The organism is Nitratireductor alexandrii (assembly GCF_004000215.1).
Lineage (GTDB): Bacteria > Pseudomonadota > Alphaproteobacteria > Rhizobiales > Rhizobiaceae > Mangrovimarina > Mangrovimarina alexandrii.
Window position 1 is genome coordinate 114,898 of record NZ_RBVY01000006.1, and the last position, 57,157, is coordinate 172,054.

Genomic DNA, 57,157 nt, shown 5'->3' on the forward strand with positions numbered 1-57,157 from the left:
GTGTTTTTTTAAACCGTAACAGCGACTTGCCTGTCCCCGCAAGCAAACTCGCCAACTCTTTCCTCAGGGCTCGATAAACACCTTGCCGTTCGGTTTGGCGAGCTCGCCCGGCACACGGTCGATCGCCTCGTCAAGCGGCACGATCGCCGTCACATCGGTCGACCAACGTCCGTCTGCGAAGCGTTTTTGCGCCTCCATCACCACCGCGACCCTGCGTTCCGGCGCGGCGTTGCGCAACCAGTCCGTCAGCCAGAAGCCTTCGATGCGCTTGCGCATGAAGATCAATTGACCGGGCTCAGGGATCGGCGTCGTCTGCGTGTCGAGCCGACCATAAACGATCCAGCGCGCCCGTTTCGGCATTGCGTTGAAGATCTGGCCGGCGAGCGGCCCCGTCACCGCGTCGAGCAGGATCCGCGGTTGCTCCTGCTTCATCACCGTCTTCAAAGTCGTCTCGAAATCGGGTGCGGAGGCGTTGAGCACATGTGCGGCGCCGGCCTTCTCGAGCAGCGGGGTCTGGTCGTCGCGGCGCACGATGGCGATCGGCCGATAACCGTCCTCGGCCGCCACGCCCATGATCAGCTTGCACAACTGGCTCGCCGCTGCCGTCAGCACGAAGGCCTTTTCGCCTTCCTCCTTGACGATCCCGAACATGGCGAGCGCGGTCAGCGGATTGACGATCATCGCCGCGCCGTCGACGTCGTTGACGCCGTCGATCAGCGGAATGCAGGCTGCCGCCTCGGCGACCGCGTATTCGGCCCACGCGCCCCAGTTCGACAGCCCAGTGGGAAAGGCGACGCGCGCGCCCACAAGCTTCTGGGCGGCGGCGTCCTCACCGGCCGCCACCACCTCGCCGACCCCTTCGAACCCGGCCGGCTGGCCCTTGTGGCGTGGCTGGCCATAGAGCCCCTTGACGAACATGACATCCGACGGGTTGATCGCCGCCGTTCGGACCTTCACCAGCACCTGGCTGGCGCCGGGCATGGGCACGCCGATCTCGCCCAGTTCGACGAAAGAGCCCATATCGGCGAGCGAAGCGTCCGACGACTCGGCCGAATAGCCATCATGCTTCAAAAGAAGCGCCTTCATGGTGGGCGGTATCGTCATGCAATATCCTTCTCGGGTTTGAGAATCAGCTTGCCGGCTGCGCCGCGGTTCATCACCCGCGCCAGCACCGCCGGTGCGTCGGCAAGCCGGTACTCGCCCTCGATCACCGGCTTGAGCTTGCCGTCCAGATACCAGCCGACCAGTTCGCGCATGTTGGCGGCATAAGTGGCGGGCTCCTTGCGCGTGAACGCGCCCCAGAAGACGCCGACCACGCTGAACCCCTTGACCAGGGCCAGATTGACGGGAAATTTCGGGATCGTGCCGGAGGCGAAGCCGATCACCAACAGCCGGCCGCCCCAACCCATGGCGCGGGCCAGCGCGTCGAAGGCCTCGCCGCCGACCGGGTCATAGCCGACATCGACCCCCTTGCCGCCTGTCGCCTCCTTCAACGCCTCTTTCAGATTGTCGTAGCCGAGCACGACATCGGCACCGGCCTCGCCCGCGATCCGGCGTTTTTCGGCGCTGGAGGCGACGGCGATCACCCGCGCGCCCATCGCCTTGCCGATCTGGACGGCCGCTAGCCCGGTCGCACCGGCCGCGCCGAGCACGCACAGGGTCTCGCCCGCAGCCAGCTTGCCGCGCTGCTTGAGCGCGTGGTGCGACGTCCCGAAGCCGCACAGCAGCGCGCAGGCATCGGCGTTGCCCATCTCATCGGGCAGGGCCATCACCGTGTCCTCGTGGGCGGCGACCCTTTCGGCATAGGCGCCGAGCGACGAGACGGACGCGACCCGATCGCCGACCTTGACGCGGCTCACCGCATCGCCGACCGCCACCACCGTGCCGGCCACTTCCATGCCCGGCACGAACGGCACTGGCGGCTTCATCTGATAAAGCCCCTGCACGAGCAGCCCGTCGGGATAGTTGACGCCGATCGCCTCGGCCTCGATCACCACCATGTGGCCGGTCGCCTCCGGTTCCGGCCAGTCGGCATATTCCAGCCGGTCGAGCGGGGCGAAATCGCGGGCAACGATCGCTTTCATGACGCCGTCACACCTTTTCCTGCGTGTATTTTTTCAACTCGACCCGCGCCACCTGCCGGCGGTGCACCGCGTCGGGTCCGTCGGCCAGACGCAGCGTACGCAGATGCGTCCACGAGCGCGCGAGCGGCGTATCCTGGCTGATGCCCTGGCCGCCGAACATCTGGATCGCCTCGTCGGTCACCTTCAGCGCCACCCTCGGCGCGACCACCTTGATCTGGCTGATCCAGGGCGCGGCGGCACGCGGGTCGCCCTGATCCATCATCCAGGCGGCCTTGAGGCACAAGAGCCGCGCCATCTCGATCTCCATCCGGCATTCGGCGATGATGTCGTAGTTGGCGCCGAGTTGGGCCAGCGGCTTGCCGAAGGCCTCGCGCCGCATGGAGCGCCGGCACATCTGCTCCAACGCCATCTCGGCCTGGCCGATGGCGCGCATGCAATGGTGGATGCGGCCGGGTCCGAGCCGGCCCTGGGCGATCTCGAAGCCGCGCCCCTCGCCGAGAATGAGATTGTCGGCCGGAACCCGCACATTCTCGAATTTGAGATGGAGATGGCCGTGCGGCGCGTCGTCCTCGCCATAGACATGCATCGCCCTGAGCTTGGTGATGCCGGGCGTGTCGGCCGGCACCAGGATCATGGAATGGCGCTGATGTTTCGGCGCGTCCTCGGCGGTCTTGACCATCACCACATAGATCGCGCAACGCGGATCGCCAGCACCCGACGACCACCATTTCTCGCCGTTGAGCACGTAGTCGGCGCCGTCCCGCTCGCAGCGCATGGCGATGTTGGTCGCGTCCGAGGACGCGACGTCGGGCTCGGTCATCAAATAGGCGGAGCGGATGCGGCCCTCCAGGAGCGGCGCGAGCCATGCGCGCTTGTGCGCCTCGGAGCCGTAGCGCTCCAAAACCTCCATATTGCCGGTATCGGGCGCCGAGCAGTTGAACGTCTCCGCACCCAGATGGGCCTTGCCCATCTCCTCGGCCAGATAGGCGTATTCCACCGTCGTCAGCCCGTAGCCGCGGCTGGAATCGGTCAGCCAGAAATTCCACAGGCCGCGCTCGCGCGCCCTGGATTTGAGACCTTCCAGGATTTCGGTCTGGCGCGCCGTGTAGGCCCAGCGATCGCCGTCCTTGCCGATTTCGGCCAGAAATTCCTCGTCGAGCGGCATGATCTCCTCGCGGACCATGCGCGCGACCTTGTCGTGGATCGGCTTCAGCCGCTCGGTCATGCCGAGATCCATGGTGCTCATGTCGGGTTTTCCTGTGTTCCTCGCAGCCCGCCCTGGGCAAAATCCACGACCTGGCGGGCGATGGCCTCGATATCGGAGCGGGTTTCGCCGACACGCGGCGAGTACCAGAAGATAGGCGAATTGAGCGTCATGAACATCAGCTGATTGGCGATGCTCATGTCGTCGAACCGGAATACCCCCTCCTCGCGCCCCTGCAGCAGGGTCTCGCGAAACAGCTTGCCATAGGTGCTGCGATATTCCAGCAACTCGTTGAAAACCTCGCGCTGGGCTGGCGTTGTGGCGCCGCGCAGATGCATTTCGACCCCGATCCACACCGCACGCTGGAACGGCTTGGTGTCGATCATCTGGACCACGTGCACCATCGCCATCTTGCGCCAGCGCGGCAATGCCGGGCCCGGCAAGTGCCGGTAGGGCTCGACGGCCTGATAGTTCATGTCCATGCCGGCGCGGAAAACCTCGGCGAACAGATCCGCCTTGGACGGGAAATGGTGATAGATCCGACCCTTCGTGGCGCCGAGGCTGCGTGCCACGTCGTCGATCGAGGTGCTGGCGTAGCCGCGTTCCATGAAGCAGGTCGCCGCGGCGCGCAAAATGTCGGCACGCGAGCTGTCGACAACTTGTTCGCGAACGCCAAGCGACATCGCCGCCACGACCTCCCTGTCCGCCCTGTTATCGGTTCGGCTCATGGCCGATGGGCTCTTTACTGGCAGGGCAATGATGAACATACTACCGAGTATGTTGTCAATGCGGACTCGCGTGGACGGGCCGCGAGGGGAGGAAGATGGCTTATCTCGACGAACTGTTTTCGGTTGCCGGCAAGCGCGCCCTGATCACCGGCGCGGCGAGCGGCATCGGCCGCATGGCGGCGACCGCGCTGGTGCGCGCGGGCGCCGAAGTCTATATCGCGTCGCGCCGGCCGGAGGAATGCGAGAAGGTGGCCGGCGAACTGAACGCGATCGGCGCGGCGGGCAAGGCACAAGGCTTCGCCGGCGACGTCGGCAGCGAAGACGGGGTGGACGCGCTTGCCGAGGCGGTGCGGGCGCGCACCGACCAGTTGCACATCCTGATCAACAATGCCGGGCTGAGCTGGGGGGAGCCGCTGGACACCTTTCCCTATCATGCCTGGGCGCGGGTCTTAAACGTGAACGTGACCGGTCTGTTTCACCTGACCCGCACCCTTTTGCCGCTGCTCGAAAACGCGGCACGTGACGACGATCCGGCCCGCATCATCAATCTGGGGTCGGTGATGGGCACCCAGCCGATCGCCGACGGCGCCTATTCCTACACCGCCTCCAAGGCCGCCGTGCATCATCTGACGCGGACGCTGGCCTGCGAACTCGCCGGGCGGCGTATTACCGTCAACGCCTTCGCCCCCGGTCCTTTCCAGAGCCGCATGACGGCCTTCGCCACCGACACCGACGAAAAGGCCGCCAGGGTCGGAAGCCGCGTGCCGATGGGAAGAATCGGCAACCCGGATGACATTGCCGGCGCAACGCTTTATCTGTGTGCAAAGGCTGGGAGTTATGTCACCGGCGCGATCCTGCCGATTGACGGTGGGCAGTCCGTTCAGCATGGCATGTCTCTGTTCAAGGAACCGGATTGATACGCTACTGATGAGCAAGGAACCGCTGGAACCCGTCGACACCGATCATCTGACCGCCGCGATCGGGACCGAGATCGGCATTTCGCCCTGGCGAACGGTCTCGCAACGCATGATCGACCAGTTCGCCGACGCGACCGACGATCACCAGTTCATCCACGTCGATCCCGAGCGGGCGGCGAGCGAGACGCCCTATGGCGGCACCATCGCGCACGGCTTTCTGTCGTTGTCGCTGCTGTCCGCGCTCGCCTACGAGACGCTTCCCCCGCTCAAGAACACCGTGATCGGCATCAATTACGGCTTCGATCAGGTCCGCTTCAAGGCGCCGGTCAAGGCCGGCGCGCGCGTGCGGGCGCGGTTTTTCCTCGCCAATGCCAATATCCGCCCCTCCGGTTGGGTCGAGATCGCCTATGACGTGACGATCGAGATCGAAAACGCGAGGAAACCGGCCCTGACGGCGCGCTGGCTCACCCTTTCCCAGCTTCAACGACTGGACAAAGCATCGTGACCGACCCGAACCTTCTCGATCCCGCCACGCTCACGCCCTATCTCGAAACGCACGTTCCCGGTTTCAGGGGGCTCGGGGAGATCGAGAAGTTCCAGACCGGACAGTCGAATCCGACCTATTTGATCAATGCCAGCTCCGGCCGCTACGTGCTGCGAGCCAAGCCGCCTGGCAAGCTGCTGAAATCGGCGCACCAGGTCGACCGCGAATTCCGGGTCATGGCCGCGCTGGGCAAGGCCGGATTCCCGGTTCCGAAAGTGCTTCACTTGGCGCCGGAAGATTCCCCGATCGGGCGCATGTTCTACGTGATGGGGTTCATCGAGGGCCGGATTTTCTGGGATCCGGCCTTGCCGGAAGCCGCGGATAACGGGGAGCGCACGGCGATCTACGATGCGATGAACGCCACGCTCGCAGCACTCCACGACATCGATATCGAAAAGGCCGGGCTTGCAGATTTCGGCCGTCCCGGCAGCTATTTCGAGCGCCAGTTCGGGCGCTGGAGCAGCCAGTATCGGGCATCGGCGACCGAAACCGTGGAACCGATGGAGCGGCTGATCGCCTGGCTCGGCGAGGCCCAGCCCGAGGATGACGGCCAGGTCTCGCTCGTGCATGGCGACTTCCGGCTCGACAATATGATGTTCGCGCCGGAGCGCCCGGTCGTGCTTGCCGTGCTGGACTGGGAGCTTTCCACCCTCGGCCATCCGCTGGCCGACCTCGCCTATCAATGCATGCAGTGGCGCCTGCCGCACCGTTCCGGCTTTCGCGGCCTGGGCGGCATCGACCGTGCCGCTCTCGGAATCCCGAGCGAGGAGGACTATGTCGCGTGCTATTGCGAGCACCGCGGCATCGGCGCGATCGACAATTGGACCTATTACCTGGCCTTTTCCTTCTTCCGGCTGGCCGCGATCTGTCAGGGCGTCTACAAACGCTCGCTCGACGGCAATGCCTCGAACCCGGAAAAGGCACGCATGTATGGCGAAGCCGTGCGGCTGTTGGCCGATCTCGCGATGAAGCGGATCGACGGAGGAAAATGATGGCGCGGTTTTCCGATCAGGTCGTGCTCGTCACCGGCGCCACAGGCGGGTTCGGCCGCCGCACCGCCGAACGCCTGGCCGAAGACGGCGCCACGCTGGTGCTGTCGGATGTCGACGAAGCCAACCTCATCGACTTCGCCGGCTCGCTCTCCTGCCAGACAGCCGTTCTGGCGGGCGACATTGCCGAGGAAAGCCTGTCGGAACGATTGGTGGCGCTCGCCGTCGAGCGCTTCGGCCGGCTCGACATCGCCATCAACAATGCCGGCATCGCCCAAAGCTATGTCAAGCTTGCGAGCGTGCCGAGCGAGGAAGCGCGGCGCATCATCGACATTGACCTGATGGGCGTGTTTTTCGCCATGAAGCACCAATTGCCGCAGATGGAACGACAGCGACGCGCCACGGGCCGGGCTGGTGCGATCGTCAACATCGCCTCGGTCGCCGGCGTCGCCGGCGCCCCGCGCCTTTCCGTCTATGCCGCTGCCAAGCACGGCGTTGTCGGTCTCACCCGCTCGGGCGCTGCCGAATATGCCGCCAAGGGCATCCGCGTCAACGCGGTCTGCCCCTCCTATGCCCGCACCAACATGGTGCAGGATTTCGTCAGGATGACCGGGCTCGGCGAGGACGAGGCGATCGAGCAACTGACCCGGGGCGTGCCGATGAAGCGCGTCGCGGAGATCGACGAGGTGGTGGAGGTGATCCTGTTTGCCGCCGATCCGAAAAACAGCTTCATGACCGGCCACACGCTGTCCGTCGACGGCGGCATCGCCGCGTTGTGATCTTGTTGTCGGCGACGCCGTAAAGAGCCGCCCGAGCGCACCCGTAGCAACGGCCATTGTTCGCCCTAACGGGCGGCGATAGGAGGATAAGATGCAGTTTGCCCTGCTTTGCTACCACTCTCAGGCCCAAACCAGTAGCCTGAGCGCCGACGAGGAGGCCGCGATGATGGCGCGGGTGCGCGCGGCCGAGGACAAGATCCGCACCAAGGCCAACATCGGCCCGAGCCTGCGCCTCAAGCCGACAACGGCGGCACGTTTCGTCAAGGCGGGCGACGACCCGATGGTGATCGACGGTCCCTATGCCGAGACCAAGGAACAACTGCTCGGCTTCTGGATCATCGAATGCGACACGCTCGACGAGGCGATCGAGGCCGGCAAGCATCTGGCGCGCGAGCGCGAAGTCGGCGGGATCGAGGTACGCCCGCTGCTCGCCTTCAATCCCTGATTTTTTGGCCGGCTCAGCCGCGCAAGTGGGCGAGATAGCGGGCGTGAAAGCGGCGATAGCCGTTTTCCGTCACCTGGAGGTTGCCACGGGCCAGGGCGTGGAATTCCGGCAACTTGTGGAACGGCACCATGGGATAGGCGTGGTGCTCGGCATGATAGGGCATGTTCCAGGCGATCCAGCGCACCAGGCGGTTGGTGTAGGTGGTGCGGGTGTTTTCCAGCATGTTGGCCACGAACGGGCAGCGCCCGTGCTCGGCGAGCAGGTAAAGCCGCAGAAAGGGCTGGCCGACCACAGCCGGAATCACCCAGATAAACAGGAGGACGTCCGACCCGGCGGCAATCGACAGCCCGGCCAGCAAGCCATAGAGCGCGAGCGTAACGCGCGCCTCGCGCACCACCCGGCCCCTGGCATTGCCGGGCACGAAATCGCCGTCGACGCGGCTGGCCGCGTTGCGCGCCAGGGTGATCGCCAGCGACCACCACAGCGGCAGACCCGACACATGCAGCCCATACCCGCCTAGGCTTTCGGGTTTCGGCGCGGCAAGCTCGGGGTCGCGTCTCGGGTCCTGCGTGTGGCGATGATGGGCGAAATGGAAATAGCGAAACCAGGTGGCCGGGATCGCGATCAGGAAGCCGCAAATCTGCGCGACCCGCTGGTTGAGCCAGCCGGTGCGAAAGGCGGTGCCGTGGATGGTTTCGTGCTCGAGCGTGAACAGGAACACGATCAGGATGCCCTGGATCGGCACCAGCAGCGGCCACAACGGCGCCCGCACCGCAATCAGCAGGCCGAGACCTGCGATCGACCCGAAATGCACACAAAGCCGCACGATCCCCGGCCGGTCGGATTTTTCGGTGAGCGCGCGACGTTGCTCGCGCGACAGCGCGGCGAGCAAGTGTCGATGGTCGAGGCGGGCGTCGTGCATGAGACCGGTCCGTTCGACGGCCAAGCCTACACGTCGCGCGCCGCCTCGGCCAGAAACGCGTAGGCGTACTCGGCGAAGGAACGCCACACCTCGACGTGGAAGGTCTGTTCGCCGGTGCGCCACAGCACGATCTCGACCTTACCCAGAACCGTGCGCGAGCAAGCCCCGACCGGAAAGGCGGCAAGCGACAAATCCTGCGGGCAGCCGGCGGCAAGACAGGCTTCCGCGCCTTCGCCGGCGACCAGGATCGCGACATTGCGATGCGACACGTCGACGGCCGAATGGAGCGCCTTCGCCCGGCCGGCGGCGGCCGGCAGATCGGCGCCGTCATCGTCGATCACCAACCATTCGTCCGGCCCCAGCCACAATGCGACCCGGCCGCCCGATTTCGCCCGTGCCGATGTCTTGGGCTTGCGCGGAACACTGACGCCGAGCGCCCGCGAGACCGAGTTGAGAGCGTCCTCGCCCGCGCGCAGCGCAAGCCGCGCCGCCGGCGGTCCAGGCGTGACACTGACGTGCTCGCGGGTCGTCGACAGCCCGGCCAGCCTTTCGCGGCGCACCGCCGGTTCCTTGCTCGCCGCGTCAGCCATGCACGCGCTCCCCTTGTTCGTCGAAGAAGACAGTCGATCCGATCTCCGCCTCGATCGCCCCGTCGGGCATCGGCACATAAACGGTTTCGCCGATCCGCTCGCGGCCGCCCGCGATTAGGGCGAGCGCGATCGAACGGCCGCAATTCTGCGACCAGTAGGACGAGGTGACGTGGCCGATCATCGTCATCGGCACCGTCTGGTTTGGGTCGGCGACGATCTGCGCGCCCTCCTCCAATACGATGTTCGGGTCCCGGGTTCTCAGGCCGACGAGTTGCTTGCGCCCGGCGGCCATCAGGTCGGGCCGCTTCAGACCGCGTATGCCGACGAAATCGGTCTTCTTCTTGCCGATCGCCCAGGCAAGGCCGGCATCGTCGGGCGTCACCGTGCCGTCGGTATCCTGACCGACGATGATGAAACCCTTTTCGGCACGCAACACATGCATGGTTTCGGTGCCGTAGGCGCAGGCGCCGTGCTTTTCGGCTTCCGCCCACAGCGCCTCCCACACCGCCTCGCCGTAATCGGCCGGGACATTGACCTCGAAACCCCGCTCGCCGGAAAACGACATGCGAAAGAGTCTGGCCGGCACGCCGCAGACCCGCCCCTCGCGCACCGACATATGCGGCATAGCGGCGGCGTCGAGGTCGACGCCCTCAACGAACGGCGCGATGATGTCGCGCGATCTCGGACCCTGGACGGCGATCACCGCCCATTGTTCCGACACAGAGGTCAGCCACACCTTTAGCTGCGGGAACTCGGTCTGGAGATAGTCTTCCATGTGATTGAGAACCCGCGCCGCGCCGCCGGTCGTGGTGGTGACGTGGAACCGGTCGGGCGCCAGCCGGCCGACGACGCCGTCGTCGTAGACAAAACCGTCCTCGCGCAGCATCACGCCGTAGCGGCAGCGGCCCGGCTCCAGCTTCTGCCAGGGATTGGTGTAAAGCAGCTCCATGAAGGCCGCCGCGTCCGGCCCCACCACCTCGATCTTGCCGAGCGTGGAGGCGTCGAACAGGCCGGCGGTCCGGCGCACGGTGGCACATTCGCGGTTCACCGCCTCGTGCATGTCCTCGCCCGGGCGTGGATAGTACCAGGGTCGTTTCCACTGACCGACATCCTCGAACACCGCCCGCTGCTTTTCGTGCCAGCGATGCATGGCGGTCTTGCGCGTCGGGTCGAACAGCGCCCCGCGCGCCTGATTGACGATCGCGCCGAAAGTGACCGGCGTATAGGGCGGGCGAAACGTGGTCAGCCCGACCTCGGGCATCTCTTTGCCCAGCGCCTCGGCCGCGATCGCCAGCCCGTGCAAATTGGACGTCTTGCCCTGGTCGGTGGCCATGCCGTTGGTGGTGAAGCGCTTGACGTGCTCGATCGAACGCATGCCTTCGCGCACCGCCTGGCGGATATCCTTGGCCGTGACGTCGTTCTGGAAATCGACGAACGCCTTGACCGCCGCCTCCGCACCCGCGCCTGGCGCAGCGCCGGGCATGCCGCCCGCCCAGCCCTCCGAGGTCTCCACGGCCGGCGCCTTGGCCGTCTTGCCCTTAGCGCCCACCGCCCGACCGACCCGTTCGCCCGCCGCGGCCGCCTCCTTGAGCGCGGCGGCGAGATCGTCGGTGCCGTTGCAGGCCCCGACCGACACGCAATGTTGCGGATAGGTATCCGGCAGGAAACGCTGCGAAGCAGGATCGAAGGCGACCTTGCCGCGCGACTGCGAATAAAGGTGAACCGACGGCGTCCAGCCGGAGGAGGTCAAGAGCGCGTCGATCGCGATCCGGCGCGACGGCCCGCCGGTGCGCGGCGCAACCGTCATGGAACTGACCCGCGTCCGTCCGCCGACGCCGGTAACGGCCCGGCCCGGCAGCACGTCAATGCCGAGCCCGCGCGCCTCCTCGTAGAGCGCGCCCTTGGGTTTTTCGCGCAGATCGACGATCGCCGCGATCGCAACCCCGGCCCGTTTCAGGTCGATCGCCGCCGCATAAGCGGAATCGTTGCCCGCGTAGACGCCGACATTGCGGCCCACGCAGACCCCGTAATGATTGAGATAGGTACGCGCGGCCGAGGCCAGCATGATGCCGGGCCGGTCATTGTCGGCGAACACCATGTGCCGCTCGATCGCGCCGGTCGCCAGCACCACCCGCTTGGCCCGCACCTGCCACAGGCGCTCGCGCGGCCGGTCAGCCGGGTCGGCCAGATGATCGCTGACGCGTTCGGCGAGCGCGACGAAATTCTGCGCATAATAACCGAAGGCGGTCGTACGCGTCAGCACGCGCACATTGTCCATGCCGGCGAGCCGCGCCGCGGCCTTTTGCGCCCAGTTCCAGCCCTCCTCGCCGTCGATGCGCGCGCCGCTTTCAAACCGCATCGCCCCGCCGGACGCGGCCTGCTCGTCGCAGAGTATGACCCGCACGCCGGTCTCTGCCGCGGCAAGCGCGGCCGCAAGCCCGGCCGCGCCGCCACCCACGACCAGCACTTCGCAATGGGCGTAGCGCGCGGCATAACGGTCGGGATCGGGTTGGTCGGGCGCCACGCCCAGCCCCGCCGCGGCACGGATCCCGGGTTCGTAGAGCGCCGCCCACGCCGCCTTCGGCCACATGAAGGTCTTGTAGTAGAAGCCGGCCGAGAAGAAGGGCGAGAACAGGTCGTTGACCGCGCCGACGTCGAAGGCGAGCGACGGCCAGCGGTTTTGCGACACCGCCGCCAACCCGTCATAAACCTCCTGGACGGTGGCGCGTACGTTCGGTGTACGGCGCGCGGCGTCGCGGTGAACGCCCACCAGCGCGTTCGGCTCCTCCGCGCCCGCCGACAGGATGCCGCGCGGGCGATGATATTTGAACGACCGCCCGACCAGATGGACATCGTTGGCAAGCAGCGCGGAGGCAAGCGTATCGCCCTCCAGCCCCTGATAGGGACGCCCGTCGAAGGAGAAGGCAAGCCGCCCGGCTGCCGAAAGCCGCCCGGAGCCGGCGATGCGATTGGCTCCGACCATCAGCCTTTGTCCTTTCCGTCCGTCGCCGCGCCGGCGAATTTGGCTGCGTCCGGCTTCTTGCCGCCCGCCTTGTAGGTGGTGAAGAACCGGTCGCTCACCGTGTCGCGCACGGCGTTGAAGAAACGCCCGCAGCCATGGATGTGGCGCCAGCGCTCATAGGCGATCCCGCGCGGATTGGTGCGGATGAAGAAATAGCCCTCGAACGCCTCGTCGCTTTCGGCGCTGATCTCGGCCGGCCGCGCGACATGCGCCTCACCGGCATGGCGGAACTCCAGTTCCGCGCGCTCTTCCTCACAATAGGGGCAGTGAATGAGAAGCATCGCTTGCCGATCCTCACAATTCTCCCGGACCGAGCACGGTCCCGGGCGGCTGGTCGCAGAGACGTTCGCCGATCACCACATAGGGAGCGACGCGTTCGATCAGGGTCTCGATGCTGCCGGCCGGCGCAAACAGCGTCCGGTTGGCGATGTTGAGCACGGTCAGTTCGATCGGGTCGACCGAGAGGATCACATGTCGAGCGGCCTCCTCCTCGGTATCGGCCCCGTCGATGTCCTCGACAAAAATCGCCAGCGGCCGGCCGGCCGACCAGATGCAGGCGATATGTCCGGATGTCACCGAGAACGGCCAACCACGTTCCCCGTCGGTACGCGCGATCGGCTGGACGCGCACCTCGTGCTCGTTCGGAAGGTGGAAGAAGTCCTGCTCCGAGGCGAAAAGGAGCGGCATGGCCACCACGACATCGGCCAGGCGCAGCATGGTCAGTGCGCCACGGCGGCCGCGGCCGCCTCGTCGATCAGCCGTCCGGTGCGGAAGCGCTCGAGCGTGAACGGCGCGTTGATTGCGTGCGGCTCGTCGCGGGCGATGGTATGGGCGAAAACATGTCCCGAGCCCGGCGTCGCCTTGAACCCACCCGTGCCCCAGCCGCAATTGACGTAAAGCCCCTTGACCGGCGTCTTGGCCAGGATCGGCGAGCGGTCGGGGGTCACGTCGACGATGCCGCCCCACGAGCGCAGCATCTTCATGCGCGTGAACATCGGGAACATCTCGCAGATCGCGTCGAGCGTGTGCTGGATGATGTGCAGCCCCCCGGTCTGCGAATAAGAGGTGTACTGATCGGTGCCCGCACCGATCACCAGTTCGCCCTTGTCGGACTGCGAGATATAAGCGTGCACCGTGTTCGACATCACCACGCAGGGAAAGCACGGCTTGACCGGCTCAGAGACCAGCGCCTGCAGCGGATAGCTTTCGAGCGGCATCCTGACGCCGGCCATGTCCATCAGCACGGTGGAGTGGCCGGCCGCGACCACGCCAACCTTGTTGGCGCCGATAAACCCGCGCGCGGTCTCCACCCCGACGACCGCGCCGTCCGCGCCGCGGCGAATGCCGGTGACCGCGCAGTTTTGGATGATGTCGACGCCCCGCGCCGCCGCGCCGCGCGCATACCCCCAGGCGACGGCATCGTGGCGTGCGGTGCCGCCGCGCCGCTGCAGCGCCGCGCCCATTATCGGATATCGCGCATTGCCGGCGATGTTGAGCGGCGGACAGAACGCCTTGGCGGCTTCGGGTGACAGCCATTCATTGTCCACGCCGTTCAGCCGGTTGGCGTGGATATGGCGCTTGAAAACCTGCACGTCGTGGACGTTGTGCGCCAGCATCATCACGCCGCGCGGCGAATACATGACATTGTAGTTGAGCTCCTGCGAGAGCCCGTCCCACAGCTTGATGGCGTGGTTATAGATGCCGGCGGATTCGTCGTAGAGATAGTTGGACCGGATGATCGTCGTGTTGCGGCCGGTATTGCCGCCGCCGAGCCAGCCCTTGTCCAGCACGGCGATATTGGTGATGCCGTGCTCGCTGGCCAGATAATAGGCCGTCGCCAACCCGTGCCCGCCGGCGCCGACGATGACGACGTCGTAGGATTTTTTCGGCTCGGGCGACGACCACTGTGCCGGCCAGCCCTTGTGGCCGCGAAGCGCCTCGCGTGCGATGGCGAAAACGGAATAATTGCGCATCGGCTGTCCGCCTCGAAACCTGTCCGACCACCGTCCGCGACGATCGTCGCAAGCGTATCCCTATCGACTTCGACGCCAAGTTTTTGCGCCAAATGCGACGGCATTTGCCGTTTTGCGTCAAGCCCGCCGACGCAAGCCGCCACGGCAGCCACCAATCCCTGCGCCGACGCCCCTCCCCCGGTCTGTCATGCCGTCGGCCAGGCGGGACAGACAGCGCTCGGTCAAGACACCAAAGCAACGTTGCTCCCGCGACGCGCCGATGGCCTTGCTGGCAACAGCTTAACCCTGCAACCGAATGCCTTTGACGCTGGACAAGACTTGGCGATTCTGCTATCAGCCGCTCCGTTTTGCAGCGATGTCGCTGCGGAGGCGTTTTTTGCTGATCACGCCTCAAGGATCGCAACCGACAAACAGGAACGCCCGTGCAGGTACTTGTCCGCGACAACAATGTCGACCAGGCTCTTCGTGCATTGAAGAAGAAGATGCAACGCGAGGGTATTTTCCGCGAGATGAAAATGCGCGGACACTACGAGAAGCCTTCACAGAAGCGTGCACGCGAGAAGGCCGAGGCGGTTCGCCGCGCGCGCAAGCTTGCCCGCAAGCGCGCTCAGCGCGAAGGATTGTTGTCTGGTCCGCGCGGTGCCGTGGCGCGTTGATCGCGCCGCTATTTCGTCGATTTCGGGCGTTAGCAAGGGTGGGGCGATGAGAATCGCCGCCGCCTTTTTGCGTTTGGCGGCAGGCATTTTTCGAGAAACAGCACAACGGTCCTTGGGGCCGGACGGGGAACGGGGAAGCATGCAGGCATATTCGGGCAAAACACGCGAAGGGCGGAGGTCGGCTACACCCTTCGCGGCTTTATTGTGCCTGGTGCTTGCGGGTTGCCAGTCGTCGGGGCCGGGCGCCGAAATCGCCGCGATCGATACCGCCCAGGGGTCCGCGGAAAACATCGCCTCGCTGACGGCGGTCATCGAGCGCAGTCCGCGCGATGCCCAGGCCTATAATGTGCGCGGCTCCGCCTTCGGGCGGGCGGGCCGCTATCGCGAGGCGCTGGAGGATTTCGACACCGCTATCCGGCTGAACCCGTCCTACTACCAAGCCTATGCCAACCGCGCCCTCATCCACCGTTTCAAGGGCGACGACGGCAAGGCCGTGGCAGACTACAACAAGGCGCTGCAGCTCAACCCGAGCTATGATGCGGCCTATATCGGGCGCGGCAATCTCTATCGCCTGGCCGGCAGGACGCGCGAGGCTTTCGACGATTTCCAGCGCGCCATCCAGCTCGACACCACCGATCCGCGCGCCTATCACAATCGTGGCCTGCTCTATCAGGCGCAGGGCCAGCACAATCTGGCGCTCGAGGACTTTTCCACCGCCGTCTCGCTCGCGCCCAGTTCGGCCGAGCCCTATAATGGCCGCGGCGTGTCCTATCTCGCCCTCGGCGACGAGGAAAACGCCTTCGCCGACTTCAACACCGCCATCAAGCTCGACGGCGAGATCGCGGAAGGATGGGCCAACCAGGCCCTGGTTTATGAACGGCGCGGCGAAAAGCAAAAGGCGATGCGTTCCTACCGCCAGGCCTTGAAGCTCGATCCCGAATACGGTCCCGCCAAGGCCGGCCTCGCACGCGTTCAAGGCTGAGCCTACGTCCGGCGGCCTGCTCCTTGCGCCCGTCAAACCGTCACGCCGCACGGAACGCTATCGCGCCTCATCCGTTTAAGTCCCGAACAAGGAGACCAATGGATGAAGACTTTTGTGATCGCCGCCATGGCCGGCCTGTTTGTCGCAGCACCCGCCTCCGCCCAGGAAGGCGTCAAACTCGGCCTACTCGATTGCGTCGTTGAAGGCGGCGCTGGTTTTATCGTCGGCTCGACCAAGGATGTGAGCTGCACTTACAAACCGGCTGACGACACCAAACCGACGGAAGCCTATTTCGGCGTCATCCGCAAATTCGGCCTCGATGTCGGCGTAACCGGCCAGTCGGTGATGCAATGGGTGGTGCTTGCACCGGCCGCCAACGTTTACGAGCCGGGCGCCCTGGCTGGCGACTATGTCGGCGCCAGCGCCGAGGCCAGCGCTGGTGTCGGCGCTGGGGCCAACGTTCTGATTGGCGGATCCGGCGAGAGCTTTTCGCTGCAACCTGTGAGCGTCCAGACGCAGACCGGCGTCAATGTCGCGCTCGGCGTCAGCCGCTTCGAACTGCGTTCGGCGGCCGACTGAAGTCGCTCGGCGCCGGCCGGCGCCGAACAGTCATGCAAACGACGACGGGCCGGTGCGCGCGCACCGGCCCGTGTCATGTGATGGAGAAAATTGCGATACGGCCGAAACGGCGAGGATCGCTCAGTGATCCATCGCCTTGACGATGTCCTCGGTCATCTTCTTGGCATCGCCCAGAAGCATCATCGTGCCGTCCTTGTAGAACAGGGTGTTGTCGATGCCGGCATAGCCCGAGCCGAGCGAACGCTTGACGAACAGGCAGGTGCGCGCCTTGTCGACGTCGAGGATCGGCATGCCGTAGATCGGCGAGGATTTGTCGTCGCGCGCCGCCGGGTTGGTGACGTCGTTCGCCCCGATCACGTAGGCAACGTCGGCCTGGGCGAACTCGGAGTTGATGTCCTCCAGTTCGAACACCTCGTCATAGGGCACGTTGGCCTCGGCCAGGAGCACGTTCATGTGGCCCGGCATGCGGCCGGCGACCGGATGAATGGCGTACTTGACCTCCACGCCGGCTTCCTTGAGCTTGTCGGCCATCTCGCGCAGCGCGTGCTGCGCCTGGGCGACCGCCATGCCGTAGCCCGGCACGATGATGACCTTTTGCGCATTCGCCATCAGATAGGCCGCGTCGTCGGCCGAGCCCTGCTTGACCGTGCGCTCGATGCCATCGTCCGCCGCCGCAGCGGTCTCGCCGCCGAAACCGCCGAGAATGACGGAGATGAAGGAGCGGTTCATGCCCTTGCACATGATGTAGGACAGGATCGCGCCCGACGAGCCGACCAGCGCACCGGTGATGATCAGCGCCAGATTGCCGAGCGTAAAGCCAATGCCGGCCGCCGCCCAGCCCGAATAGGAGTTGAGCATCGATACGACCACCGGCATGTCGGCGCCGCCGATCGGGATGATGATCAGCACGCCGAGCGCCAGCGACAGCACCACGATCAGCCAGAAGACGGTCGTCGACTGCGTCGTCACCAGCATGATGATCAGCACCACCAGGCCGATGGCCAGCGCCGCGTTCACCACGTGCCGCATCGGCAGCATGATCGGCTTGCCCGACATGCGCCCGTCGAGCTTGAGGAAGGCGATGATCGAGCCGGTAAAGGTGATCGCGCCGATGGCGACTCCCAGGCTCATCTCCACCAGAGCCTGGGCATGGATGGCCCCGACCTCGCCGATCCCGAAACTCTCGGGCGCGTAAAGCGCCGCCGCAGCGACCATCACCGCCGCCAGGCCAACGAGCGAGTGGAAGGCGGCGACAAGCTGCGGCATCGCCGTCATCGCGATGCGCTTGGCGATCACCGCGCCGAGACCGCCGCCGATCGCGATGCCGGCGACGATAAGCACGAACCCGCCAAAGGAGGGCGTGGCCAGAGCCAGCGTCGTTATGATGGCGATCGCCATGCCGATCATGCCGTAGAGATTGCCCTGCCGGCTGGTGGTCGGGTGCGACAGGCCACGGAGCGCCATGATGAACAGCACGCCGGAAACGAGATAGAGGAAGGAAGCGAGGTTCACGCTCATCGACTTGGCCTCACTTCTCTTTTTTCTTGTACATGGCCAGCATGCGCTGGGTGACCAGGAAACCGCCGAAAATATTCACCGAGGCGAGCACCAGGGCGATGAAGCCGAACCCGGTTGCCAGTCCCGAGGCCGAGATGCCGACCGCCAGCAGCGCGCCGACCACGATCACCGAGGAGATCGCGTTGGTGACCGACATCAGCGGCGTATGCAGCGCCGGCGTCACCGACCACACCACGTAGTAGCCGACGAAGATCGCGAGCACGAAAATGGCGAAACGGAACACGAACGGGTCGATCGCTCCGCCGGTCGCCGCATGGGCGATCCCGCCAGCCGCATCGGCCGCCGTATCGGCCTCCTGAAGCGCCAGCCGCGCCGCGGCCGAGGCCTGGTCAAGCTGGTCGAGCGCCTGTTCCAAAGCGGATTTTTCCATCAGGCATCTCCCTTCGGCTTTGCGTCGCTGACCGGCTGCGCTGCAGCGGGTTTCTTCGCCGGCGCCTTTTTCGGCGGCGTTTTGCCGGCAGCCGGCTTCTTGGCCGCCGGTGCCTTGGTGGCTTGCTTGGTCGAGGCAGGCTTCTTGGCGGCGGGCTTTTTCGTCGCCGGCGCGGTTTGGGCACCGGCGAAATTCGCATGCACGACCGCGCCGTCATGGGTCAAAAGCGTCGCCTTGACCAATTCGTCCTCGCGATTGAGCGACAGCGCCTGCTTGTCCTTATCGATCATCGTTTCCAGGAAGGCGAACAGGTTTTTCGCATAAAGCAGCGACGCCGAAGCAGCCACCCGGCCGGGCACGTTGAGGTGGCCCACGATCTTGACGCCGTTCGCGGTGGTGACGACCTCGCCCGCCTTGGCGCCCTCGACATTGCCGCCGCGCTCGACTGCCAGATCGACGATCACCGAACCCGGACGCATCGACTTCACCATCTCGCCCGACACCAGTCTCGGCGCCGGGCGGCCCGGAATCAGCGCGGTGGTGATGACGATGTCCTGCTTGGCGATATGCTCTGCGACCAGCTCGGCCTGCGCCTTCTTCTCCGCGTCCGTCAGTTCGCGCGCATAGCCGCCCTCGCCGGATGCGTCCTTGAGGGCGTCGGTCATGATGAACTTGGCGCCGAGCGAGGCGACCTGTTCGCCGGCCGCCGCGCGCACGTCGGTCGCCGTCACCACCGCACCCAACCGGCGCGCGGTGGCGATCGCCTGCAGGCCGGCAACGCCGGCGCCCATCACGAACACCTTGGCCGCGGGCACGGTCCCGGCCGCCGTCATCATCATCGGCAGCGCGCGGTCATATTCGCCGGCCGCGTCGATCACAGCCTGATAGCCGGCAAGGTTGGCCTGCGAGGACAAAACGTCCATCGACTGCGCGCGCGTGATGCGCGGCATGAATTCCATCGCCAGCGCCGACACGCCCGCCTTGGCCATCGCCTCGACAGCGGCCTCGTTGCCGTAAGGGTCCATGGTGGCAAGCACCACAGCTCCCTTCTTGTAGGTTTTGAGCTCGGCCGCGCCCGGCCGACGGACCTTCAGGACGATGTCAGCCTTGCCGGCATCGCCGGCCTTGCCGATCGAGGCACCGGCCTTGATGAAATCTTCATCGGGAATGCGCGACCCTGTGCCGGCGCCCTTTTCCACCACCACCGTGAAGCCAAGCCCGCAAAGCCGCTTGGCCGTATCGGGGGAAGCGGCGATACGGTCCTCGCCGGCCTCAAGTTCGCGTGGCACGAAAACTGTCTGTCCCACCGCCTACTCCCTTCCGGTTGGAATGCGCCTGCCATCCGCTGCGGCGGGGCCCTCCCCGGGGTCCGCCGTGCCGTCGTGTCAGCGCAGGATATATGCCGCCAGGGCAACCACGATCAGGAAAAGGATCGTGGACGCGATGAACCCGCCGCCGGCGAAAAAGCCGAAAGCCATCGCAATCAGGATCGCAGCACAAACGATGGAGCCGTATTTCGTCAGCGACACGAACATCCCATAGGTCTTTTCGTGCTCACTGTAATCCATATCCGCGCCTGTTTCGACCGGACCGGTCGGCATATTCTCGGCCATGTGCAAACCCCGTTAGAGACCTTCCGCTGCGCACATAGCGAAAAGCCGTGCCAAGAGCAATGGCGCGCGCCCCTTGCGGATCGTCGCAGGCAGGATCGCGCGCCCGCCCGCTCCTATTCAACGACCAGCTCGGTCTCGTAGAGCACCACGCGGCTGTGGCCGCTATGGTAGCGCAGCTGATAAGTGCCCGGCTCGGCCGGCGCCTTGATGCGGACGGTCTTGCCGTCATAGTCGCCGCCGATCAGCCGCGCGGAAGCGAGTACCTTGCCCTTGCCGGCCTTGGCCGCCGGATCGAATAGCTGCACGGCGTCGCGCGCGGCACCCGGCCCCACCCAGGCGACCTCGAAGAACTGCGCCGCCGGCACGGAAGCCGGCGCGTCAAGCGCGACCTCCATCGCCTCAACGACGATCGGGCGCTCGGCAAGCACCTTGCGACCGTCGCCGCTGAAATAGCGCAATACGTAGTCGCCGGCGATCGCCGGCACCACGAGACGCACGGACTGCGCATCCATGTCGCCGCCTACGATGCGCTGGCTGGTCTCGACCGCACCCTGACCGGCTTTGGCGTTCGGGTCGAAGATCTGGACGGCGTCACGGCGAGCGCCCGGCCCCTGCCATTTGATCTCGACGGTGTGCCCGATCAGCGCCGTGTCGGGCGCCTCCAGCGCGACCGCGATCTCCTCGACGGCGATCGGGCGCGTGGCGAGGACGGTGGAATTGTCGCCGTTATAATAACGCAGCAGATAGTCGCCCGCCGTCGCCGGCGCGTTGAGGGCGACGGTGCGCTTGTCCATATCGCCGCTGACGATGCGCATCGAGGTCAGCACCTTTCCTTCGCCGGCGCGCGCCTGCGGGTCGAAGATCTGGACGGCATCGCGCCGGGCCCCCGGTCCGGTCCATTCAACGGAGAAACGACGTCCCATCGGCACGGCGTCGGGCGCCGCGAGCGCGACCTCCGCCGCCGCCACAACGAGGGCGCGCGTTGCCAGCACGGTGCGGTTGTCGCCGTTGTAATAGCGCAGTTCGTAGCTGCCCGGTTTTGCCGGGGCATGAAGATCGACGCTGCGGGCGTCCATGTCGCCATTCACGATACGGCGCGACTCGACCACCTTGCCCGCGCCGTTGCCAGCTTGCGGATCGAATATCTGGATCGCGTCGCGGCGCGCGCCCGGCCCGGTCCAGGTGACGGTGAGACGCGTCGCGATCGCCACCTCGTCCGGGGCCTCCAGCGCAACCTCGGCGTCGAGCACCTCGATCTCGCGCGTGGCGAGAACGGCGCTGCCGTCGCCGCTGTAATAATGCAGTTGATAAAAGCCCGGATCGGCCGGCGCCACCAGCGCCACCGTGCGATTGTCGAACTCACCGTTGACCAGTCGACGCGAACGCAGAACCGCATTGCTGCCATCGGGCTTGCGCGGATCCACGATCCGGATCGCATCGCGACGCGCGCCGGGACCGACCCAGGCGACGGTGAAGGTTTTCGACAGACCGACCGTGGCCGGCGCGTCGAGCGAGACGGGCGCCTCGGCCACTTCCAACGGCCGTGTGGCAAGCACGGCGCGTCCGTCGCCCCGCCAATAGCGCACCTGATAGGCGCCCGGACGCACCGGCGCCAGCAGCGTGACCGCCTGCGCCGCGACGTCGCCGTTGACGACCCGGCGCGAGGCCACCACCCGGCCCTCGCCGTTGCGCGCCGCCGGATCAAAAATCTGGATCGCGTCACGACGCTCTCCCGGCCCGTCCCAAACAACCGTCAACGGCCTGCCGATCTCGACACCGTCCGGCGCCTCGAGCGCGGCAGCGGGCAGGTCGGCGGGCGCCGGCGTGGGGTCGGCCTCGGAGGCCGGATCGGCTCCAGCGGTCTCGGCTTCGGCGATCTCGGTCAGCGGCTGGTCGAGCGCCTCGCCAAGTTGGCCGGCGTCCTGGGCGGGCAAATAGAGCCCGCCGGTTTCCTCGGCCAGGCAGGCGACCTGTCGCCCCTCTTCGGCCGACAGGCCGAACCCCACGACATGGGCGGTGAAGTCGACGCCGGTCGCCTCCAGTTCGCGTCCCAGCGCGCACGGATCGGCGTTGCAGGTCTCGATACCGTCGGTGATCAGCACGACGGTTGCCTTGTCTTCGGTGAATTTCAGCGTCTCGGCCGCCAGCCTCACGGATGCCGACAGCGGCGTCTTGCCGAGCGGATTGAGACCGTCGGCGACCGCGCCGATCTCGGCCGCGCTGTCGGTGCCGGGCGCAACGAGCAGTTCGATATCGTCGCACTGACCCTTGCGCCGGTGGCCGTAGGCGATCAGCCCAAGCTCGACCTCGGACGGCAGATCGGCCAGCACGTCCTTCAACACCGCGCGCGCGATGCCGATCTTGGGCTCCTGGTCGATCCGGCCCCACATCGAACCGGACGCGTCGAGCACGATCATCGCGCGCTCGGCCGCCAGGGACGGCGCCGCGCCAAAGGCAAGACCCGCCATAGCCAGGGCAAACAGGCGCGACGCGCTCTGTGTCAACGTGCGAAGGGTCATGGTGCGATCTCCGGATGCGCGATGTCGATTCGCGTCATACAAGCCATCGCCTTCCGCAGGGTCAAGCCGTACCGGCGTTCAAACCGGAGGTCGATTCATCCGGCGCATGCTCCATGCGAGACATCGGCTTCTGCCATGGCCCCGCCACGACACGCGTCAGGCAAGCCAACGCTTGCGGCGCTTGTAGTGTTTGACGTTCTTGAACGAGCGGCGTCCCTCACCGCCTATCCCGAGATAGAATTCCTTGACGTCCTCGTTCTCGCGCAGCGATTTCGCCTCGCCGTCCATGACCACCCGGCCAGACTCCAGAATATAGCCGTATTTGGCGTAGCGCAGCGCAATATTGGTGTTTTGCTCGGCCAGAAGCAGCGAAACGCCCTGTTCCTCGTTGAGTTTTTTTACGATCTCGAAGATTTCCTCCACAAGTTGCGGGGCGAGCCCCATCGAGGGCTCGTCGAGCAGCACCATTTTCGGGCGCGACATCAGCGCGCGGCCGATCGCTGTCATCTGCTGCTCGCCGCCCGACGTGTAGCCGGCCATCGAGCCGCGCCGTTCCTTCAGACGCGGAAAATAATCGTAGACCATCTCCAGGTCCCGGCGCACATTGGCCGCACCGTCGCGCCGGGTGAAGGCGCCGGTCATCAGGTTTTCCTCGATCGTGAGATGGCCGAAGCAGTGGCGGCCTTCCATCACTTGGATGCAGCCGCGCCGCACCAGATCGCTGGGCGAGGACGACTCGATCCGCTCGCCGTCGAATTCGATACTGCCCTTGGTCACCTCGCCGCGTTCGGCGCGCAAAAGATTGGAGATTGCCTTCAATGTCGTCGTCTTGCCGGCGCCGTTGGCGCCCAAGAGCGCTACGATACCGCCGCGCGGCACCGACAGCGACACACCCTTCAAGACGAGAATGACGTGATTGTAGATCACCTCGATATTGCTGACCGAAAGGATCGTTTCGGCCTCGTTTTTGGCCAGTGCCGCGTCCGTCATGCGCAAATCCCGTCAAGCTGGCGGAAAGGACCCCGGCGGCGAACCGCCGGGGCAACACAGGATCAAGATCAGCTGCCGCAGTCGCGCGGCGTGATGTTGTTCTCCTTGGCGTAGGCCTCCGAATCCTCCTTGATCAGAGCGTCGACGACCTCGCGGTCGGCCCCCATGAAGTCGGTGACCAGCGACCAGCTCTTGGCCTCGGCGTCCCATTGCTGGATGGCACCCAGGCCGGGTCCGCCATGATTGGCGCAGGTGACGGCGATTTCGGGAGCGAACCCCGGCAGGCCCAGTTCCGTCATGCGCGCCTCGTCGACCTTGAGCGCTTCCATGCCGTCACGCACCATATCCGCCGTGAGGTCCTTGGTGTCATGCATCTTCATGGCCGTGCGCGCCGCTTCGGTGGCGAGCATCGCCGCGTAGAGACCGCGATTATAGAGCACCTCGCCGACATGGCTGCCGTCGCCGGCCGCCTTGCCCGCGTCGGTGACGTGTTTCTTGAGGTCCTCGAACACTGGGAAGTCCGTCCCCACGCCGTGGAAGGTGACCGCCTTGTAGCCGTTGGCGCCGGCGCCCGCCGGCAGCACGTCGTTTTCGGAACCGGACCACCACACGCCGATGAAATGATCCATCGGGAAGCGGATATTCGCCGCTTCCTGGATCGCGACCTGGTTCATCACGCCCCAGCCCCACATGGTGACATAGTCCGGACGGTCGCGGCGAATCTGCAGCCAGGTGGCCTTCTGTTCCTGCCCGGGATGGTCGACCGGATAGAGCGACAGCTCGAAACCGTGTTTCTTCGACAGTTCCTCGAGTGTGCGGATCGGCTCCTTGCCGTAGGCGGAATTATGATAGACGAGCGAGATCTTCTTGCCCGAGATGTCCCCGCCTTCCTCGTTCATGATGTGCTTGACGATGATGGAAGCGGCGTCCCAATAGGTGCCGGGATAGTTGAAGATATAGGGGAACACGGCACCGTTGGCCGCCGATGTCCGCCCGTATCCCATCGAATGGACGGGGATCTTGTCGGCCGTGGCCTTGGGGATCAGCTGGTAGGTGATGCCCGTCGACAGCGGCTGATAGATCAGCGACCCCTCGCCCTTGGTCGATTCATAACATTCCACACCCTTTTCGGTGTTGTAGCCGGTCTCGCATTCGATCATGCGGATCGTCTCGCCCTCGATACCGCCGTCGCGTTCGTTCAGCAGCGTCAGATAGTCGGCATAGCCGTCGGCAAACGGAATGCCGTTCGGCGCATAGGGGCCGGTGCGATAGCTCAGCGAAGGAAAGACCAGATCGGCCATCGCCGGTCCTGCTCCCACCGCCATCACGAGTGCAGCAGTTGTAAGAAACGTTTTCAGTCTCATTTGAAATCCTCCCATGGTGAGACTTTCTTTTTTGGCCCCGGCCTGGTTCGACCGGTTGGTTTCATTGTATCGCGCTAGTAGGGGAATGGCCAAAGCCTCAACTTTTCTTTTGTCAGGCGCCAGATCTGGGCCAGCCCGTGCGGCTCGACGATCAGGAAAAAGATGATCAGCGCACCGACGGTCATGATCTCGACATGAGCCGCCAGATCCGTCGACCATCCAAGTCCGCCGACCATTACGTTTTTCAGGAACACCGGGAACACAACGATGAAGGCCGCGCCCAGGAAGGACCCCAGGATCGAGCCGAGTCCGCCGATGATGATCATGAACAGCGCGTCGAAGGATTTGTCGATGCCGAACGCCTCGGTCACTTCGGCCGCCCCCAGATAGATGGCAAAGAACATCGCCCCGCCCATGCCGACATAGAAGGAGGAGATGGCGAAGGCCGACAGCTTGGCGTTGAAGGGCGAGATGCCCATGATCTGCGCGGCGATGTCCATGTCGCGCATCGCCATCCAGCTGCGTCCGAGCCGGCCGCGCGTGAGATTGCGCGCCACCCAGGCGAACACGAAGACGAAGGTCAGCGAGACCAGATAGGTCGCCCATGGCGGCGCGTCGGGACCGGTCACCGCCACACCGAACAGCGTACGCGTCGGCATGCTGATCTGGCCCGAGGCGGAGTAGTTGTAGAACCAGCCGAACTTGTTGAAGCACCAGACCAGGAAAAACTGCGCCGCGAGCGTGGCGACGGCCAGGTAAAAACCCTTGATGCGCAGCGAAGGCAGCCCGAACAACATGCCCACCCCGGCCGTGACCGCACCGGACAGGATGATGACCAGCACGATGTTGAGTTCGGGAAACGCGGTCGTCAGCTTGTAGCAGGCGAAGGCGCCGACAGCCATGAAGCCGCCCGTACCCAGCGAGACCTGCCCGCAATAGCCGGTCAGGATGTTGAGCCCGAGCGCGATCATCGACCACACCAGGAACGGCACGAGGATAGACTTTTCCCAATAACCGGTGATGAAGAACGGTACGACAGCGAAACAGAACGCCACGAACAGCCAGAACAGGATGCGTTCGCCGCGAATGGGAAAGGTCTGCATGTCGGCGACATAGGTGGTCTTGAAATCGCCGGCTTCGCGATAGAGCATCAGGCGTCCCCCCAGATCTTGGTGCCCTCGGCGAAATCCTCGCCCTGCGGCCCGACCAGGCAAAAACGATGTCCGCTCGGGGCTTGCATGATGATCCAACGTTCGCGCGTTTCGATCCGGCGCGCGCCGGCGGCCTCCAGCCTGTCGGCCTCGGCCTCGCGGTCGTCTGTTTCGATATCCATGTGAATGCGGGGCGTGTGTTCGACGGCCTGCAAAAGCAGGCGCGGCGAGCGGTCATAATCCCCCACACGGGCATATTTTCCGTCATCGTCGACGATCACCCGTTCGCCGAGCGCCGTGCTCCAGAACGCCGCGGCCTCCGACAGATCGCCCGTCTGACAATCGATCACGAACACGCCGGGCCTGCTCCTGTGTGTCATTAAACCCTCTCGATGATCTTTTCGCCGAACAGGCCCTGCGGTCTGAACAGAAGGAAGACGAGGGCGACGACATAGGCGAACCAGTTTTCGATCGCGCCGCCGACGAACGGGCCGACATAGAGCTCGGCCAGTTTTTCGCCGACCCCGATGATCAGGCCGCCGACGATCGCGCCGGGAATGGAGGTGAAGCCACCGAGAATGAGCACCGGCAGCGCCTTGAGCGCAATCAGCGACAGCGAGAACTGGACCCCGGATTTCGCGCCCCACATGATGCCGGCGACCAGCGCGACGAAGCCGGCGATCGACCACACGATCACCCAGATATTGCGCAGCGAGATACCGACCGACATGGCGGCCTGGTGATCGTCGGCGACGGCGCGCAGCGCCCGGCCGGTGGCCGTGTATTGCGAAAACAGCGTCAGCACCAGCACCAGCGCCACCGCCACCAGCGCCGCCACCACGTCGAGCTTGTCGATATACATGCCGAAATAGTCGGATCCTTCAGTCGCCCATTCCCGGGTCACGTCCTCGAGCCAGAACGAGCCGCCGGAGGGAATGCCGATGTCGAGCGCCTTGATGTCGGCGCCCCACATCAGATCGCCGAACCCTTCAAGGAAATAGGCCAGGCCGATCGTGGCCATGAACAGGATGATCGGTTCCTGGTTGACGAGATGCTTGAGCACCAGTTTTTCAAACAGATAGGCGAAGGCGACCATGACCACGAGTGTGCCGACGACCGCCACGAAAGCCGGAAGCGTCCAGCCGAAATGGTGGAATTCGGTCCCGAAGATCGCATTGATCAGATGCGAAAACGGCACCTGTCCGGTCTGCAGCCCGACCAGCGTCAGCGCCGCAAACAGCGCCATCACGCCCTGCGCGAAATTGAAGATGCCCGACGCCTTGAAGATCAGCACGAAGCCGAGCGCGACCAGCGAGTACATAACACCGGTCATCAGCCCGTTCAGGACCGTTTCGAGGAAATACAGAAAGCCCGGGCTCATGTGACAGCGTTCTCCTGGAGCCGTTATTCGTGCGGAACGCCGAGATAGGCGTCGATGACATCCTGGTTCTTCGACACCTCCTCGGGCGATCCGTCGCCGATCTTGCGACCGTAATCGAGAACGACCACGCGGTCGGAAATGTCCATGACGACGCCCATATCGTGCTCGATCAGCGCGATCGTGGTCCCGAACTGGCTGTTGACGTCGAGGATGAAGCGGCTCATGTCCTCCTTCTCCTCCAGATTCATGCCGGCCATCGGCTCGTCGAGCAGAAGCAGCGCCGGCTCGGCCGCCAGCGCCCGGCCCAGTTCGACCCGCTTTTGCAGGCCGTAGGGCAGACGCCCGACCGGCACCTTGCGGATGTGCTGGATTTCAAGGAAATCGATGATCTCCTCCACGCGATGGCGGTGCTCCAGCTCCTCGCGCAGCGCCGGGCCGCGCCAGACGGCCTGGGCGAAGAGATTGCTCTTTTGCAGCGTGATGCGGCCCGTCATGATGTTGTCGAGCGTCGTCATGCCCTTGAACAGAGCGATGTTCTGGAAGGTGCGCGCGATCCCCTGCCGGGCCGCGTCCGTGGTGCGCATAGCGCGACGCTCCACGCCGCGAAAGGTGATCGTGCCTTCCTGCGGCGTGTAGAACCCGTTGATGACGTTCAGCATCGAGGTCTTGCCGGCGCCGTTCGGACCGATAATGGCGCGGATCTCGCCCTTGCGGACATCGAAGGAGATCTTGGTGATCGCCTTGACCCCGCCGAAGCGCAGCGACACGTCCTTGACCTCGAGCAGCACGTCGCCCTTGGCAACACCGTCGTCGCGGTGAACCTTCAACTCGCGTGGATCGACAGCCCGGTTCATTCGGCCGCCTCCCTCATCGGCTTGGGATCGAGGCCGTAGACGGGCGCATCAGCGATCCGCACCAGAGCCTTGAGACTGCCCTTGCGGCCGTCCTCGAACGTCACCTCGGTCTCGACATGTTTTTCGCTCGTGCCGTCGTAGAGCGCCTCGATCAGCTCGCCGTAGCGCTCGGCGATGAACGAACGGCGCACTTTCTGGGTGCGGGTCAGTTCGCCGTCATCGGCGTCGAGTTCCTTGTGCAGGACCAGAAAGCGGCGGATCTGCGAGGCGGCCATCAGTTCCTCTTCGGCCAGCGAACGGTTCACCGCGTCGACATGGGCGGCCATGTTCTTGTAGACGTCGGGATGGCCGGCCAGCTCCTGATAGGAGCCGTAGGAGACGTTGTTGCGTTCGGCCCAGCTTCCGACCGCTTCCAGGTCGATATTGATGAACACCGCGCAGAAATCGCGCCCGTCGCCGAAGGCGACTACCTCTTTGACGTCCGGATAAAATTTCAGCTTGTTCTCGATGTATTTCGGCGCAAACAGCGCCCCCGAGCGCAGCTTGCCGACATCCTTGGCCCGGTCGATGATCTTGAGATGGCCCTCGGCATCGAACAGCCCGGCATCGCCGGTGTGCACCCAGCCGTCCTCGGTCTTGGTCGCGCGGGTCGCCTCCTCATTTTTGTAGTAACCGACGAAGACGCCATCCGAGCGATAGAGCACCTCGCCGTTTTCGGCGATCTTGACCTCCACGCCGGGCGACGGCAGGCCGACCGTATCGGCCCTGATCTTGCCGTCGGGCTGCGCGGTGATGTAGACGCAGGCCTCCGTCTGACCGTAAAGCTGCTTCAGGTTCAGTCCGAGGGCGCGGTAGAAACGGAACAGTTCCGGCCCGATCGCCTCGCCCGCCGTGTAGCCGACCCGCATGCGCGACAGGCCCATCCGGTTCTTGAGCGGCCCGTAGACCATCAGATCGCCGAGCCGGTATTTCACCCGGTCCCACACCCCGACGCTTTCGCCGTTGAGGATCGGCTCGCCGACCTTGCGCGCATGGGCGATGAAATAATCGAACATGCGCTTCTTCAGCGGTCCCGCATCCTCCATGCGCACCATGATCGCCGTCAGCAGGCCCTCGAACACCCGCGGCGGCGCGAAGAAATAGGTCGGAGCGATCTCCCGACGATCCTCCGTCACCGTTTCAGGACTTTCCGGACAGCTCACGCAATAGCCGGCCGTGTAGGACTGCGAATAGGAGAACACGTGATCGCCGACCCAGGCCAGCGGCAGATAGGCGATCGTCGTCTCATCGACGCCGAGATTGTCGAAGGCGTTGCCGTGCAGGGCGGACTTCACCAGATTGTCGTTGGACAGCATCACCCCCTTCGGGCGGCCGGTGGTGCCGGACGTATAGAGGATGATGCCGAGATCGTCGCCCGTACCGGCCTTCAGCGACGTCTCCCAGCGTGGCAAGGCGTCGGACGAGGCCGAGACCGCGGCAAGCCCGGCGTCACGCAGATCGGCATAGGAATGCAGGTGGGTATGATCGTAGTCGCGCAGGCCGCGCGGCTCGTCGTAGACGATGTGCTTCAAACTCGGCACGCTGTCGGAAACCGAAAGCAGCTTGTCGACCTGTTCCTGGTCCTGCGCGACGGCGAACTTCACCTCCGCATGGTCGAGCACGTAAGCCATCTCGTCAGCGACCGAATCGGCATAGACCGGCACCGGCACCCCGCCAAGCGACTGGATGGAAGCGAACGACCAGTAGAGCCGCGGCCGGTTCGCCCCGACCACGGCGACCTTGTCGCCGCGCGCGATCCCCAATGTTTCCAGACCGAGGGCGAAGGCTCGCACCTCGGCGAGCTGCTGCGCCCAGGTCCAGCTTTGCCAGATGCCGTAATCCTTGTGCCGCATGGCCGGGCGATTGCCGTACCGGTCGGCGTTCAGCAGCAGATACTTCGGAAACGTATCAAGAGTTCTGTCGGCGTCGGCCGCAGCAACCATCTCCCATCATCCTCCCGAACCCCGCCTTGTCTCTGCGGTTGGTCCACATTTATCGCGCGGCTTGGCCCAGCGCGCAAGTTCACCCATCTTGTCCGTTCGGCTAACCCGGCCGGCTTTTTGCGCATCCGGTCCGTCGTCAGCGCCTTAAAGGTAAAATCACACGAAGGATGGCAGAGATTCAATTTCACGATTGACAGACAAGGGAGGCGATGGTCTGCTATCGGTGCCGAGCTTTTGATTTCCGAGATACATAATCCGGTCCGCCCTTGCTCCCGCTGTGCCCCAGGGTGGTGACGCGCGGCGGTCAGGGTTCGTAGCGTTTCAGCTTTTCCAGCTTGACCACCCGGATGCGGCCGTGCTCGCACCGCAGCAACCCCTCTTCCTCCAGATCCTGCAGGGCGCGGTTGGCGACGGCCCGCGACACGCCTGCAAGCAGGCCGAGCTCCTCCTGGGAAATCTCGATCTCGTCCTTGACCGTCGGGTAAAGCACCGGGTTGAAGAACCAGGACAGGTTGCGGGCGACACGGGCGCGCGGGCTGAGAATACGATCATATTCGATCGTGGCGATGAACTGGCCCATGCGTTCGTTGAGCTGGCGAACAAGAAAACGGCTGAAGCCGCGGCTGTTTTCGTAGAGCCACATGAAGGTCGCGCGGTGCATCATCGCCAGACGGGTGTCGCGCAGCACGACCAGATCGTATTGGCGCGGCTCGCCTTTCAGCACCGAACCCTCGCCGAACCAGCTTCCCGAGGTCGCCCCGGCAAACGTCATCGCCTTGCCGTCGCTCGACACGGCCGAAATCTTGGCCAGGCCGTCGACGACACCGGTCCAATAGTCGAGCCTGTCGCCCCGATGACAGATATAGCTGCCCTTGGCGTAGTTTTTCTCGATGGTGCCGCGGCGCGCGCGCTCAAGTTCCTCGGCGGTAAGTTCTTCGGCCCAGATCGCGGTGCCGACGATGTCTTCCTTCGTGCCCATGTCTTTCCGGACTACCGTGCGACGGTGCCGTTATGAACGCGTGCGCGTCCTAAGACAAGCAGGGTGGGACGGCTCAGGCGGCCCGCTCCGACCGGCGCGCGGTCGGCAGCACCGTCAGCGGTGCGCGCGCGCCGGTGACCGGCCGGTCGAATAGCAGTCTCTGCTCCATGCGGGTCGACTTGAAGAACGGAAACCGGGCGAAGGACCGCTCCTCTATGGCATGCACGTTGGCCTGGAACAGCACCACCGGGTAATTGAGGCCCGGATAGTCGCGCAGCCCGCCGATCTGTTCCGACATATAGATGCGCCGGTAGAAGCCGGTATGGTCTTCCTGAATGGTCGACAAGCAGTAGGGCGCGTTGAAATGGAAACACGCCATGCCGGCGATGCGCAGCGTCAGATACGGGATCTGCGGATAGATCTGCGACCAGTCCGGATCGGCGGCAAAGCGGCTCGGATCGATGAAGGTGTCGCCGGCCCGAATGCGCGGATTAAGAATATCGCCGTAAACCGTCACCGACGGAGAGACCGGGTGCTTCTTGTTCACATGATGAATGCGGATCGTAGAAACCAGATTGCCGTCGATATAGATGCCGAAACGGTAGCAATTGTCGAGATCGTCGAGGGAATCGTGCACCGCCTGATCGGGCAGTTCCGGCACCATGTCGGCGGCGCGGTAGGATTTGTAGCGCAGCCGGTAGATGTCCTCCAGATCCTCGCCACCCTCCACGCGCCGATATTCGGTGCGCTCGAGCACGGCCAGCACGTTCCTGGCGAATGCGGAGATTTCCGAATGACTTTTCTGAGCCACCGCACGCAACTCAGCGCCCGGTAGTGCCGGATTCGCGTTCATGTCACTCAATTCCCCGTACCTCGTACATTCGACGGTAGACCAAGCGCCGGTCAAGTAAAGCTGAAACTTCTCATGGCGGCGTTTACTTAGCGTTAACGTTAACGCGATGATGGCCTATGGCGCGATCGCACCATGACGCGGCGTCACCCACGCAAGTGCCGGGAACGAAGGGCTGGAAAAGCCGTCATGGACGTGTTGCAGAAGGTTTCGGCATGCGGCCCGGGCCACCTTGCCGGGCGGTCCGGAACCTATCGCGCCGCGACCTGGGCGCTGCGCAGATCCTCGGCGAACGGCCACACCGTGTTGGACATGGTTTCGATGCCGGAGGCCGACAGCGCCGCGCCGAACAGGAACCCCTGCAGGAGATCGGGCTTGACCTCTTGCGACAGCAGCCGAAGTTGGTCGAAGGTCTCCACACCCTCCATCGTGACCCTGAGCCCGACCTGTCGCGACAGATGGACGACGCCCTTCAACAGTTCGCGCGAACGCCCGTCTTCGGTGACGTCCTTGAGGAAACTGCGGTCGATCTTGACCTTGTCGAGCGGCAGGGTGTGGAGATAGCTCAGGCTGGAATAGCCGGTGCCGAAATCGTCGAGCGCGATCCGCACCCCGAGATCGCGGATCTCCTGCAGATATTTGCGCGTCGACAGTTTGTCGTCGAGGATCGCCGTTTCGGTGACTTCGATCTCCAGCCGCTCCGGCGCCAGGCCGCTCTCGGCGAGCGCATCGGCGACGGTGGCGATGATATCGGAATCGCGAAAATCGCGCGCCGACAGATTGACCGAGACGCCGATCGGTTCGGGCCATTTGGCACATTCTCGGCAGGCGGCCTTCAAAACCTGGACGCTGATATCGGAGATAATGCCCATTTCTTCGGCCAGTGGAATGAAAACCCCCGGCGAAACCGCGCCGAGTTCGGGATGCTGCCAGCGGCACAACGCCTCGCAGCTTTCGATGCGCATGGAATCCATGCCCACGATCGGCTGGTAGACTACGCGCAGCGCATTCGCCTCGACCGCATTGCGCAAATCCGATTTCAGCATCTGCTTTTCGCGGAAGGCGGCATCCATCGACGTCTCGAAGAGCTGCCAGCCGTTCTTGCCGGTTTCCTTGGCCCGATAGAGCGCGAGATCGGCCTTCACCACCATGCCGTCGACGTCGCCGAACGCGACCGGCAGCAGCACCGCGCCCGCGCTCATCTGCACACGCAGCAGGTGACCGGCCACGTCGACCTCGTCGGCAAGCCCCTCGAAAATTCCGTCGAGAATCTGGCCGAGATGAAGTTCGTCGTGAACGCGGTCGAAATAGACGACGAATTCGTCGCCCCCGAACCGACTGACCTTGACGTCCTCGTCGGCGAAGCAGCCGAGCTTCTCGGCGATCGCGTAGATCAGCCCATCGCCGACGGGATGGCCGAGCGTGTCGTTGACCGTCTTGAAATCGTCCATGTCGAACACGGCGAGCGCGCAGTTGCGTTCGCGGTCGCCACCGGCCATCTGCTCGGCAACGATCTCCTGGAAATAGGCGCGGTTGGGCAGTCCGGTCAGCGTGTCGTAACGCGCCATGTGACGGATCTTCTCGTCCGCCTGAACCCGCTGGGTCACGTCCTCGAACGTGATCACCCCGAGTTCGTCGTGCCCCTCGCGCGCCGAGAATTCCAGATAGCGTCCGTCGGACAGGCTGACCAGCAGCTTTCGGGTGCGGCCTTCGCGCAGGGCGCGGGTGAGCTGGCCTTCGACGAAACCGCAATCCTTGTAGGAGATCAGTCCCCCCGCCGCGCCCCGCATCAACAGCGCCTTGAGCGAGCGTCCGACCAGATGGTCGGGCGTGGCAACCGACATCAGTTGTGCGGCCTCGGCATTGGCCACGACGACGCGGCTGTCGGGGCCCAGCATCACCAGCCCATGCGACATGGTGTTGAGCGCCCGGTTGAAGCGCTGCGCGAGCCGGTTTGCCTTCTTCTCTTCCGAAAGCGCCGAAAACAGCACTTCGCGCACCGTGTCGGCGAAGCGCCGGATGGCGAAGAAGAAGGGAAAGGCCATGCAGCCCAGAATGATGTGATAGATGTCGCCGCGCAGAATGAAACCGATCGAGATCGGCCACGTCATGGTCATGATGAAGATCATCACCATGCGCGGCGACCCGTAATTGCGTCCGGCGATCGACGTCGCGGAGGCCAGCGTCACCGCCACGGAGGCGATTTCGGCAAAACTGTCATGGGCCAGATAGATGCCCACAAAGCAGAAAAAGCCCAGCATGAAACCATGCATGGACCCGAACACGATATAGTCTCTCTCGCGTGCCTTGGCCTCGGCGGCGCTCGCCGGCGGAGGGCGGTTGCTGTATTTGCGGATATTGCGCAACCGCAGAATACCGACCATGACCATGGCGACGGCGACCAGAAGATAGAGCGGATCCCCGGTTTTCCAATAGCATAGGACGACGAGCAGGGTCTGGGCGACGAGACCGATCGACAGCGTCAGCCCGTCGCGGAAAAGCGTTTCCACGAACGGGATGTAAATATCGACCGGGATGTCGCGCTTCTTGATCCTGTCCATGCCGTGGTCCGCTCAGGAAGCCGGACTATGGCACGGTCCTGTTAATAAAACGCTTCCCGCGCGTGTGGCCGCGCGCGCCGTCCAAAGTTGCACCGGCTGCGACGGTCTCGGTCCAATACCTGTCTCACCGGGGTGCCGAGGCGACCGCTATTCCGCCGCTTCCAGCGTTGCGGCCGCGTCACCGGCCTTGAAACGGGCAAGCAGCCGCGTCCTTTCCTCCGCCGCCTTGCGCGCATTGGCATCCTTGACGTGGCCATATCCCTTGACGATCTGCGGCAGGCTGGCAAGGGCGGCTGCGGCCTCGGCGCGCTCGGGCGTCAGACCGGATAGCACCATGTCGAGATCGGCTTCGTACTCGGCCAGGAGACGACGTTCCATGCGCCGCTCCTGCGAATAGCCGAACAGGTCGAGCCGGGTGCCACGCAGCCCCTTCATGGCGGCGAGCAGGCGAAACGCACGCATCATCCAGGGTCCGAAAACGGTCTTTTTCGGCCGGCCGTCGGCGCCCTTTCTGCCCATGATCGGCGGTGCCAGATGGAATTCGAGCCGGTCGTAGCTTTCGAACTCCGCCGAGAGCTGCCTGGCGAACGACCCGTCCGTATAAAGCCGGGCGACCTCGTATTCGTCCTTGACCGCCATCAGCTTGAACAGGTTGCGCGCCACCGCCTCCGTGACAACGCTCGAGCCGGGAACTGTTTCGGCCTCCTTCGCCTGCACAGCCGCGACCCGCCTGCGGTAACGCTCGCCATAGGCCCGGTCCTGGTAGGCGGCAAGAAACGCGGCGCGGCGCGAAACGATCTCGTCCAGCGTGTCGGCCGGTTTTTCGGCACTCGCGGCGGCGCCGGCCCGCCCGATCAGCTCGCGCACGAATGCCGGCTCGTGCGCGGCCCGTCGCCCCCAGCGGAACGCATCGACATTCATGGCCACCGCCTGGCCGTTGAGCGCGATCGCTTGTTCGATCGCCTCGGCCGAGACCGGCAGTCCGCCATGCTGATAGGCCATGCCGAGCATGAACATATTGGCGCCGAGCGAATTGCCGAACAGGGCCGCGGCCGCACGCGTGGCGTCGAAGAAATGAGCCTTGTCTGCGCCCGCGGCCGCCCGGATCGCCTTTTTCAGCCTCTCGGCCGGCAGCGAAAATCCCGGCGATCGGGCGAAGTCGCCTGGCATGATCTCGGCCGTGTTGGCGATGAACACGGTCTCGTTCTCGCGCACGGCCGACAGCACCTTCTTGGAGCCCGAGACGACCAGGTCGCAGCCCAGCACCATGTTTGCCTTGCCGGCCGAGACCCGGATGGCGTGGACCGCCTCGGGCGTCTCGGCGATGCGCACATGGGTAAACACCGCCCCGCCCTTCTGGGCCAGGCCGGCCATGTCGATCAGGCCGCAGCCCCGCCCTTCCAGATGCGCGGCCATGCCGAGAACCGCCCCGACAGTCACGACGCCGGTACCACCGATGCCGTCGATGATCCCCGACCAGCCGCCGGAAAGCGACGACAACGCGGGTGCGGGCACGCCCTCCAGCGGATCGACCGAACCGGCAATGCCCTGCGATTTGCGGATTTTTGCCCCGTGCACCGTGACGAAGGACGGGCAAAAACCGTTGACGCAGGAGAAATCCTTGTTGCAGCTCGACTGGTCGATGCGCCGTTTGCGCCCGTATTCTGTCTCCACCGGCTGGATTGACACGCAGTTGGACTGGACGCCGCAATCGCCGCAGCCCTCGCACACGAGTTCGTTGATGATGACGCGCTTGTCGGGATCGGGATAGGTGCCACGCTTGCGCCGGCGCCGTTTTTCCGCCGCGCAGGTCTGGTCGTAAAGCAGCACCGACACGCCCTTGACCTCGCGCAATTCGCGCTGCACTGGGTCGAGATCGTCGCGATGATGGATCGTCGCTCCGCTGGGAAAGCGTGCCGCGCCTGCATATTTGTCGGGTTCGTCGGTGACGATCGCGATGCGCGCCACCCCTTCGGCGCGCATCTGGTTGGCGATCATTTCCACACTCAGCGGGCCCTCGTGCGGCTGCCCACCGGTCATGGCAACGGCGTCGTTGTACAGAATCTTGTAGGTAATGTTGGCGCCCGAAGCGATCGCGAAGCGCACCGCCAGCGATCCGGAGTGATTGTAAGTGCCGTCGCCGAGATTCTGGAAGATGTGCGCGCGCTTGGAAAACGGCGCCTGGCCGACCCATTGCGCGCCCTCCCCGCCCATCGCGGTGAAGCCGACCGTGTTGCGGTCCATCCAAAGCGCCATGAAATGGCAGCCGATGCCCGCGCCGGCGATCGAGCCGTCGGGCACCTTGGTGGAGGAGTTGTGCGGGCAACCGGAACAAAAATAGGGCGTGCGACTGGCCACGTCTGTGCTCTCGGCCAGCATGGCCTGGAACTGTTTGAGACGGTTGACCCGGGCCGCGATCTCCTCCGAGGGCCCGATCACCTTGAGGATCCGCTCGCCGATGGCGATGGCGATGTCGTTGGGATCGAGCGCCCCCTTGGCAGGAAACAGCCAATCGCCGCGCTCGTCCTTCTTGCCGACGACCACCGGCTGCATGGCGGTTCCGTAGAGGTCCTCGCGCACCTGAACCTCGATCAGCGACCGCTTTTCCTCCACGACGATGATCATCTCCAGGCCACGCGCGAAATCGCGTATGTGCTCGAGGTCGAGCGGCCACGGACAGGCGACCTTAAACAGGCGCAGACCGATGCGTTCCGCCCCGGCCTCGTCGATGCCGATATCCTCCAGCGCCTGACGCACGTCGAGATAGCTCTTGCCGACGGTGATGATGCCGATCTTGGGTGTGCGTCCCCCCGAATAGACGATCTTGTTGAGATTGTTGACGCGGATGAAGGCCGCCGCCGCAGCCCGCTTATATTCGTGCAACCGGGCTTCCTGCCCCATCTGGTCGAGTTCGTGGCGGATATTGAGCCCGCCGGGCGGCATGTCGAACTCGGGCAGGACGACGTTCAGCCGGTCGAGCGCGACATCGACCGAACCGGTCGATTCGATATTGTCCTTCACGCATTTCATCGCCGACCATGTGCCGGCGAAACGCGACAGCGCGAAGCCGTAGAGCCCGTAATCGACCAGTTCCTGGACCCCGGCCGGATTGAAGATCGGGATCATCGTGTCGACGAACAGGAACTCGGTCGCGTGCGCGTTGGTGGAGGATTCGGCCGTGTGGTCGTCGCCCATCAGGGCCAGCACGCCGCCGTGCCTGGACGAGCCGGCCAGATTGGCGTGCCGGAACACGTCGCCGGACCGGTCGACCCCCGGCCCTTTGCCGTACCAGAGCGAAAACACGCCGTCATGCTTGCCTTCGCCGAGCAGTTCGGTCTGCTGCGCGCCCCAGCACGCGGTCGCGGCCAGTTCCTCGTTGAGACCCGGCTGAAAGACGATGTTGGACTGCTGGAGTTCGGCCTTGGCCCGCCACAATTGCTGGTCGAGCCCGCCGAGCGGCGAGCCGCGATAGCCGGAGACGAAACCGGCCGTGTCCAGGCCGGCGCGCCGGTCGCACTCGCGCTGCATCAGCAGCATGCGGATGATCGCCTGCGCGCCGGACACATAGATGCGCCGCTTTGCCAGGTCGTATTTGTCGTCGAGCGAAACGTCGTGAAGGGTCATCGGTTCCTCCGCGATGCCCGCTGCCGCGCGAACATCGCTTTCCCGCAGGAGTGTTCAATTCCAGAGCCTCCGCGTCAAACAAATTTCGCAAAACCTGACACGGCGCAACATCGCTACCGGCACCAACGCGCCGATGGAAGATCGTAACCGCAGACGGGCCGGCGGCGTATTTTCCTTATCCGCGCGCAAGCCGGCCGAAAAGCCGCAACGCGACCGCCCCGCGATAAAAACCCCTAAGCCGAATTGGGGAGTAGGTTTGAACACCAATCGTCTTTGATTGAACGGTCAAAGCTGATAATCACGGCCGGGTCAGCTGGGAAAATTCCGGCGACCAGCCGGGCGGCAATCGACACAAGAGCCAAGAATGGCCGCTGCCCGACTTCGGGGAAACGCCCGCCTGGCGGGCGCATAAAACGGGAGGAAGTGCATGGCGGGTCTGCTCGCGCTCTCACGGCTTGTCGACACGATCAACGAATTTGTCGGCCGCCAGGTGTCGTGGCTCATCCTCGTCGCTGTCCTGATCAGCGCCGGCAATGCAAGCATCCGCAAGGCGTTCGACATTTCGTCGAATGCCTGGCTGGAACTGCAATGGTATCTCTACGGCACGGTGTTCATGCTCGCCGCCGCCTATACACTGCAGCGCAACGAACACGTGCGCATCGACATCCTGTCCAGCCGCCTGTCCAAGCGCACCCGCGACTGGGTCGACCTGATCTGCCACATCACCTTCCTGCTGCCCTTCGTGGTGCTGATGGTGTGGTTGTGCTGGCCCTGGTTCTGGTTGTCCTATCGCAGCGGCGAGATTTCGGCCAATGCCGGCGGCCTGGTGATCTGGCCGGCGAAGATGATGGTGCTGGCCGGCTTCATTCTCCTGACGGCGCAGGCGCTCTCGGAGATCGTCAAGCGTATCGCCGTCCTCCGCGGCGACATCGACGACCCCACCCCCTCGCATGACATGCCGCCTGCCGCCGAGGCCGCGATCGAGATGGAGACGAAGGCCCGTGATTGACTTCGTCGCCCACAATCTCGCACCCATCATGTTCGTGTGCGTGATGGCCATGTTGCTGATCGGCTATCCGGTCGCTTTCACGCTCGCCGCCGGCGGGCTGTTCTTCTTTGCCATCGGCGTCGAGATGTCGGCCATCTCGAGCGAAATCCGATTGTTCTGGCCGCTGCTGCAATCCCATCCCGAACGGGTCTACGGCATCATGTACAACGACACGCTGCTGGCGGTGCCGTTCTTCACCTTTATGGGGCTGATCCTGGAACGCTCGCGCATGGCCGAAGATCTGTTGGAGACGATCGGCCAGTTGTTCGGCCCGGTGCGCGGCGGCCTCGCCTTCGCGGCCGTGCTCGTCGGCGCGCTTTTGGCCGCCACGACCGGCGTGGTCGCGGCCTCGGTGATCGCGATGGGGCTGATCTCGCTGCCGATCATGATGCGCTACGGCTACAACAGAAGCGTGGCGACCGGGACGATCGCCGCCTCGGGCACGCTGGCACAGATCGTGCCGCCCTCGCTGGTGTTGATCGTCATGGCCGACCAGCTCGGCCGCTCGGTGGGCGACATGTATGTCGGCGCCCTGCTGCCGGCGCTAATCATCGTCGCGTTCTACTGTCTCTACGTGCTGATTCTCAGCCTGTTCCGGCCGGAATGGGTGCCGGCCCTGCCACCGGAAGCGCGCACGCTGGGCGGCGGCGTGACCTCGCTGGTGGCGGTCCTGGCGGCGGCGGTGGCGATCTACATGATCACCTACAACACCGTCTTCGCCGACATGCGCTACGAGGTCCGCCTGGTCTGGGCGGCGACCGTGGCAACGCTTGCCGCCTATCTGTTCAGCCTGATCAACCGGCAGTTCAAGCTCGGCATCTTGTCGCGCCTTGCCGAACAGGTGGTGATCGTGCTGATCCCGCCGCTGGCGCTGATCTTCCTCGTTCTGGGTACGATCTTCCTCGGCATCGCCACACCCACGGAGGGCGGCGCGATGGGGGCGACCGGGGCGCTGATCCTGGCGCTGGCGAAAGGGCGGCTCAACCTCACCGTCCTCAAGCAGGCACTCGATTCGACTACCAAGCTCGCCGCCTTCGTCATGTTCATCCTGATCGGCGCGCGCGTGTTCGGCCTGACCTTCTACGGCATCAACGGCAATATCTGGATCGAGGAACTGCTGTTGTCCCTGCCCGGCGGCGAATACGGCTTCCTCATCTTCGTTACCATCATCATTTTCATCCTGGGCTGCTTTCTCGATTTCTTCGAGATCGCCTTCATTGCCGTGCCGCTGCTGGCGCCGGCGGCCGAAGCCCTCGGGATCGACCTGATCTGGTTCGGCGTCATCCTGGGCATCAACCTGCAGACCTCGTTCCTGACGCCGCCCTTCGGCTTCTCGCTGTTCTACCTGCGCTCGATCGCACCGATGCGCGACTGGACCGACACCGTGTCGGGCCGGGTCCTGCCTGGAATCAAGACCTTCGAGATCTACAAGGGCGCCCTGCCCTATATCGTAATCCAGTTCATCATGATCCTGATCGTGATCTCGTTCCCGCAACTCGTCACGCACTACAAGTCGGCGCCGGGCGTCGGCGGCGGCGACGTCGAAATCAAGCTGCCTCCGCTCGGCCCGCCTCCGGCCGATGGCGGCGACGGCGACCAGCCCGCTCCGTTCGGCTTGCCGCCGCTTGGTATGCCCGACAACAGCAGCGGCGGCGAACAACCTGCGCCGTTTGGCCTGCCGCCGCTCAACCTGCAGCCCGAGGACACGCCGCCGAAGCCGGGCCCGGCGACAGATCTCAGCCAACCGCCGAAGATCGAATAGGCGGACAGTCGGTTCTGTTCATGCGGCCGCAATGTCCGCGCCGATCGCCATAAGAAAAACCCCGGGGCCGCTGCCCCGGGGTTTCGTGTCCTGGACCGGTATCGGCTCGCGCGTCAGAGCTTGCCGGCGCGCTGCTGGATCATCATGAAGGTGTCGAAATTGTATTCGGTGAGCTGAGCCCACAGATACGCATCCTTCTTGAACGCCAGCTGGTTGTCGTAGATCTTCTTGAAGGTGGCGTTCTGGGCGTTGATCTCTTCATAGGTCTCCAACGCCGCGTTGTAGCAGGCCTCGAGAATCTCCTGGCTAAAGGGACGCAATTGCGCGCCGCCCTGAACGAGCCGCTTTAGCGCGGCCGGGTTCTTGTAGTCGTAATTGGCCATCATGTCGGCATTGGCCGCGCGGCACGCAGTTTCCAGGATGGCCTGATACGGCTTCGGCAACTCGTTCCACTTTTCCAGATTTGCGAGCGTGTGCAGAACCGGCCCGCCTTCCCACCAGCCCGGATAATAGTAGTACTGGGCGACCTTGTTGAAGCCGAGCTTCTCGTCGTCATAGGGTCCGACCCATTCGGTGGCGTCGATCGTGCCCTTTTCCAGCGCCGGATAGATGTCGCCGCCGGCGATCTGCTGCGGAACGACACCGACCTTCTCGATGATCTTGCCGCCCATGCCGCCGATGCGCATCTTCAGGCCTTGCATATCGGCCACGGTGTTGATTTCCTTGCGGAACCAGCCACCCATCTGCGCACCGGTATTGCCGCACGGCATGCCGTACAGTCCCTGGGTGGCGTAAAACTCGTTCATCAGCGTGTTGCCGTCGCCATAGTAGAACCAGGCGTTCTGCTGGCGATAGTTGAGGCCGAACGGAATCGCGGTGCCGAGCGCGTAGGTCGGGTCCTTGCCCCAATAATAATAGGACGCGGTATGCGCCAGTTCGACCGTGCCGGCCGAGGCCGCGTCGGCCGCCTGAAGGCCGGGTACGATCTCGCCGGCCGCGAAGACCTGAACCTGGAAATTGCCGTCCGTGGCCTCATTGACGAATTTCGCCATCGTTTCGGCCGCGCCGTAGATCGTATCGAGCGCCTTTGGGAACGAAGAGGTGCAGCGCCAGGTGACTTTTGGCATCGACTGCGCGATTGCGGGTGCGGCCAGCGTCGTTGCTGCCGCGGCGCCCGCGCCGGCGACGCCCGCCTTCTTGATAAATGAACGACGATCCATTCCGTTTCCTCCCATTCGTGGATCTATCGAAATCCGCCTCCAGCCGAGAGGGCTATCCAACGGTTTCAGCCTGCGACAATACACGCTCGAAGAAGTGTGTCCAGCATTCGGATATCCACCTTTCCGCCAAGGCGAGGCGGACAAACCGCTTCGTTTGCGACGCTTTCGGCACAATCGATCTTGCGCTCTCGCCGTGGCGAGCACGACGTGGCCAGCTGGATATTCCGCGCCGTCACCCGCCCGTTTGTACGGCAATCCAACCGCCGGCCCGCCACCGGGCGTTGTGGAGGCGCATTTTTCGCTTGCTGTTACTTTTGCCACCCGGACAAAGCTGCTAAGCAAAATCGGCCGGCCGGACAAAGTCCGCGGCCAACGATAAACCGCCTGGCTCGTGCCGGACGGTTCGAGGGGGAAACGGGAGGTCACATGACAGCGTCGGCTGCAGCGCCATCTGCTCGTGGTGCATCGGAGACATAGCCGGTGCAGGCGATCGCTCTTGTCGTACGCGCCATCAGCGCCTTCAACCGCTTCATTGGCAATGTCTTTTCCTGGCTTTCCCTGGCGATCGTCCTGGTCTGCTTCACCGTGGTGGTGCAGCGCTACGTCTTCGCGGTCAGCTATGTGTGGATGCAGGACCTTTATATCTGGCTAAACGGCGCCATGTTCACCGCCGTGGCCGGCTTCGCGCTGCTGCGCAACGATCATGTGCGCGTCGACATCTTCTACCGGCCGGCGGGACGGCGGGCGAAGGCGACCGTCGACCTGATCGGGGTCATGCTTTTCCTATTGCCCTTCGCCTATATCGTGTTCGCCTATGGCTGGACCTTCGTGGCGCGCGCGTGGCGGCTGGGTGAGGGCTCGGCCAATGTCGGTGGGATGCCGGGCTTGTTCGTCCTAAAAACGTTCATTCTCGGCTTCGCCGTCGTCATCGCGTTGCAGGGCGTCGCCATGGCCCTGCGCTCCGTCCTGGTCCTGACCGGCAACGAGCATCTGCTGCCCGCGCATCTGCGTTACGAAAACGCCGCCGCGCCCGTGCCGGAGGTCAGCGGCTGATGGATCCCGTTTTTCTCGGCGAGCTCCTGTCGGGGCTGATGTTCGTCGGCATTATCGGCTTTCTGCTTTTGGGTTTCCCGGTCGCCTTCACCCTGGCCGGGGTGTCGCTTCTGTTCGGCCTGGCGGGAATGGGATTCGGCGTCTTCGACCCGTCCAATCTCGGCAGCCTGGCCAACCGTTATATCGGCTACATGACCAACGAGGTCCTCGTGGCCGTGCCGCTGTTCATCTTCATGGGCGTGGTGCTGGAACGCTCCAAGATCGCCGAGCAACTGCTTTTGACCATGGGCAAGCTGTTCGGCAATCTGCGCGGCGGGCTTGCCATGTCGGTGGTGCTGGTGGGCGCCATGCTGGCGGCCTCGACCGGCGTGGTCGGCGCGACGGTGGTCACGATGGGCCTGATCTCGCTGCCCGCCATGCTGCGCGCCGGCTACGATCCCAAGCTGGCAAGCGGGGTGATCTGCGCCTCCGGCACGCTGGGCCAGATCATCCCGCCGTCCACAGTGCTGATCTTCATGGGCGACATGCTGTCGGGCATCAACGCCCAGGTGCAGATGGCCAAGGGCAATTTCGCCCCGGTGCCCGTCTCCGTCGGCGACCTGTTCGCGGGTGCGCTGCTGCCCGGTCTGCTGCTGGTCAGCCTGTATATGGGCTGGGTCGCCATCAAGGCGCTCATAGAGCCCGCCTCCTGCCCGGCGATGCCGGTGGCCGCGGAAGACCGCGGCGCGCTCGGCCGCGAAGTGCTGGTGGCGCTGCTGCCGCCGCTGCTGCTTGTGCTCGCCGTCCTCGGCTCGATCCTCGGCGGCATCGCAACCCCCACCGAGGCGGCCTCGGTCGGCGCCGTCGGCGCGATGCTGCTTGCCGCGCTGCGCCTGCGACTGTCCTTCACTGTGCTGCGCGAAACGGTCGTGGCGACGGCGACCATCACCTGCATGGTGTTCATCATCCTGTTCGGGGCATCGGTGTTTTCGATCGTCTTTCGCCTGATGGGCGGCGACAACCTCGTGCATGAATTCCTGACCGGGCTGCCCGGCGGCACGCTCACCGCCGTGGCGATGGTGATGGCGATCATGTTCCTGCTCGGCTTCATCCTCGACACGTTCGAAATCATCTTCATCGTCATCCCGATCACCGCGCCGATTTTGCTGGCACTGGACGTCGATCCGGTCTGGCTTGGGGTGCTGGTCGGCGTGAACCTGCAGACCAGCTTCCTGACGCCGCCATTCGGCTTCGCCCTGTTTTATCTGCGCGGCGTCGCACCGGGCGAGGTCGCGACCTCTATGATCTACCGCGGCGTCTTCCCCTATGTGATCCTGCAGATCCTGGCGATCGCGATCATGTTCGCCTTCCCCGGCATCGCCACGTGGCTGCCGCGGCTTTTGTACAACTGATCCCCACCAACCGCGCCGCACCGAAACGAAAGAGCCCCGGACGTCGCCGTCCGGGGCTCTTCAGGGTCAGCGCCGGAGGCGCGATCGTCAGATGGAGAAAAACTTCTCGCGAGCTGCGACGAAGGCGCCGTCGGTGCCCTCCGTCCGGGTCCGCAGGATATTGAGCGCCTCGATGAAGCTTTCCGTGGTCTTCTTCGTCAGCGCATCACCGGAATCGCGCAATTCACCCATGATCTCGGCCGCGGCCTTGGCACCGGCCTCCAGAATGTCATCGGGGAACGTACGCACATTGACGCCGTGATCGTTGACCAGAGTCTGCAGGGCGCGCGGGTCGTTTGCATAGAAATCCGACGCGACCTGATCGTATTCGGCCTGGCACACATCCTTGATGATGGCCTGCAGGTCCGATGGCAGTTCCTGATACTTGGCCTTCGACACGACAAGCTCGGTCGCCAGCCCCGGCTCGACGAAGCTGGGGAAATAGTAGTTCTTGCAGACCTGGTAGAAGCCCAACGCCAAATCGTTGTAGGGACCGACGAATTCGGCTGCGTCGAGCGTACCCGACTGCAGGGCCTGGAAGATTTCCCCGGCCGCCATGTTGGTCACCGTCGCGCCAAGCTTTTCCCAGACCCGGCCGCCGAGCCCCGGCGTGCGGAAGCGCAGCCCCTCGACGCTGTCGAGCCCGCTCAATTCGTCGCGGAACCAGCCGCCGGCCTGCGTGCCGGTGTCGCCGGACAGGAACCCCTGGACGCCGAACTGGTCGTAGATTTCGTCCCACACTTCCTGGCCGCCCATATAGCGCACCCAGGCGGCGAGCTCGCGCGAGGTCATGCCGTAGGGAACACCGGTGAAGAAGGCGAGGCCCTGGCTCTTGTTCTGCCAGTAATAGGCCGCGCCATGGCTCATCTCGGCCGATCCGTCGATGACCGCGTCGAGCGACTGCAGCGGCGGCACCAATTCACCGGCCGAATAGACCTGCACAGTCAGCCTGCCGTTCGAGGCGGCGGTGATACGGTCGGCAAGGCGCTGGGCGCCGACACCGAGGCCGGGGAAATTTTTCGGCCACGTCGTGACCATGCGCCACGTCATGTTGCCCTGCGCGATGGCCGGCGCGGCGAGCGCGGCCGTGCCGCCAGCCAGCCCCGCGGCCTTGATAAACGAACGACGATCCATAAAAAAACCTCCCAATATGCCGGTCATGTTGCAAAACGGCTACCGGACGGTGCCGACAAGGCCCCGTTACACCCGACTCCGACCCGTATCAATACACGCAGCGCATTCGCCGCAATTGCGCCACAGAGCGGTTGGAAGTGATGGCAAAGACGGTTAGATTCCGGCTCATTCGCGTGGCTCAGCCGGACCCTGGGGCGATACGCAACCTGCTCCGGGCGGCGTCTGACACCGCCCTGGGGCGACCGGCATAGGATGGATGAAATGCACCCGGCTCTCGTCGCCGTCTCAACCGATGTGCGCGTCTTCGACCGCTACACATGGCACGCCACGCCGCAGCAATACATCGAGGCCGCCCTGTCGGGAGCCGGCGTCTTGCCGATGCTTCTGCCCTGCTTCGGGGAGCGCATCGATTTCGACGCCTTGCTCGACCAGGTCGGCGGCGTGCTGATCACCGGGTCCAAGACCAATGTGCACCCCGCGCTCTACGGCGGCGACGCCAGCGAGCGCAACGGCCCCTACGACGAGGCCCGCGACGCCACCACGCTGCCGCTGATCCGCAAGGCGATCGAACGCGCCGTGCCGCTGCTCGCCATATGCCGCGGCATCCAGGAATTGAACGTCGCGCTTGGCGGAACGCTGGCGACCGAGATCCAGGAACGCCCCGGCATCATGGACCACCGCGCCCCGCCGAGCGAGTTCCAGGACGATCGCTTCGCCATTCGCCACCGCGTCAGCTTCACAGAAGGGTCGTGCCTGGCCGATCTGTTCGAAGCCGGCGCGATCGAGGTCAATTCGGTTCACCGGCAAGCAGTCGGCCGGCTTGCGCCGCGGCTCGGGATCGAGGCGGTGGCCGAGGACGGCACGGTCGAGGCCGTTTCGGTTCTGGGTGCCAAGGGCTTCGCGGTCGGCGTGCAATGGCATCCCGAATACTGGGTCGGGACCGACGGCGCCTCACGCCGCATCTTCGAGGCGTTCGGCGCGGCCGTGCGCACCTATGTGGCCAAGCGCGGCCATGCGCGAACGGCCGCCGAATAGGCTCCTGCGGCCACAGCGTCCTATGACGCTGTGGTCAGAACCGGGAAAGAAGCTGAAAGATCGGCGCTTCCGGCCGAACGGATTCGTAGGCGATCCCGTCGGCGACCGCGAACTCGACCACCGGCGTGCCATCCTCCGACAAGAAGCTCAAAAGCCCGTTGCCCTCGTCGCGGCCGAAACGAACCTGTGCGAACCGTTTGTCGAGTTTGCCGCAACCGGGTTCGAGGACGAGGCGGAACCGACCCTGCGCCGCAGCGCCCGCCCGTTCGACCAGGCACCGCTCGGCGCCGCCGACCCGATAGAGCGAATAGTGGCCGTCAGGCGCGTCGGTGACTTCTTGCGCCGCGCTGTCCGGCGCCCTTTGCGACGTGACATAAAGACCGGCCGTGGCGGCAAGCGCCATGACGAGCACGGAAAACAGCTTCACCGCGAATCATCCTTGCTTGTACCCCCGCCATCGAAGGTGGTGCGAAGGGGTTAACGAAAGGTTAACCCCTTCGCGTCGCGGCAAGCCCGGCGGTTTCGGGAACCGGGGTCAGAACGCGCCCCTCGTCGAACCAGGCAAGCAGATTGTCGACCACCAGGTCGGCCATGGCCTGCCGCGTTGCCCGCGAGGCCGAGCCCACATGCGGCAGCAGCGTCGCGTTGTCGAGGTCGAGCAGAGCCTGCGGCACATGCGGTTCGTCGGCAAAGACATCGAGACCGGCGGCCCGTATGGTACCGGCCGCAAGCGCCGCGATCAGCGCCTGCTCGTCTACCGTGCTGCCGCGCCCGATATTGATGAAGACGCCGTCGGGACCGAGCGCCTCGAAAATCTCGGCGTTGACGATCTTGTGCGTCTGCGCCCCGCCTGGAGCCACCGAGACGAGCACGTCGACCGCCTCGGCGAGACCACGCAACGTGTCGTGATAGGTGTAGGAGACGCCGGCGACCGGTCGCCGGTTGTGGTAGGCGATCGGCAGGCCGAAGGCCTCCAGCCGGCGCGCGATCGCCTGGCCAATGCGTCCTAGGCCGAATATGCCGACCCGACGGCCGCGCAGGGTCGATGCCGTCAGCGGATAGCCCCCTTCCCGCGCCCACCGGCCGGCGCGCAGATAGGCCTCGGCCTTCGTGAATTCGCGCACCGTGTTGAGCAGCAATCCGACCGCGGTGTCGGCGACCTCCTCATTGAGGACGTCCGGCGTGTTGGTCACCATGATCTTTTTCGACGCGGCGTGGCCCGCGTCCACGGCATCGTAGCCGACGCCGAAATTGGCGATGATCTCCAGGTTCGGCAGCGCGTCGATGAACGCCGCGTCGATCGTGGTCATCGCCGCGATGCCGCGAACGGCGTCGGCCGAGCGCCCGCTCAACAGGCCAGGATCGGAGGTCTCGAGAGGCACCAGCCGGAACGCGTCCGAGATCCGCTTGACGGCATGGTCGTGCAGCTTGCCCGGCACCAGGATGGAAATATCGCGCATGAAATCACGACCCGTCTTCTCGTTGAAGTTGCGCCGACACCGTAGGCATAGCGCACGCGCCCGGCAAGCATCGCCTGCCGCTCCCGCTCGCGAAACCGTGATCGGAAAATTCAGGAACGACCCGCCGGTCGCCCACGTTGACCGGGCAGTCCAACACGATGAAAGGAGGACTGATATGACCTTTAAGATCATCACCGCCACCGCGCTTGCCATCGGACTCGCAGCCGGCGGCGCGCTCGCCCAGACCACCAGCGCCACGTCGAAGGCCGGTTCGGGACCGAACTTCAAATCCGAAGACGAGCGCATGATGTATGAGGAAAACGCCGACGTGATGGGCGGTTTCTTCACCGACGACACGATGGCCGAAATCCGGTCGGACGACGAGGTGAGGGAAATCTTCGCCGCGCTCGGCAAGGAGGACCGCGACGAGATCAAGGCGGCCTGCGAGCGCGCGATGGAAAGCCGCGGCTCCTACGGCACGGTGACCGTCGCCCTGTGCGATCGGGTCGACACCATGTAGCGCCTGCGGCGCGCGGTACGGGATGGGCGGCTTCGCCCAAAACCGTTAGCAATGCCCGGCTCCCGCCTCACGGCGGGGGCCGTAATTATGTCGATTTGCCGTAAAACCGCGCTGCCCGACAGGCAGCGCGAGCGTTGTGATCTCAGTCTCGCTCGACAGGTTTGCCGGTCGATTGCCGCACATGCAGCTCCGGCTTAATCAGTTCTTGCGACGCGCTGACAGGAACCCCGTTCAACCTGTCGAGCAAGGCCCGCGCCGCGCGGCGGCCGACATCGCGCTGGCCGTTCCACACCGTGGTCAGGGCCGGCGTCGCGATCGCCGCCTCCTCAAGGTCGTCGTAGCCGGTGACCGAGATGTCGACGCCCGGCACCAGCCCGGCACGCGCAATGCCGTTCATCAGCCCGATCGCCACCAGGTCGTTCCAGCAGACGGCCGCGGTCGGCTTGTCCGGCAGGGCCAGAAACTGCCCGGCCACCTCGAAACCGCTCTGCTTAGTGCGCGGCCCCGGAATGCGCCAGTGCGGCGCGACGACGAGACCGGCCTTTTCCATCGCCGCGACGTAACCCTGGTAGCGGTCGCGGCCAGTCGAGGTCTGATCCGTGCCGCCGATCATGGCGATGCGACGATGGCCGAGCGAGATCAGATGATTGGTGGCGAGCCCGATTCCGTAGGCGTCGTCGCCGCGAAACACAGGCACCTCCGCACCCTCGACCGAGCGGGCGATCAGCACGGCTGGAAGGCCGTTTTCCTCGATCAGCCGGATATCCTCGCGCGGCGTGCCGATCGCCGGCGACATGATGACGCCGTCGGCACCGAGCTGAAGCAGCGTATCGACGAAGGTCCGCTGCTTTTCGAGCTGGTCGTAGTGGTTGGACAACAAAAATGTCTGCCGGCTGCGGTCGAGTTCGCTCTCGATCGAACGCAGGATTTCGGCGAAGAACGGGTTCATGATGTCGTGCACGACAACGCCGACAATACCGGATCGCGAGGTCCGCAGGCTGGCCGCGCGACGATTGTAGATGTAGCCGATCGCGCGCGCATGGTCCTTGATGCGTTCGCGTGTGGCGTCGGCGACCAGCGGACTGTCCCGCAGCGCCAGCGACACCGTCGCCGTGGACACGCCGAGTGCCTCGGCGATGGTCGAAAGCTTGATTTTCTGCGCCAGAACGCCCCTCCCGACGATCCGCCCGGGTCGTTTAAACCGTTTAATCGCGCTTATGCCATCGCCCCACGGCATTTCAAAGCCTTTTCGACAGCGAGCCAGGTCCCGCGGTCGGCGCCGAGGCCGAGTACAGCCGCACCCGCCGCCCGCGCTGGCGACCGGAACGCAGCGCAGCGAGGCCGCGGGATGAGGGCGACGCGCTCCGAAGGACCGCTTTTCGAGTGCCTTGCGCGGGACCGCGACAGGTCAAGCGGCTTATAGATCCTCGACCGCCTCTTCCCCAAACTCGCCCCGTTCAGCACCCGAAATCCGTGCCGTGCCGGAGAGATTGTCTTCAATACGCGCGAGCATTTTCAAGAAGGCCTTCTGCTCCTTCTTGTCGAGCCCCTTGAGCGCGATCTTCTGGGTCTTGCGCACCGATTTCTCGATCGCCTTGATCGCATCGCGCCCAGTCTCGGTGAGGAAGATATGGGCCTGTCTGGCGTCGTGGTCGGACGGGCGTTTGAATAGGAAATCCTGCGCCTGGAGCCGGTTGATGGTCTTGGTTATGGTCGGCGGACGCACGCCGAGCCGGTTGGCGAGTTGGCCCGGCGTCTGGCCGTCCTCGTGCGCGAGCGCGAGCATGATCTGGTCCTGGCCGGCATAAAAGCCGTGATCGAGCAGGCGCGCGGCGAGCGAGGTGCGAACCAGCCGCGCCGTCGATTGCAGGCGGCTGATCGCCACGCCCTTTTCCGTTTTGGCCATTCGCCCCTCCCAAGTTCGCCGCAATCGATCTAGTGTCCGACACCGGTCGCGACGGGCCCGGGCGTCTGGTTTTCGACACGCGAAAAGGCAGCATGAAAACCGGCCGACTAATTCGCCGACGAACTTATGGCAGAGGTTGATTGCAGTTCCATGACAAACAGTGAAGCCGGCAAAGTCGAGCCTGCACGCGCCCGCACCGGCAAAACCATCGCGGTCCTGCCGCTCGGCGCGAGCGAGCAGCACGGCCCCCATCTGCCCCCCGAAACCGACACGATCATCGCCGAGGCGGTCGCGGTCCGCGCCGCCCAAATGCTGCCGGAAAACATCGACGTGACGTGGCTGCCGGTCGAGCCGGTCGGGTATTCGATCGAACATCTCGACCTCGGCCGCACCGAAAGCCTGACCTATGGCGAGGCGGTGGAACGCTGGATCGCGATCGGCGCCGAACAGGCCGCGCGCGGCTGCCGGAAATTCGTCATGCTCAACGCGCATGGCGGCAACTCGCCGCTGATGACGATCGTCGCCACCGAATTGCGGGTGCGCGAAACGATGCTGGCGGTCGCCACGAGCTGGACGCGTTTCGGATATCCCGAGGGCCTGGTCGGCGAGACGGAACGGGCCTCAGGCATTCACGGCGGCTTTGTCGAGACATCGGTGATGCTGGCGCTGCGGCCCGATCTGGTCGACATGGAAAAGGCCGCGACATTCGCGTCCGCGCAGGAGAGGTTCGCCGCCCGTTTCACCCATTTGCGCGCCTACGGTCCGCACGCGTTCGGCTGGACGATGCGGGACCTCTCGCCGCACGGCGTGGTCGGCGATGCCGCCGCTGCCAGCGCGGCGGCCGGCGAACGCCTGCTCGATCACGCCGCGCGCGGATTTGTCGACCTGCTTGCGGATGTCGACCGCTTCGATCTCGCCGATCTTGCCTGACAACGGAAAGGCCGGCGAGATTCGGACCTTGTTTCGCCGCTGCCGGCGTGCATTGGATCGGCCGCCATCCTATATGGAAACCGATCCGCAATTCGCTCCCCGGGGGACTTGATGTCCGATACGCAAACCCAACTTCCAGTCACCGTGCTGACCGGCTATCTCGGTTCCGGCAAGACCACGCTGCTCAACCGCATCCTCACCGAAAACCACGGCAAGCGTTACGCCGTCATCGTCAACGAATTCGGCGAGATCGGGATCGACAACGAACTGATCGTGGAATCCGACGAGGAAATCTACGAGATGAACAATGGCTGCGTGTGCTGCACGGTGCGCGGCGATCTGATCCGCGTCGTCGAAGGGCTGATGCGCCGGCCCGGGCGGTTCGACGCCATCGTGGTCGAAACCACCGGGTTGGCCGATCCCGTGCCGGTGGCGCAGACTTTTTTCATGGACGACGACGTGCGCGCCAAGACCCGGCTCGATGCCGTTGTGGCGCTGGTCGACGCCAAGCACCTGCCGCTCAGGCTGAAGGACAGCCGCGAGGCCGAGGACCAGATCGCCTTCGCCGACGTGGTCGTTGTCAACAAGACCGACCTGGTCGACGAGGACGAACTGGCAGCGGTCGAGGCGACCATCCGCGCGATCAACCCGTCGGCGCGCATCCACCGCGCGACCCGCGCCGGACTGCCGCTTTCCGAGGTGCTCGATCGGGGCGCCTTCGACCTGACGCGCGCGCTCGACAACGACCCGCATTTTCTCGATCACGGCCACCCCGACCACGCCTGCGGACCCGATTGCGATCACGATCATGGCGACCATGCCGGCCACGATCATCATCACCATCACGACGCGTCGCCAATCCACGACGTCTCGGTGCGGTCGATCTCCCTGCGCGGCGGCGCGCTCGATCCGAAGAAATTCTTTCCCTGGATCGAGAAGACGACCCAGATCGACGGCCCGAACATCTTGCGGCTGAAGGGCATTATCGCGCTTGCCGGCGACGACGAGCGCTACGTGGTGCAGGGCGTGCACATGATCGTGGAGGGCGACCACCAGCGTGCCTGGCGCGACGACGAAAAACGCGAAAGCCGGCTCGTCTTCATCGGCCGCGACCTCGACGCCGAACGGCTGAAGCGCACCTTCGAGGCGTGCCAGGCCTGACGCCCGACCTCGCTTTGGCGCCGGCGCCTCCCGGACCGGGGCGCCGCAGACCGCACAGACCCAGGACCCCCGACACCTTATGCCCACTGTCGCCCCTCTCGACCTCAACGGCCATTGCGTGGCCGCCCGCTGGATCGCCGGCATACCCCATTTCGCGCTCGCCGACGGGACCGTCCACCGGCTCGACGACGGACACAAGGCGGTCGAGGCGCATGACGGGCTATTGGCGGCCGCGCCGGCCGGCGACGGCAAGATGCTTCTGACCGCCGGCGAGGACGGACGCGTCTGCGCCGTGACGCCTGAGGGCGATCTACGCGAACTCGCCTCGATCGGCCGCAAATGGGTTACCGCACTGGCCGGCGGCCCCCAGGGCGCGGTGGCGTTTGCCTCCGGCCGCACCGCCTATGTGCGTTTCGCCGACGGGCGCCTGCGCGACTTCGCCCACCCCCGCTCGGTGGAAGGCGTCGCCTTTGCGCCGAAAGGCATGCGCATCGGCGTCGCCCGCTACAACGGCGCGACGCTGCATTTTCCCGCCGCCGACGGCACGCCGGTGGACCTGACCTGGGACGGCGCTCACACCGGTATCACCTTTTCCCCGGACGGCAATTTTGTCGTCACCACCATGCAGGAAAACGCGCTGCATGGCTGGAAACTCGCCGACGGCAAGCACATGCGCATGAGCGGCTATCCAGCCAAAGTGAAATCCTGGTCCTGGGCCGCGAAGGGTCGCTGGCTGGCCACCTCCGGCGCGCCGGCCGCGATCGTGTGGCCGTTTTCCGGCAAGGACGGGCCGATGGGCAAGGCGCCGGTCGAACTCGGCACGCGCGCCGATACCATGGTCACTGCGGTCGCCTGCCATCCAACCGACGAATTCGTCGCCATCGGCTTCAGCGACGGCATGGTGCTGGCCGGGCGCATCGCCGATCAGAAGGAAGTGCTGCTGCGGCGGCCGGGCAAAGGCGCGATCACCGCACTGGACTGGGACGGTGAAGGCCGCCGCGTCGCCTTCGGCTCGGAGGCCGGCGATTGCGGCGTCATCGACGTCGCCGGTTAGGTCGGGTCGAAACCGGCGCGTACCGGTTCAGCCCTGCTTTTCGAGATAGTCCCGCGCCCAGCCGAGCCCGTCCTCGGTCCGTCCCGCCGGCCGGTATTCGCAGCCGACGAAACCCGAATAACCGCGCGCGTCGAGCGCCGCCAGAACGGCGCGATAGTCAAGTTCGCCGCGATCGGGTTCGTGGCGCCCCGGATTGCCGGCGATCTGGACATGGGCGATCCGCGCACGATGGCGCTCGAACGTCGCCACGATCTCGCCGCCGGTGCGGCTTTGGTGGTAGATGTCGTATTGCAGGAAAAGATTGTCCGAACCGACCCGGTCGAGGATCGCGGCCGCTTCGGCCATGGTTTCCAGAAAATAGCCAGGCATGTCGAACCGGTTGAGCGGCTCGATCACGATCCGCACACCGCGCCGGGCGGCCTCGGCGGCGGCATGGACGAGATTGTCGACGAAATTATCCTCCAGTTCGCGGCGGTCGATCTCCTTGGGCGCCACGCCGGCCATGCAGTGGATCAGCGGCGCGCCGAGCACGGCGGCATAATCGAGCGCCAGGGAAAGAGCCTCGCGAAACCGCGAACGTTCGCGCGGGTCGACCGCGAGCCCGCGTTCGCCCGCCGCCCAGTCGCCGGGCGGCGTGTTGAACAGCGCCAGGTCGAGCCCGTTGCGGTCGAGCGCTACGGCGATCGCCCGAGCGTCATGCTCGTAGGGAAACAGGAATTCGACCGCAGTGAAGCCGGCACGCGCGGCGCGCTCGAACCGGTCCAGAAACGGTACCTCGGTGAACAGCATCGTCAGATTCGCGGCAAGTCTGGGCATTCTCCCTCCAATGCGCGCTATGAAGGGTTCGTCCGCACGCGGCAAGGTGCCTGTCCCGGTAAAGCCACCGCCGCGCCCGCGATCCACGCCTCGGCCTGACTGCGGGCCGGCCTTAGCCGCCGAGCTTGGCGGCCCGGCCGGCGATATAGACCTCGCGTACGGCGCGGTCGTCTCCGAGCGTCTGCAAGAGAAACAGTTCCTCCGACAATGTTTCGATCGTTTCCATGCGGGTACGCATCGTCGGCGTCGCCCAGGCGTCGAGCACGACGATATCTGCGTCGGTGCCCGCGTCGAGCGTGCCGGCCCGCTCGGCGATCGACAACGCCTCGGCATTGCCGCGCGTCATCTGCCAAAAGGAGGCCAGAGGATTGAGTTTCTCGCCTTGGAGCGCGATCACCTTGTAGCCCTCGTCCAGCGTCCTGAGCATGGAATAGTTGGTGCCGCCGCCGACATCGGTCGCCACCGCCACGTGCAGCGGCCGTTCGCGCTTGCGGTAGCGCTGATAGTCGAACAGACCCGAGCCGAGAAAGAGATTGGAGGTCGGGCAGAACACCGCCACCGAGCCGGTTTCCGACATTGCGTCGGCCTCGCGATCGGTCAGGTGGATGCAATGGCCGAACAGGCTCTTGCGTCCCAACAGCCCGTAGCGGGCATAGACGTCGGTGTAGTCCTTCGCCTGCGGGTAGAGCTGTTCGGTCCAGCGGATCTCAGCGTGGTTTTCCGACAGATGCGACTGGACATGGCAGCCGGGATGTTCCGCTGCCAGCGCCTGGGCCATCTCCATCTGTTCCGGCGACGAGGTGATCGCAAAGCGCGGCGTGATTGCATAAAGCTGTCGGCCCTTGCCGTGCCAATGCGCAATCAGCGCCTTGGTATCGTCATAGCTCGATTGCGGCGTGTCTGTCAGGGCTTCGGGCGCGTTACGATCCATCATCACCTTGCCGGCGATGTTGAGCATGTCGCGGGAATGGCTTTCCTCGAAAAACGCCTCCGCGGAGGCTGCATGCACCGAACAATAGGCGGCCACCGTCGTCGTGCCGTGGCGGATCATGTCGTCGAGGAACAGCCGCGCGATCCGGCGCCCGTGCTGGGCGTCGGAAAATTTCGTCTCCTCGGGAAAAGTGTAATTGTTCAGCCAGTCGAGCAATTCCGCCCCGTAGGAGGCGATGATCTGCATCTGCGGAAAATGCGCATGGGCGTCGATGAAGCCCGGCAGCACCAGATGAGGCCGGTGATCGGCAACCGGCGCGTCGCCGGCCACGGCCGACACGGTCGCAAAATCGCCGACCGCGACAATGGCGCCGCGCTTGACGAACACCGCTCCGTCTTCCTCGTACCGGCAGGCCGCCAGATCGTCGGCCGCCACCGGCTCGCGCAGGAAGGAGAGCACCCGCCCTCTGATCAGAATCTCGCTCATTGTCCTGATCCGCGCGCCCCTTCGAACCACGAAACGATCAAGGCTCGCTCCTCTTCGGTCATGTAGGTGACGTTCCCGGGCGGCATGGCGTGGCTGCGCCCGGCCTGCAGATAGATCTCGCGCGCCCGATCCGCGATCGTGGCATCGGTGTCGAGCCGGACATTCTTCGGCGTGATATAGACGCCTTCATAGACCGGCTCCGCCGTATGGCACATCGAGCAGCGGCCAAGAACGGTGTCGCGCACGGCGGGAAAATGCGCCGAAGCGATGAAGGGTTCCGCCGCGGCCGCAGCCTTGTCCTCGCCGGTCAGGACTTTGGGAACGGTCGACAGCCACATGATGATGATGAACAGGATCGTCGCCGCAGCCCAGGTCCAGGTCGGATTGCCCTTTCTGGCGTGCACGGTGTTGAAATAATGCCGGATCAGGACGCCGATCAGGAAAATCAGCGATGCGATGATCCAGTTGAATTCGGTCGCAAACGCCAGCGGATAGTGATTCGACAGCATCAAGAACAGGACCGGCAGGGTCAGGTAGTTGTTGTGCAGCGAACGCGTCTTGGCGATCTTGCCGTATTTCGGGTCCGGTTTGCGGCCGGCGATCAGGTCGGCGACCACGATCTTCTGGTTGGGAATGATGATCATGAACACGTTGGCCGACATGATCGTGGCGGTGAAGGCGCCCAGATGCAAAAAAGCCGCACGGCCGGTGAAAAGCTGCGTGTAGCCCCAGCTCATCGCCACCAGGATAACGAACAGAACCAGCATCAAGGTGGTGTCGTTGTTGGCCAGCGGCGACTTGCAGAGCTGGTCGTAGAGGACCCAGCCCACCGTCAGCGAGGCGAGCGAGATCAGGATCGCGGTGCCCGCCGACACGTCGAGCACGTTGCGGTCGACCAGATAAAGGTCGGCGCCGACGTAGTAGACGATGGCGAGCATGGCGAAACCGGTGAGCCAGGTGGCATAGGCCTCCCATTTGAAC

52 protein-coding genes (1 of these 52 cut by a window edge) are annotated in these 57,157 nt (G+C 64.7%); 17 read left to right on the top strand and 35 right to left on the bottom strand.

The window, feature by feature from the left end; translation table 11 throughout:
• Nucleotides 1-63 precede the first annotated feature (63 nt).
• Genes EP380_RS15065 through EP380_RS15080 form a run of 4 tightly spaced genes read right to left on the bottom strand, consistent with a single transcriptional unit; the run spans nt 64 to nt 4,016 of the window.
• Nucleotides 64-1,104, bottom strand: coding sequence for an alcohol dehydrogenase catalytic domain-containing protein (locus EP380_RS15065; protein WP_127599197.1), 1,041 nt, complete (start codon nt 1,102-1,104; stop codon nt 64-66).
• Complete coding sequence (locus EP380_RS15070; protein ID WP_127599198.1) at nt 1,101-2,084, bottom strand: NADPH:quinone oxidoreductase family protein; 984 nt, start codon at nt 2,082-2,084, stop codon at nt 1,101-1,103. The genes EP380_RS15065 and EP380_RS15070 overlap by 4 nt, the downstream gene beginning before the upstream one ends.
• Nucleotides 2,085-2,091: 7 nt before the next feature.
• Nucleotides 2,092-3,330, bottom strand: a complete 1,239-nt coding sequence (locus EP380_RS15075) for an acyl-CoA dehydrogenase family protein (RefSeq protein ID WP_106571934.1) — start codon at nt 3,328-3,330, stop codon at nt 2,092-2,094.
• Nucleotides 3,327-4,016, bottom strand: coding sequence for a TetR/AcrR family transcriptional regulator (locus tag EP380_RS15080; RefSeq protein WP_164749874.1), 690 nt, complete (start codon nt 4,014-4,016; stop codon nt 3,327-3,329). The genes EP380_RS15075 and EP380_RS15080 overlap by 4 nt, the downstream gene beginning before the upstream one ends.
• A 95-nt stretch (nt 4,017-4,111) precedes the next feature.
• Here EP380_RS15080 and EP380_RS15085 point away from each other — a divergent pair, with 95 nt between their 5' ends.
• The 5 genes from EP380_RS15085 to EP380_RS15110 all read left to right on the top strand — a co-directional run bounded on the left by EP380_RS15085 (nt 4,112) and on the right by EP380_RS15110 (nt 7,690).
• Nucleotides 4,112-4,933 (top strand): SDR family oxidoreductase, encoded by an 822-nt coding sequence (locus EP380_RS15085; protein ID WP_106571936.1) that lies wholly within the window; start codon nt 4,112-4,114, stop codon nt 4,931-4,933.
• Nucleotides 4,934-4,943: 10 nt separating this feature from the next.
• Entirely contained in the window at nt 4,944-5,438 is a 495-nt protein-coding gene (locus EP380_RS15090) for a MaoC family dehydratase (RefSeq protein ID WP_106571937.1), read from the top strand.
• Nucleotides 5,435-6,469 (top strand): phosphotransferase family protein, encoded by a 1,035-nt coding sequence (locus tag EP380_RS15095; protein WP_127599200.1) that lies wholly within the window; start codon nt 5,435-5,437, stop codon nt 6,467-6,469. Before EP380_RS15090 ends, EP380_RS15095 begins: the two co-directional genes overlap by 4 nt.
• The gene (locus EP380_RS15100) at nt 6,466-7,245 is read left to right on the top strand and encodes an SDR family NAD(P)-dependent oxidoreductase (protein WP_238719882.1); all 780 of its coding nucleotides are present in this window, start codon (nt 6,466-6,468) and stop codon (nt 7,243-7,245) included. Before EP380_RS15095 ends, EP380_RS15100 begins: the two co-directional genes overlap by 4 nt.
• Nucleotides 7,246-7,336: 91 nt before the next feature.
• The gene (locus EP380_RS15110; RefSeq protein WP_127599201.1) at nt 7,337-7,690 is read left to right on the top strand and encodes a YciI family protein; all 354 of its coding nucleotides are present in this window, start codon (nt 7,337-7,339) and stop codon (nt 7,688-7,690) included.
• A 13-nt stretch (nt 7,691-7,703) separates the two neighbouring features.
• On the opposite strand, the gene EP380_RS15115 is transcribed toward EP380_RS15110, so the two are convergent.
• The 6 genes from EP380_RS15115 to EP380_RS15140 are packed head-to-tail and all read right to left on the bottom strand — an operon-like array spanning nt 7,704 to nt 14,197.
• Nucleotides 7,704-8,612 carry a fatty acid desaturase gene (locus EP380_RS15115; protein WP_127599202.1) on the bottom strand — a complete coding sequence of 303 codons (909 nt, stop codon included), beginning with the start codon at nt 8,610-8,612 and terminating at the stop codon, nt 7,704-7,706.
• A gap of 26 nt (nt 8,613-8,638) precedes the next feature.
• The gene (locus tag EP380_RS15120; RefSeq protein WP_127599203.1) at nt 8,639-9,202 is read right to left on the bottom strand and encodes a sarcosine oxidase subunit gamma; all 564 of its coding nucleotides are present in this window, start codon (nt 9,200-9,202) and stop codon (nt 8,639-8,641) included.
• The gene (locus EP380_RS15125; protein WP_127599204.1) at nt 9,195-12,185 is read right to left on the bottom strand and encodes a sarcosine oxidase subunit alpha; all 2,991 of its coding nucleotides are present in this window, start codon (nt 12,183-12,185) and stop codon (nt 9,195-9,197) included. Before EP380_RS15125 ends, EP380_RS15120 begins: the two co-directional genes overlap by 8 nt.
• Nucleotides 12,185-12,505: a sarcosine oxidase subunit delta gene (locus tag EP380_RS15130; protein WP_127599205.1), complete on the bottom strand. Its 321-nt coding sequence runs from the start codon at nt 12,503-12,505 to the stop codon at nt 12,185-12,187. Before EP380_RS15130 ends, EP380_RS15125 begins: the two co-directional genes overlap by 1 nt.
• A gap of 13 nt (nt 12,506-12,518) precedes the next feature.
• Complete coding sequence (locus EP380_RS15135) at nt 12,519-12,941, bottom strand: hypothetical protein (RefSeq protein WP_106571944.1); 423 nt, start codon at nt 12,939-12,941, stop codon at nt 12,519-12,521.
• Between the two features lie 2 nt (nt 12,942-12,943).
• Nucleotides 12,944-14,197 carry a sarcosine oxidase subunit beta gene (locus tag EP380_RS15140; RefSeq protein WP_106571945.1) on the bottom strand — a complete coding sequence of 418 codons (1,254 nt, stop codon included), beginning with the start codon at nt 14,195-14,197 and terminating at the stop codon, nt 12,944-12,946.
• Between the two features lie 422 nt (nt 14,198-14,619).
• Between EP380_RS15140 and rpsU the strand changes: the two genes are divergently transcribed.
• The 3 genes from rpsU to EP380_RS15155 all read left to right on the top strand — a co-directional run bounded on the left by rpsU (nt 14,620) and on the right by EP380_RS15155 (nt 16,414).
• Nucleotides 14,620-14,853, top strand: coding sequence for a 30S ribosomal protein S21 (gene rpsU / locus EP380_RS15145; protein WP_106571946.1), 234 nt, complete (start codon nt 14,620-14,622; stop codon nt 14,851-14,853).
• A 139-nt stretch (nt 14,854-14,992) separates the two neighbouring features.
• A complete protein-coding gene (locus tag EP380_RS15150) occupies nt 14,993-15,835 on the top strand; it encodes a tetratricopeptide repeat protein (protein WP_106571947.1) in 843 nt (280 codons plus the stop codon).
• A 102-nt stretch (nt 15,836-15,937) separates the two neighbouring features.
• On the top strand, nt 15,938-16,414 hold the full coding sequence (locus EP380_RS15155; RefSeq protein WP_106571948.1) for a DUF992 domain-containing protein: 477 nt from the start codon (nt 15,938-15,940) through the stop codon (nt 16,412-16,414).
• Nucleotides 16,415-16,534: 120 nt separating this feature from the next.
• Here EP380_RS15155 and EP380_RS15160 read toward each other — a convergent pair whose 3' ends face one another.
• The 16 genes from EP380_RS15160 to EP380_RS15235 form a co-directional block, all read right to left on the bottom strand.
• Nucleotides 16,535-17,932, bottom strand: coding sequence for an NAD(P)(+) transhydrogenase (Re/Si-specific) subunit beta (locus EP380_RS15160; protein WP_127599206.1), 1,398 nt, complete (start codon nt 17,930-17,932; stop codon nt 16,535-16,537).
• 10 nt (nt 17,933-17,942) lie between these two features.
• Complete coding sequence (locus EP380_RS15165; RefSeq protein WP_106571950.1) at nt 17,943-18,362, bottom strand: NAD(P) transhydrogenase subunit alpha part 2; 420 nt, start codon at nt 18,360-18,362, stop codon at nt 17,943-17,945.
• Nucleotides 18,362-19,669: a Re/Si-specific NAD(P)(+) transhydrogenase subunit alpha gene (locus EP380_RS15170; RefSeq protein ID WP_106571951.1), complete on the bottom strand. Its 1,308-nt coding sequence runs from the start codon at nt 19,667-19,669 to the stop codon at nt 18,362-18,364. Before EP380_RS15170 ends, EP380_RS15165 begins: the two co-directional genes overlap by 1 nt.
• A 78-nt stretch (nt 19,670-19,747) precedes the next feature.
• The gene (locus EP380_RS15175) at nt 19,748-19,975 is read right to left on the bottom strand and encodes an aa3-type cytochrome c oxidase subunit IV (protein ID WP_106571952.1); all 228 of its coding nucleotides are present in this window, start codon (nt 19,973-19,975) and stop codon (nt 19,748-19,750) included.
• A 113-nt stretch (nt 19,976-20,088) separates the two neighbouring features.
• Nucleotides 20,089-22,494 carry a vWA domain-containing protein gene (locus EP380_RS23940; RefSeq protein ID WP_420845870.1) on the bottom strand — a complete coding sequence of 802 codons (2,406 nt, stop codon included), beginning with the start codon at nt 22,492-22,494 and terminating at the stop codon, nt 20,089-20,091.
• Between the two features lie 156 nt (nt 22,495-22,650).
• Nucleotides 22,651-23,484: an ABC transporter ATP-binding protein gene (locus tag EP380_RS15185; RefSeq protein ID WP_127599207.1), complete on the bottom strand. Its 834-nt coding sequence runs from the start codon at nt 23,482-23,484 to the stop codon at nt 22,651-22,653.
• A 68-nt stretch (nt 23,485-23,552) separates the two neighbouring features.
• Complete coding sequence (locus EP380_RS15190; protein ID WP_127599208.1) at nt 23,553-24,848, bottom strand: ABC transporter substrate-binding protein; 1,296 nt, start codon at nt 24,846-24,848, stop codon at nt 23,553-23,555.
• A gap of 74 nt (nt 24,849-24,922) precedes the next feature.
• Nucleotides 24,923-25,999, bottom strand: coding sequence for a branched-chain amino acid ABC transporter permease (locus EP380_RS15195; RefSeq protein ID WP_106571956.1), 1,077 nt, complete (start codon nt 25,997-25,999; stop codon nt 24,923-24,925).
• Nucleotides 25,999-26,379: a VOC family protein gene (locus tag EP380_RS15200; RefSeq protein ID WP_127599209.1), complete on the bottom strand. Its 381-nt coding sequence runs from the start codon at nt 26,377-26,379 to the stop codon at nt 25,999-26,001. Before EP380_RS15200 ends, EP380_RS15195 begins: the two co-directional genes overlap by 1 nt.
• A complete protein-coding gene (locus EP380_RS15205) occupies nt 26,379-27,380 on the bottom strand; it encodes a branched-chain amino acid ABC transporter permease (protein ID WP_127599210.1) in 1,002 nt (333 codons plus the stop codon). Before EP380_RS15205 ends, EP380_RS15200 begins: the two co-directional genes overlap by 1 nt.
• A gap of 23 nt (nt 27,381-27,403) precedes the next feature.
• Entirely contained in the window at nt 27,404-28,234 is an 831-nt protein-coding gene (locus EP380_RS15210; RefSeq protein ID WP_106571959.1) for an ABC transporter ATP-binding protein, read from the bottom strand.
• Complete coding sequence (locus tag EP380_RS15215) at nt 28,231-30,216, bottom strand: AMP-dependent synthetase/ligase (protein WP_127599211.1); 1,986 nt, start codon at nt 30,214-30,216, stop codon at nt 28,231-28,233. The genes EP380_RS15210 and EP380_RS15215 overlap by 4 nt, the downstream gene beginning before the upstream one ends.
• 304 nt (nt 30,217-30,520) lie before the next feature.
• Nucleotides 30,521-31,195 carry a Crp/Fnr family transcriptional regulator gene (locus tag EP380_RS15220; protein WP_127599212.1) on the bottom strand — a complete coding sequence of 225 codons (675 nt, stop codon included), beginning with the start codon at nt 31,193-31,195 and terminating at the stop codon, nt 30,521-30,523.
• A 73-nt stretch (nt 31,196-31,268) separates the two neighbouring features.
• Nucleotides 31,269-32,048 carry an N-acyl amino acid synthase FeeM domain-containing protein gene (locus EP380_RS15225; protein WP_238719883.1) on the bottom strand — a complete coding sequence of 260 codons (780 nt, stop codon included), beginning with the start codon at nt 32,046-32,048 and terminating at the stop codon, nt 31,269-31,271.
• Nucleotides 32,049-32,296: 248 nt separating this feature from the next.
• The gene (locus EP380_RS15230) at nt 32,297-34,606 is read right to left on the bottom strand and encodes a putative bifunctional diguanylate cyclase/phosphodiesterase (protein WP_127599213.1); all 2,310 of its coding nucleotides are present in this window, start codon (nt 34,604-34,606) and stop codon (nt 32,297-32,299) included.
• A 147-nt stretch (nt 34,607-34,753) separates the two neighbouring features.
• Nucleotides 34,754-38,230, bottom strand: coding sequence for an indolepyruvate ferredoxin oxidoreductase family protein (locus EP380_RS15235; protein WP_127599214.1), 3,477 nt, complete (start codon nt 38,228-38,230; stop codon nt 34,754-34,756).
• 427 nt (nt 38,231-38,657) lie between these two features.
• Here EP380_RS15235 and EP380_RS15240 point away from each other — a divergent pair, with 427 nt between their 5' ends.
• Entirely contained in the window at nt 38,658-39,239 is a 582-nt protein-coding gene (locus tag EP380_RS15240) for a TRAP transporter small permease subunit (protein WP_127599215.1), read from the top strand.
• The gene (locus tag EP380_RS15245; protein ID WP_127599216.1) at nt 39,232-41,040 is read left to right on the top strand and encodes a TRAP transporter large permease; all 1,809 of its coding nucleotides are present in this window, start codon (nt 39,232-39,234) and stop codon (nt 41,038-41,040) included. Before EP380_RS15240 ends, EP380_RS15245 begins: the two co-directional genes overlap by 8 nt.
• A gap of 113 nt (nt 41,041-41,153) precedes the next feature.
• Here EP380_RS15245 and EP380_RS15250 read toward each other — a convergent pair whose 3' ends face one another.
• Entirely contained in the window at nt 41,154-42,260 is a 1,107-nt protein-coding gene (locus EP380_RS15250) for a TRAP transporter substrate-binding protein (protein ID WP_106571966.1), read from the bottom strand.
• 480 nt (nt 42,261-42,740) lie between these two features.
• Here EP380_RS15250 and EP380_RS15255 point away from each other — a divergent pair, with 480 nt between their 5' ends.
• The gene (locus tag EP380_RS15255) at nt 42,741-43,313 is read left to right on the top strand and encodes a TRAP transporter small permease subunit (protein ID WP_127599217.1); all 573 of its coding nucleotides are present in this window, start codon (nt 42,741-42,743) and stop codon (nt 43,311-43,313) included.
• Nucleotides 43,313-44,704: a TRAP transporter large permease gene (locus tag EP380_RS15260; protein ID WP_106571968.1), complete on the top strand. Its 1,392-nt coding sequence runs from the start codon at nt 43,313-43,315 to the stop codon at nt 44,702-44,704. The genes EP380_RS15255 and EP380_RS15260 overlap by 1 nt, the downstream gene beginning before the upstream one ends.
• An 87-nt stretch (nt 44,705-44,791) precedes the next feature.
• On the opposite strand, the gene EP380_RS15265 is transcribed toward EP380_RS15260, so the two are convergent.
• A complete protein-coding gene (locus tag EP380_RS15265) occupies nt 44,792-45,877 on the bottom strand; it encodes a TRAP transporter substrate-binding protein (protein WP_127599218.1) in 1,086 nt (361 codons plus the stop codon).
• Between the two features lie 261 nt (nt 45,878-46,138).
• Between EP380_RS15265 and EP380_RS15270 the strand changes: the two genes are divergently transcribed.
• Nucleotides 46,139-46,912: a gamma-glutamyl-gamma-aminobutyrate hydrolase family protein gene (locus EP380_RS15270; RefSeq protein WP_127599219.1), complete on the top strand. Its 774-nt coding sequence runs from the start codon at nt 46,139-46,141 to the stop codon at nt 46,910-46,912.
• A 34-nt stretch (nt 46,913-46,946) separates the two neighbouring features.
• Here EP380_RS15270 and EP380_RS15275 read toward each other — a convergent pair whose 3' ends face one another.
• Together EP380_RS15275 and EP380_RS15280 are read right to left on the bottom strand one after the other, a co-directional pair.
• Nucleotides 46,947-47,339: a hypothetical protein gene (locus tag EP380_RS15275; protein ID WP_127599220.1), complete on the bottom strand. Its 393-nt coding sequence runs from the start codon at nt 47,337-47,339 to the stop codon at nt 46,947-46,949.
• A gap of 61 nt (nt 47,340-47,400) precedes the next feature.
• Complete coding sequence (locus tag EP380_RS15280; protein WP_127599221.1) at nt 47,401-48,372, bottom strand: 2-hydroxyacid dehydrogenase; 972 nt, start codon at nt 48,370-48,372, stop codon at nt 47,401-47,403.
• A 175-nt stretch (nt 48,373-48,547) separates the two neighbouring features.
• Between EP380_RS15280 and EP380_RS15285 the strand changes: the two genes are divergently transcribed.
• The gene (locus EP380_RS15285) at nt 48,548-48,892 is read left to right on the top strand and encodes a hypothetical protein (protein ID WP_127599222.1); all 345 of its coding nucleotides are present in this window, start codon (nt 48,548-48,550) and stop codon (nt 48,890-48,892) included.
• A 142-nt stretch (nt 48,893-49,034) separates the two neighbouring features.
• Here the strand turns inward: EP380_RS15285 and EP380_RS15290 are convergent, their stop codons facing one another.
• Both EP380_RS15290 and EP380_RS15295 read right to left on the bottom strand, forming a co-directional pair.
• Complete coding sequence (locus EP380_RS15290) at nt 49,035-50,057, bottom strand: LacI family DNA-binding transcriptional regulator (protein ID WP_106572091.1); 1,023 nt, start codon at nt 50,055-50,057, stop codon at nt 49,035-49,037.
• Between the two features lie 252 nt (nt 50,058-50,309).
• Nucleotides 50,310-50,798 carry a MarR family winged helix-turn-helix transcriptional regulator gene (locus EP380_RS15295; protein ID WP_127599223.1) on the bottom strand — a complete coding sequence of 163 codons (489 nt, stop codon included), beginning with the start codon at nt 50,796-50,798 and terminating at the stop codon, nt 50,310-50,312.
• A gap of 150 nt (nt 50,799-50,948) precedes the next feature.
• Here EP380_RS15295 and EP380_RS15300 point away from each other — a divergent pair, with 150 nt between their 5' ends.
• The 3 genes from EP380_RS15300 (at nt 50,949) to EP380_RS15310 (ending at nt 53,943) form a co-directional block, all read left to right on the top strand.
• Complete coding sequence (locus EP380_RS15300; protein ID WP_127599224.1) at nt 50,949-51,728, top strand: creatininase family protein; 780 nt, start codon at nt 50,949-50,951, stop codon at nt 51,726-51,728.
• A 111-nt stretch (nt 51,729-51,839) separates the two neighbouring features.
• Entirely contained in the window at nt 51,840-52,889 is a 1,050-nt protein-coding gene (locus EP380_RS15305; RefSeq protein ID WP_106571975.1) for a CobW family GTP-binding protein, read from the top strand.
• Nucleotides 52,890-52,968: 79 nt separating this feature from the next.
• Nucleotides 52,969-53,943 (top strand): WD40 repeat domain-containing protein, encoded by a 975-nt coding sequence (locus tag EP380_RS15310; RefSeq protein ID WP_127599225.1) that lies wholly within the window; start codon nt 52,969-52,971, stop codon nt 53,941-53,943.
• Nucleotides 53,944-53,970: 27 nt separating this feature from the next.
• Here EP380_RS15310 and otnI read toward each other — a convergent pair whose 3' ends face one another.
• The 3 genes from otnI to EP380_RS15325 all read right to left on the bottom strand — a co-directional run.
• Nucleotides 53,971-54,759, bottom strand: a complete 789-nt coding sequence (gene otnI / locus EP380_RS15315) for a 2-oxo-tetronate isomerase (RefSeq protein ID WP_127599226.1) — start codon at nt 54,757-54,759, stop codon at nt 53,971-53,973.
• 112 nt (nt 54,760-54,871) lie between these two features.
• The gene (gene guaD, locus EP380_RS15320) at nt 54,872-56,176 is read right to left on the bottom strand and encodes a guanine deaminase (protein ID WP_106571978.1); all 1,305 of its coding nucleotides are present in this window, start codon (nt 56,174-56,176) and stop codon (nt 54,872-54,874) included.
• Nucleotides 56,173-57,157: the 3' portion of a urate hydroxylase PuuD gene (locus EP380_RS15325; RefSeq protein WP_106571979.1), read on the bottom strand. Its footprint extends 242 nt past the window's final position; the window shows 985 of its 1,227 coding nt (coding positions 243-1,227); its start codon lies off the right edge, out of view; the stop codon is at nt 56,173-56,175. Before EP380_RS15325 ends, guaD begins: the two co-directional genes overlap by 4 nt.

Coding starts and splice junctions, on each gene's coding strand:
- EP380_RS15295 (WP_127599223.1), bottom strand. CDS start 50,798: ATGGCCAAAACGGAAAAGGGCGTGGCGATCAGCCGCCTGCAATCGACG.
- EP380_RS15310 (WP_127599225.1), top strand. CDS start 52,969: ATGCCCACTGTCGCCCCTCTCGACCTCAACGGCCATTGCGTGGCCGCC.
- EP380_RS15225 (WP_238719883.1), bottom strand. CDS start 32,048: ATGAACGCGAATCCGGCACTACCGGGCGCTGAGTTGCGTGCGGTGGCT.
- EP380_RS15215 (WP_127599211.1), bottom strand. CDS start 30,216: ATGGTTGCTGCGGCCGACGCCGACAGAACTCTTGATACGTTTCCGAAG.
- EP380_RS15250 (WP_106571966.1), bottom strand. CDS start 42,260: ATGGATCGTCGTTCATTTATCAAGAAGGCGGGCGTCGCCGGCGCGGGC.
- EP380_RS15195 (WP_106571956.1), bottom strand. CDS start 25,999: ATGCTCTATCGCGAAGCCGGCGATTTCAAGACCACCTATGTCGCCGAC.
- EP380_RS15155 (WP_106571948.1), top strand. CDS start 15,938: ATGAAGACTTTTGTGATCGCCGCCATGGCCGGCCTGTTTGTCGCAGCA.
- EP380_RS15260 (WP_106571968.1), top strand. CDS start 43,313: ATGGATCCCGTTTTTCTCGGCGAGCTCCTGTCGGGGCTGATGTTCGTC.
- EP380_RS15110 (WP_127599201.1), top strand. CDS start 7,337: ATGCAGTTTGCCCTGCTTTGCTACCACTCTCAGGCCCAAACCAGTAGC.
- EP380_RS15270 (WP_127599219.1), top strand. CDS start 46,139: ATGCACCCGGCTCTCGTCGCCGTCTCAACCGATGTGCGCGTCTTCGAC.
- EP380_RS15075 (WP_106571934.1), bottom strand. CDS start 3,330: ATGAGCACCATGGATCTCGGCATGACCGAGCGGCTGAAGCCGATCCAC.
- EP380_RS15135 (WP_106571944.1), bottom strand. CDS start 12,941: ATGCTGCGCCTGGCCGATGTCGTGGTGGCCATGCCGCTCCTTTTCGCC.
- EP380_RS15160 (WP_127599206.1), bottom strand. CDS start 17,932: ATGAGCGTGAACCTCGCTTCCTTCCTCTATCTCGTTTCCGGCGTGCTG.
- EP380_RS15165 (WP_106571950.1), bottom strand. CDS start 18,362: ATGGAAAAATCCGCTTTGGAACAGGCGCTCGACCAGCTTGACCAGGCC.
- EP380_RS15265 (WP_127599218.1), bottom strand. CDS start 45,877: ATGGATCGTCGTTCGTTTATCAAGGCCGCGGGGCTGGCTGGCGGCACG.
- EP380_RS15285 (WP_127599222.1), top strand. CDS start 48,548: ATGACCTTTAAGATCATCACCGCCACCGCGCTTGCCATCGGACTCGCA.
- EP380_RS15065 (WP_127599197.1), bottom strand. CDS start 1,104: ATGACGATACCGCCCACCATGAAGGCGCTTCTTTTGAAGCATGATGGC.
- guaD (WP_106571978.1), bottom strand. CDS start 56,176: ATGAGCGAGATTCTGATCAGAGGGCGGGTGCTCTCCTTCCTGCGCGAG.
- EP380_RS15120 (WP_127599203.1), bottom strand. CDS start 9,202: ATGGCTGACGCGGCGAGCAAGGAACCGGCGGTGCGCCGCGAAAGGCTG.
- EP380_RS15150 (WP_106571947.1), top strand. CDS start 14,993: ATGCAGGCATATTCGGGCAAAACACGCGAAGGGCGGAGGTCGGCTACA.
- EP380_RS15200 (WP_127599209.1), bottom strand. CDS start 26,379: ATGACACACAGGAGCAGGCCCGGCGTGTTCGTGATCGATTGTCAGACG.
- EP380_RS15100 (WP_238719882.1), top strand. CDS start 6,466: ATGATGGCGCGGTTTTCCGATCAGGTCGTGCTCGTCACCGGCGCCACA.
- EP380_RS15220 (WP_127599212.1), bottom strand. CDS start 31,195: ATGGGCACGAAGGAAGACATCGTCGGCACCGCGATCTGGGCCGAAGAA.
- EP380_RS15175 (WP_106571952.1), bottom strand. CDS start 19,975: ATGGCCGAGAATATGCCGACCGGTCCGGTCGAAACAGGCGCGGATATG.
- EP380_RS15125 (WP_127599204.1), bottom strand. CDS start 12,185: ATGGTCGGAGCCAATCGCATCGCCGGCTCCGGGCGGCTTTCGGCAGCC.
- EP380_RS15300 (WP_127599224.1), top strand. CDS start 50,949: ATGACAAACAGTGAAGCCGGCAAAGTCGAGCCTGCACGCGCCCGCACC.
- EP380_RS15280 (WP_127599221.1), bottom strand. CDS start 48,372: ATGCGCGATATTTCCATCCTGGTGCCGGGCAAGCTGCACGACCATGCC.
- EP380_RS15085 (WP_106571936.1), top strand. CDS start 4,112: ATGGCTTATCTCGACGAACTGTTTTCGGTTGCCGGCAAGCGCGCCCTG.
- EP380_RS15130 (WP_127599205.1), bottom strand. CDS start 12,505: ATGCTTCTCATTCACTGCCCCTATTGTGAGGAAGAGCGCGCGGAACTG.
- EP380_RS15140 (WP_106571945.1), bottom strand. CDS start 14,197: ATGCGCAATTATTCCGTTTTCGCCATCGCACGCGAGGCGCTTCGCGGC.
- EP380_RS15080 (WP_164749874.1), bottom strand. CDS start 4,016: ATGAGCCGAACCGATAACAGGGCGGACAGGGAGGTCGTGGCGGCGATG.
- EP380_RS15305 (WP_106571975.1), top strand. CDS start 51,840: ATGTCCGATACGCAAACCCAACTTCCAGTCACCGTGCTGACCGGCTAT.
- EP380_RS15090 (WP_106571937.1), top strand. CDS start 4,944: ATGAGCAAGGAACCGCTGGAACCCGTCGACACCGATCATCTGACCGCC.
- EP380_RS15115 (WP_127599202.1), bottom strand. CDS start 8,612: ATGCACGACGCCCGCCTCGACCATCGACACTTGCTCGCCGCGCTGTCG.
- EP380_RS15205 (WP_127599210.1), bottom strand. CDS start 27,380: ATGAGCCCGGGCTTTCTGTATTTCCTCGAAACGGTCCTGAACGGGCTG.
- otnI (WP_127599226.1), bottom strand. CDS start 54,759: ATGCCCAGACTTGCCGCGAATCTGACGATGCTGTTCACCGAGGTACCG.
- EP380_RS15185 (WP_127599207.1), bottom strand. CDS start 23,484: ATGACGGACGCGGCACTGGCCAAAAACGAGGCCGAAACGATCCTTTCG.
- EP380_RS23940 (WP_420845870.1), bottom strand. CDS start 22,494: ATGACCCTTCGCACGTTGACACAGAGCGCGTCGCGCCTGTTTGCCCTG.
- EP380_RS15235 (WP_127599214.1), bottom strand. CDS start 38,230: ATGACCCTTCACGACGTTTCGCTCGACGACAAATACGACCTGGCAAAG.
- EP380_RS15230 (WP_127599213.1), bottom strand. CDS start 34,606: ATGGACAGGATCAAGAAGCGCGACATCCCGGTCGATATTTACATCCCG.
- EP380_RS15190 (WP_127599208.1), bottom strand. CDS start 24,848: ATGAGACTGAAAACGTTTCTTACAACTGCTGCACTCGTGATGGCGGTG.
- EP380_RS15070 (WP_127599198.1), bottom strand. CDS start 2,084: ATGAAAGCGATCGTTGCCCGCGATTTCGCCCCGCTCGACCGGCTGGAA.
- EP380_RS15210 (WP_106571959.1), bottom strand. CDS start 28,234: ATGAACCGGGCTGTCGATCCACGCGAGTTGAAGGTTCACCGCGACGAC.
- EP380_RS15240 (WP_127599215.1), top strand. CDS start 38,658: ATGGCGGGTCTGCTCGCGCTCTCACGGCTTGTCGACACGATCAACGAA.